The 57,671-nt window shown below is 43.4% G+C and carries 47 protein-coding genes, 4 pseudogenes and 1 riboswitch (1 of these 52 running past the window's edge); of the genes and pseudogenes, 23 read left to right on the top strand and 28 right to left on the bottom strand.

Going from position 1 to position 57,671, the window contains the following annotated elements; genetic code table 11:
- On the bottom strand, positions 1-941 hold the 5' portion of the coding sequence (locus tag R7Z77_RS11850) for an arylsulfatase (RefSeq protein ID WP_225491420.1). 496 nt of this gene lie to the left of the window's left edge; the window shows 941 of its 1,437 coding nt (coding positions 1-941); the start codon lies at positions 939-941; its stop codon lies beyond the left edge, outside the window.
- A gap of 247 nt (positions 942-1,188) precedes the next feature.
- On the opposite strand from R7Z77_RS11850, the gene R7Z77_RS11845 reads away from it, so the two are divergent.
- The gene (locus R7Z77_RS11845) at positions 1,189-2,706 is read left to right on the top strand and encodes an arylsulfatase (protein WP_005377761.1); all 1,518 of its coding nucleotides are present in this window, start codon (positions 1,189-1,191) and stop codon (positions 2,704-2,706) included.
- Between the two features lie 107 nt (positions 2,707-2,813).
- On the opposite strand, the gene R7Z77_RS11840 is transcribed toward R7Z77_RS11845, so the two are convergent.
- The 3 genes from R7Z77_RS11840 to R7Z77_RS11830 all read right to left on the bottom strand — a co-directional run bounded on the left by R7Z77_RS11840 (position 2,814) and on the right by R7Z77_RS11830 (position 6,451).
- The gene (locus tag R7Z77_RS11840) at positions 2,814-3,812 is read right to left on the bottom strand and encodes an HAD family hydrolase (protein ID WP_005385672.1); all 999 of its coding nucleotides are present in this window, start codon (positions 3,810-3,812) and stop codon (positions 2,814-2,816) included.
- A gap of 162 nt (positions 3,813-3,974) precedes the next feature.
- Complete coding sequence (locus R7Z77_RS11835) at positions 3,975-5,072, bottom strand: hypothetical protein (RefSeq protein ID WP_005377763.1); 1,098 nt, start codon at positions 5,070-5,072, stop codon at positions 3,975-3,977.
- A 53-nt stretch (positions 5,073-5,125) separates the two neighbouring features.
- The gene (locus tag R7Z77_RS11830; RefSeq protein WP_318136681.1) at positions 5,126-6,451 is read right to left on the bottom strand and encodes an anaerobic sulfatase maturase; all 1,326 of its coding nucleotides are present in this window, start codon (positions 6,449-6,451) and stop codon (positions 5,126-5,128) included.
- 238 nt (positions 6,452-6,689) lie between these two features.
- On the opposite strand from R7Z77_RS11830, the pseudogene R7Z77_RS11825 reads away from it, so the two are divergent.
- Positions 6,690-7,417 (top strand): annotated as a pseudogene (locus R7Z77_RS11825) (formylglycine-generating enzyme family protein).
- A 46-nt stretch (positions 7,418-7,463) separates the two neighbouring features.
- Here the strand turns inward: R7Z77_RS11825 and R7Z77_RS11820 are convergent.
- Complete coding sequence (locus R7Z77_RS11820) at positions 7,464-9,794, bottom strand: tetratricopeptide repeat protein (protein ID WP_318136680.1); 2,331 nt, start codon at positions 9,792-9,794, stop codon at positions 7,464-7,466.
- Between the two features lie 388 nt (positions 9,795-10,182).
- On the opposite strand from R7Z77_RS11820, the gene R7Z77_RS11815 reads away from it, so the two are divergent.
- Positions 10,183-11,748 (top strand): arylsulfatase, encoded by a 1,566-nt coding sequence (locus R7Z77_RS11815; protein WP_130546076.1) that lies wholly within the window; start codon positions 10,183-10,185, stop codon positions 11,746-11,748.
- Between the two features lie 189 nt (positions 11,749-11,937).
- Here the strand turns inward: R7Z77_RS11815 and R7Z77_RS11810 are convergent, their stop codons facing one another.
- The 7 genes from R7Z77_RS11810 to R7Z77_RS11780 all read right to left on the bottom strand — a co-directional run bounded on the left by R7Z77_RS11810 (position 11,938) and on the right by R7Z77_RS11780 (position 20,472).
- Complete coding sequence (locus R7Z77_RS11810) at positions 11,938-13,359, bottom strand: aspartate kinase (RefSeq protein ID WP_318136679.1); 1,422 nt, start codon at positions 13,357-13,359, stop codon at positions 11,938-11,940.
- 86 nt (positions 13,360-13,445) lie between these two features.
- Entirely contained in the window at positions 13,446-13,832 is a 387-nt protein-coding gene (locus R7Z77_RS11805; RefSeq protein WP_005377769.1) for an ectoine synthase, read from the bottom strand.
- A gap of 14 nt (positions 13,833-13,846) precedes the next feature.
- Positions 13,847-15,112 (bottom strand): diaminobutyrate--2-oxoglutarate transaminase, encoded by a 1,266-nt coding sequence (ectB, locus tag R7Z77_RS11800; protein WP_017820939.1) that lies wholly within the window; start codon positions 15,110-15,112, stop codon positions 13,847-13,849.
- A 34-nt stretch (positions 15,113-15,146) separates the two neighbouring features.
- Positions 15,147-15,680 carry a diaminobutyrate acetyltransferase gene (gene ectA, locus R7Z77_RS11795; RefSeq protein WP_005393379.1) on the bottom strand — a complete coding sequence of 178 codons (534 nt, stop codon included), beginning with the start codon at positions 15,678-15,680 and terminating at the stop codon, positions 15,147-15,149.
- A gap of 314 nt (positions 15,681-15,994) precedes the next feature.
- The gene (locus R7Z77_RS11790; protein ID WP_005377772.1) at positions 15,995-17,653 is read right to left on the bottom strand and encodes a BCCT family transporter; all 1,659 of its coding nucleotides are present in this window, start codon (positions 17,651-17,653) and stop codon (positions 15,995-15,997) included.
- Between the two features lie 192 nt (positions 17,654-17,845).
- Positions 17,846-18,592, bottom strand: a complete 747-nt coding sequence (locus R7Z77_RS11785) for a 3'-5' exonuclease (RefSeq protein WP_005385697.1) — start codon at positions 18,590-18,592, stop codon at positions 17,846-17,848.
- Entirely contained in the window at positions 18,592-20,472 is a 1,881-nt protein-coding gene (locus R7Z77_RS11780; protein WP_005377775.1) for a DUF294 nucleotidyltransferase-like domain-containing protein, read from the bottom strand. Before R7Z77_RS11780 ends, R7Z77_RS11785 begins: the two co-directional genes overlap by 1 nt.
- A gap of 438 nt (positions 20,473-20,910) precedes the next feature.
- Between R7Z77_RS11780 and proV the strand changes: the two genes are divergently transcribed.
- From proV to R7Z77_RS11750, 6 genes are all read left to right on the top strand, one after another.
- The gene (proV, locus tag R7Z77_RS11775) at positions 20,911-22,098 is read left to right on the top strand and encodes a glycine betaine/L-proline ABC transporter ATP-binding protein ProV (RefSeq protein WP_005377777.1); all 1,188 of its coding nucleotides are present in this window, start codon (positions 20,911-20,913) and stop codon (positions 22,096-22,098) included.
- 4 nt (positions 22,099-22,102) lie between these two features.
- Positions 22,103-23,188 carry a glycine betaine/L-proline ABC transporter permease ProW gene (gene proW / locus R7Z77_RS11770; protein WP_005377778.1) on the top strand — a complete coding sequence of 362 codons (1,086 nt, stop codon included), beginning with the start codon at positions 22,103-22,105 and terminating at the stop codon, positions 23,186-23,188.
- Complete coding sequence (proX, locus tag R7Z77_RS11765; protein ID WP_054865582.1) at positions 23,181-24,188, top strand: glycine betaine/L-proline ABC transporter substrate-binding protein ProX; 1,008 nt, start codon at positions 23,181-23,183, stop codon at positions 24,186-24,188. The genes proW and proX overlap by 8 nt, the downstream gene beginning before the upstream one ends.
- 194 nt (positions 24,189-24,382) lie before the next feature.
- A complete protein-coding gene (locus tag R7Z77_RS11760) occupies positions 24,383-26,332 on the top strand; it encodes an LTA synthase family protein (RefSeq protein ID WP_213967972.1) in 1,950 nt (649 codons plus the stop codon).
- Between the two features lie 146 nt (positions 26,333-26,478).
- On the top strand, positions 26,479-26,844 hold the full coding sequence (locus R7Z77_RS11755; RefSeq protein WP_005377781.1) for a VOC family protein: 366 nt from the start codon (positions 26,479-26,481) through the stop codon (positions 26,842-26,844).
- 99 nt (positions 26,845-26,943) lie between these two features.
- Entirely contained in the window at positions 26,944-27,327 is a 384-nt protein-coding gene (locus tag R7Z77_RS11750; protein ID WP_005377782.1) for a hypothetical protein, read from the top strand.
- Between the two features lie 89 nt (positions 27,328-27,416).
- Here R7Z77_RS11750 and R7Z77_RS11745 read toward each other — a convergent pair whose 3' ends face one another.
- Together R7Z77_RS11745 and R7Z77_RS11740 are read right to left on the bottom strand one after the other, a co-directional pair.
- Entirely contained in the window at positions 27,417-28,151 is a 735-nt protein-coding gene (locus R7Z77_RS11745) for a chromosome segregation ATPase (RefSeq protein WP_017820934.1), read from the bottom strand.
- A 31-nt stretch (positions 28,152-28,182) separates the two neighbouring features.
- The gene (locus R7Z77_RS11740) at positions 28,183-28,341 is read right to left on the bottom strand and encodes a hypothetical protein (protein ID WP_005377784.1); all 159 of its coding nucleotides are present in this window, start codon (positions 28,339-28,341) and stop codon (positions 28,183-28,185) included.
- A gap of 527 nt (positions 28,342-28,868) precedes the next feature.
- Positions 28,869-28,968: riboswitch (glycine riboswitch) on the top strand.
- Positions 28,969-29,090: 122 nt separating this feature from the next.
- Between R7Z77_RS11740 and R7Z77_RS11735 the strand changes: the two genes are divergently transcribed.
- The gene (locus R7Z77_RS11735; protein WP_005377785.1) at positions 29,091-30,467 is read left to right on the top strand and encodes an alanine/glycine:cation symporter family protein; all 1,377 of its coding nucleotides are present in this window, start codon (positions 29,091-29,093) and stop codon (positions 30,465-30,467) included.
- Between the two features lie 118 nt (positions 30,468-30,585).
- On the opposite strand, the gene R7Z77_RS11730 is transcribed toward R7Z77_RS11735, so the two are convergent.
- Both R7Z77_RS11730 and R7Z77_RS11725 read right to left on the bottom strand, forming a co-directional pair.
- A complete protein-coding gene (locus tag R7Z77_RS11730) occupies positions 30,586-31,152 on the bottom strand; it encodes a hypothetical protein (protein WP_005385713.1) in 567 nt (188 codons plus the stop codon).
- Positions 31,152-31,787: a LysE family translocator gene (locus tag R7Z77_RS11725; RefSeq protein ID WP_213967975.1), complete on the bottom strand. Its 636-nt coding sequence runs from the start codon at positions 31,785-31,787 to the stop codon at positions 31,152-31,154. Before R7Z77_RS11725 ends, R7Z77_RS11730 begins: the two co-directional genes overlap by 1 nt.
- A gap of 223 nt (positions 31,788-32,010) precedes the next feature.
- Between R7Z77_RS11725 and R7Z77_RS11720 the strand changes: the two genes are divergently transcribed.
- Entirely contained in the window at positions 32,011-33,483 is a 1,473-nt protein-coding gene (locus tag R7Z77_RS11720) for a carboxypeptidase M32 (protein ID WP_213967976.1), read from the top strand.
- A gap of 70 nt (positions 33,484-33,553) precedes the next feature.
- On the opposite strand, the gene R7Z77_RS11715 is transcribed toward R7Z77_RS11720, so the two are convergent.
- The 3 genes from R7Z77_RS11715 to R7Z77_RS11705 all read right to left on the bottom strand — a co-directional run bounded on the left by R7Z77_RS11715 (position 33,554) and on the right by R7Z77_RS11705 (position 35,770).
- Positions 33,554-34,504 (bottom strand): LpxL/LpxP family Kdo(2)-lipid IV(A) lauroyl/palmitoleoyl acyltransferase, encoded by a 951-nt coding sequence (locus R7Z77_RS11715; RefSeq protein ID WP_064369089.1) that lies wholly within the window; start codon positions 34,502-34,504, stop codon positions 33,554-33,556.
- Between the two features lie 420 nt (positions 34,505-34,924).
- On the bottom strand, positions 34,925-35,260 hold the full coding sequence (locus tag R7Z77_RS11710; RefSeq protein WP_169644527.1) for a DMT family transporter: 336 nt from the start codon (positions 35,258-35,260) through the stop codon (positions 34,925-34,927).
- Between the two features lie 123 nt (positions 35,261-35,383).
- Complete coding sequence (locus tag R7Z77_RS11705) at positions 35,384-35,770, bottom strand: hypothetical protein (RefSeq protein WP_053303128.1); 387 nt, start codon at positions 35,768-35,770, stop codon at positions 35,384-35,386.
- Between the two features lie 340 nt (positions 35,771-36,110).
- Here R7Z77_RS11705 and metA point away from each other — a divergent pair, with 340 nt between their 5' ends.
- The 9 genes from metA to R7Z77_RS11660 all read left to right on the top strand — a co-directional run bounded on the left by metA (position 36,111) and on the right by R7Z77_RS11660 (position 46,163).
- The gene (gene metA, locus R7Z77_RS11700; RefSeq protein WP_005377792.1) at positions 36,111-37,052 is read left to right on the top strand and encodes a homoserine O-acetyltransferase MetA; all 942 of its coding nucleotides are present in this window, start codon (positions 36,111-36,113) and stop codon (positions 37,050-37,052) included.
- A gap of 179 nt (positions 37,053-37,231) precedes the next feature.
- Positions 37,232-37,957 (top strand): type IV pilus biogenesis/stability protein PilW, encoded by a 726-nt coding sequence (pilW, locus tag R7Z77_RS11695; protein WP_017820928.1) that lies wholly within the window; start codon positions 37,232-37,234, stop codon positions 37,955-37,957.
- A 267-nt stretch (positions 37,958-38,224) separates the two neighbouring features.
- Positions 38,225-38,509, top strand: a complete 285-nt coding sequence (locus R7Z77_RS11690) for a hypothetical protein (RefSeq protein ID WP_250155615.1) — start codon at positions 38,225-38,227, stop codon at positions 38,507-38,509.
- Positions 38,506-38,643 (top strand): PhnD/SsuA/transferrin family substrate-binding protein, encoded by a 138-nt coding sequence (locus R7Z77_RS11685; protein ID WP_284143599.1) that lies wholly within the window; start codon positions 38,506-38,508, stop codon positions 38,641-38,643. The genes R7Z77_RS11690 and R7Z77_RS11685 overlap by 4 nt, the downstream gene beginning before the upstream one ends.
- Positions 38,637-39,095, top strand: coding sequence for a PhnD/SsuA/transferrin family substrate-binding protein (locus tag R7Z77_RS11680; RefSeq protein WP_284143600.1), 459 nt, complete (start codon positions 38,637-38,639; stop codon positions 39,093-39,095). Before R7Z77_RS11685 ends, R7Z77_RS11680 begins: the two co-directional genes overlap by 7 nt.
- Positions 39,095-41,251, top strand: coding sequence for an EAL domain-containing protein (locus R7Z77_RS11675; RefSeq protein WP_318136678.1), 2,157 nt, complete (start codon positions 39,095-39,097; stop codon positions 41,249-41,251). The genes R7Z77_RS11680 and R7Z77_RS11675 overlap by 1 nt, the downstream gene beginning before the upstream one ends.
- 156 nt (positions 41,252-41,407) lie before the next feature.
- Entirely contained in the window at positions 41,408-44,584 is a 3,177-nt protein-coding gene (locus R7Z77_RS11670) for a response regulator (protein ID WP_081248156.1), read from the top strand.
- Positions 44,585-44,593: 9 nt separating this feature from the next.
- Positions 44,594-45,070 (top strand): hypothetical protein, encoded by a 477-nt coding sequence (locus tag R7Z77_RS11665; protein WP_017633987.1) that lies wholly within the window; start codon positions 44,594-44,596, stop codon positions 45,068-45,070.
- Between the two features lies 1 nt (position 45,071).
- Positions 45,072-46,163: a hypothetical protein gene (locus R7Z77_RS11660; RefSeq protein ID WP_064353870.1), complete on the top strand. Its 1,092-nt coding sequence runs from the start codon at positions 45,072-45,074 to the stop codon at positions 46,161-46,163.
- A gap of 151 nt (positions 46,164-46,314) precedes the next feature.
- Here R7Z77_RS11660 and R7Z77_RS11655 read toward each other — a convergent pair whose 3' ends face one another.
- From R7Z77_RS11655 to R7Z77_RS11640, 4 genes are all read right to left on the bottom strand, one after another.
- Positions 46,315-46,626 (bottom strand): hypothetical protein, encoded by a 312-nt coding sequence (locus R7Z77_RS11655; protein ID WP_054577887.1) that lies wholly within the window; start codon positions 46,624-46,626, stop codon positions 46,315-46,317.
- 202 nt (positions 46,627-46,828) lie between these two features.
- Positions 46,829-47,263 (bottom strand): DUF962 domain-containing protein, encoded by a 435-nt coding sequence (locus R7Z77_RS11650; protein WP_064353869.1) that lies wholly within the window; start codon positions 47,261-47,263, stop codon positions 46,829-46,831.
- A 119-nt stretch (positions 47,264-47,382) separates the two neighbouring features.
- Positions 47,383-47,736: an MmcQ/YjbR family DNA-binding protein gene (locus R7Z77_RS11645; RefSeq protein WP_005377801.1), complete on the bottom strand. Its 354-nt coding sequence runs from the start codon at positions 47,734-47,736 to the stop codon at positions 47,383-47,385.
- A gap of 23 nt (positions 47,737-47,759) precedes the next feature.
- On the bottom strand, positions 47,760-48,242 hold the full coding sequence (locus R7Z77_RS11640) for a MarR family winged helix-turn-helix transcriptional regulator (RefSeq protein WP_053350391.1): 483 nt from the start codon (positions 48,240-48,242) through the stop codon (positions 47,760-47,762).
- 110 nt (positions 48,243-48,352) lie between these two features.
- Here R7Z77_RS11640 and R7Z77_RS11635 point away from each other — a divergent pair, with 110 nt between their 5' ends.
- Positions 48,353-49,240, top strand: coding sequence for a DMT family transporter (locus tag R7Z77_RS11635; protein ID WP_064353868.1), 888 nt, complete (start codon positions 48,353-48,355; stop codon positions 49,238-49,240).
- Positions 49,241-49,372: 132 nt separating this feature from the next.
- On the opposite strand, the gene R7Z77_RS11630 is transcribed toward R7Z77_RS11635, so the two are convergent.
- The 5 genes and pseudogenes from R7Z77_RS11630 to R7Z77_RS11610 form a co-directional block, all read right to left on the bottom strand.
- The gene (locus R7Z77_RS11630; RefSeq protein WP_081248155.1) at positions 49,373-50,695 is read right to left on the bottom strand and encodes an EAL domain-containing protein; all 1,323 of its coding nucleotides are present in this window, start codon (positions 50,693-50,695) and stop codon (positions 49,373-49,375) included.
- Positions 50,696-51,214: 519 nt separating this feature from the next.
- Positions 51,215-52,486 carry a 4-aminobutyrate--2-oxoglutarate transaminase gene (gabT, locus tag R7Z77_RS11625; protein ID WP_318136677.1) on the bottom strand — a complete coding sequence of 424 codons (1,272 nt, stop codon included), beginning with the start codon at positions 52,484-52,486 and terminating at the stop codon, positions 51,215-51,217.
- A 14-nt stretch (positions 52,487-52,500) separates the two neighbouring features.
- The gene (locus tag R7Z77_RS11620; protein WP_064353865.1) at positions 52,501-53,928 is read right to left on the bottom strand and encodes an NAD-dependent succinate-semialdehyde dehydrogenase; all 1,428 of its coding nucleotides are present in this window, start codon (positions 53,926-53,928) and stop codon (positions 52,501-52,503) included.
- A gap of 54 nt (positions 53,929-53,982) precedes the next feature.
- Positions 53,983-55,065, bottom strand: a complete 1,083-nt coding sequence (gene aguA, locus R7Z77_RS11615; RefSeq protein ID WP_064353864.1) for an agmatine deiminase — start codon at positions 55,063-55,065, stop codon at positions 53,983-53,985.
- Positions 55,066-55,077: 12 nt separating this feature from the next.
- A pseudogene (locus tag R7Z77_RS11610) lies at positions 55,078-55,278 on the bottom strand (nitrilase-related carbon-nitrogen hydrolase); the annotation flags it as partial.
- Here R7Z77_RS11610 and istA point away from each other — a divergent pair.
- Positions 55,279-56,490: pseudogene (istA, locus tag R7Z77_RS11605) on the top strand (IS21 family transposase); the annotation flags it as partial.
- A 10-nt stretch (positions 56,491-56,500) separates the two neighbouring features.
- Positions 56,501-57,241, top strand: a pseudogene (gene istB / locus R7Z77_RS11600) (IS21-like element helper ATPase IstB).
- Positions 57,242-57,671: the final 430 nt, after the last annotated feature.

Raw genomic sequence — 57,671 nt, 5'->3', positions numbered from 1 at the left:
TTAGGCCAAGAGGCAATAAATGGTGTTCGGAGAGAGCCTTCAAGAGCCGTAAAGTATGCACCACGCCATGGCCCGCTAGAGCCTTGGTATGGCATATGCCACTCTGGACCGTTGTCAGAAAACCAAATCACTAGTGTATTGTCTTTAATTCCTGCTTTTTCTATTGCACCAATAACTTGCCCAGCTCGAAAATCTATCTCAGCTAACACATCTGAGTAATTTCCTTTGCCTGTTTTACCAATAAAATCAGGATGAGGTAGCGTCGGTAAATGTGGTTGAGTAAAAGTAATTACAGAGAAAAATGGCTTATTCTCTTTCACATTTCGATTTATAAAATCTGTGGCATGTTCAACTAGCTCACTGTCAATCGTTCTACGTGAGTCCAAATTATATTCTTTGACCCCTTTAGGATCCTGCCCTGCTCTAGCTGAAAGGATTTGAGGTTTAGGTAATATAGCTTTATAACCGGGTTGAGAGCTATATTCTGACTCATCCGTCGTATTTGCAATGCCATACCATTCATCAAAGCCTTGATCCGTTGGAAAGCGCCCTTTTTGGTCTCCCAAATGCCATTTCCCGTAAAGGCTCGTGTTATATCCTTGTTCCTTAAACTTCTCTGCAATGGTTATCTCCCAGTTCACCATACCGTAAGGCACTCCCCAAACAACCTTATCTGTCCCAGATCTAAGCGCTCGCCTCCCCGTCATGAATGAGGAGCGAGTTGGCGTGCATTGCGGTTCCACATTAAAATTAGTAAGGCGTACACCTTCTCTAGCAAGTTGATCTAAGTTTTTAGTTTCAACACCTCTGGTACTCCCATAGGAACTTAGTTCCCCCCACCCAAGGTTATCAACCAACATTACCACGACATTTGGTGTCTCTTCCGCAACCACTTCTAACGGGATACATAGAAACAGGATAGTTGCTAGTTTATTTTTCATAGTGTCGCCTTTCATTGAAATTCAATCCTGTAAGTGCGTCTTATCACACTTAAAACACACTAAAGTCTAGTCCATGTTAGTTAACATTTTTGAAAAACAGGGATTACTTGGAAGCAACAAAAAACCTCTACTATATTCAACTGACTACATTGTCTCATTTGGTGTCATCTCACTCGACTTCGCCATGATGAACACAATTAGTAACGTTATATAACGATAATGGATTCATTTATCGCGGAGGATTTTCATGCGAAACTCGATTAAAAAGGTAATGGCATTGGTCGGTACATTAGCTGCGTCCACAGCCTTTGCTGCCGATAAGCCCAACATCCTTGTGTTCTGGGGTGACGATGTAGGTGTATACAACATTAGTGCGTATCACAATGGTATGATGGGAGGGAAGACTCCTAACATTGATAAAATCGCCAATGAAGGTGCCATTTTCACAGACGCTTACGCACAACAGAGTTGTACTGCCGGACGAGCCTCATTTATTCTGGGTCAACATCCGTTTCGTACCGGTCTATTGACTATTGGTATGCCCGGCGCAAAAGAGGGTATTCAATCGAAAGATCCTACTATCGCAGAGTTACTTAAAAATCACGGCTATGTGTCTGGTCAGTTTGGTAAAAACCACCTTGGTGATCAAGATGAGCACCTACCAACTAACCATGGGTTTGATGAGTTCTTTGGTAACCTATACCATTTAAACGCGGAAGAAGAGCCTGAGTCTGAGTTTTATCCAAAAGATCCAGAGTTTCGTAAAAAATTCGGACCTCGAGGCGTGTTGAAGGCGACTGCGGATGGCAAAATCGAGGACACAGGTCCCCTTACTCGTAAGCGTATGGAAAACGTAGACCGAGAGTTCATGGATGCTAGCTTGGCATTTATGGAAAAAGCAGTAAAAGAAGACAAACCATTCTTTATTTGGCATAACTCAACCCGTATGCACGTCTGGACACATTTGAGTGAAGAATATCAAGGGAAGTCAGGTTACGGCTTATACGCCGATGGCATGATGGACCTAGATGATCAAGTAGGTGTCATGCTTGATAAACTTGAAGAGCTAGGCGTAGCAGATAACACCATTGTTGTTTTTAGTACTGATAATGGCGCTGAGAAATTTACCTGGCCAGATGGTGGTACTACACCGTTCAAGGGCGAAAAAGGTACGACTTGGGAAGGCGGATTCCGCGTTCCGATGATGGTACGCTGGCCTGGAAACATTAAACCAGGAACGGTTATCAACGATATCTTTTCACAAGAAGACTGGATGCCAACTCTACTCGCAGCTGTGGGCGAACCTGATGTGAAAGAAAAACTATTGAAGGGTCATAAAGCAGCGGGCAAAACCTTTAAAGCACATTTAGATGGCTACAACCAACTTGATCTGCTGACTGGTAAAGCTGATGAAGGCGCACGCAAAGAAATCTTTTACTTCGATGCTGGTGGTAATTTAAACGCCGTTCGTTATAAAGATTGGAAGATCCACTTCAGTATTATGGAGGGTGCCATTAATGAGGCATACCGCAAAACACCTAGTTGGCCTTTGATTGTAAACCTTCGTATGGATCCATTTGAGGTCGGTCCAGATGCAGCACTTTACGTCAGACATTTTTACGCTGATCAAATGTGGATGTTCGTTCCTGCTCAAGCTATCGTGCGTAAGTTCCTAGAGACATTTAAGGAGTTCCCTGCAACGAAAGGTAGCTCGTTAAGTATTGAAAAAGTGGTAGAAACAATGACACAGCAACCTAGAAACTAGACCCTAGGTATCGAAGCTACTGTGGAATTAACTAAGGCCTCAATTGTGAGGCCTTTTATTTCGTTGCAATTGTTTGGTTGCAGCAATTTATGGTCAAACAAAGATTATCATTTAGTGCTCTCTTTAAACACTTGATTCCAATCTTGTTTCATATCGACAAATAGCCAACCTTGCTCTTCACCTACTTTAAACGATTTATCTAACTTACCAACATGAGAATCTTTATCATACGCCCATTCGCGCTTGTCATCCGTGTGATGGATAATCGCAGAAAATCTTGGACCTGAACCTGCTTTCGTCCACTCTAACATCTGTAAATCACCATCAGAATTACCAAACGCCATGACCGGACGTTTGCCAATGAAGTTTTGGATCGTCACAGGCTTTACTGCTTTGTCATTGACAAAGTCTATTTCCGGCATACGTTGGATGGTAGGTTTTCCATCAACACTTTGATATTCCGCCTTTAACGTCGTTCCCACGATGTTTTGCGTTGGAATGCCGTATACTTCCGGCGCCCAAACGCGCATAAATTCAATTCCGCCTCCAGAAACGATGTAGGTCTGATAGTCGTTAGCTCTTAAATAGTCGAGCAGTTCGAGCATAGGTTGATAGACCATTTCAGTGTATGGTCTACCCGTTGTTGGATGGACAGCCGTTTTCAACCATTCCTTAACTTCTTGATGAAACTGTTCAGTAGACATTCCAGAATGGGTTGCCATAACAAGCTTCATTACACCTTCGAGTCCTTGTTTACCAATCCCCTCCATGTCACCTTTTAATGCGGAAGCAAAGGGTTCGGTTGTCTTCCAATCAGGATGCTCAGAGGCCATTTCTTTTACTCTATCGATCGCAAAAAACAACTGTAGATAAACAGGCTTTTCTGCCCAAAGTGTTCCATCATTATCAAACGTCGCGATTCGTTGGCTTTCAGGAACATAGGAATCCGAACCTTGGGTCGTTGTTTTCGTAACAAACGCCATAATAGCTTGCTTAGCGTCAGTGTTGTTCCATGACGGAAGTGGATCTTGCATATCAGCAGCAACAGCGTAACTAGACAGAGCAAAACCTGTTGCTAAGACAATCGTCTTTAACTTTATAGCCATCTTAATTCCTTATATTGAGGTGCTAGGTGCGAATCCAATCAAAAGTATAGTTCAATTGAAACAGGCGCATATTGAACTGACATATCCAACGGCCACCAAAGAGTGACACCGTCACTAAATTGGTTCACTATTTTATTGAAATAGGAACATGGAATTTACCGATTAGAGTTTAAATTCATTGGCTTCAACTGATGTAGAGGCACTTTTACGTCCCTTTTTCTGATTGAGCTCTTCAATAACATAGTCGGGAGCGACCTTCGTTAGCTCTGTTAAACAGTCATCCGTTTTAGGGTTGCCGTATCTGACATAGATGTCACACACGGCATACAATTGTTCTGGAGCACCGGATATCAAATACGCTTGCTCAAAAGCGTTGACAGACTTCTTCAAGTCTAACTCTTCTTGCAGAACACCATTTAAATACCAAAAGTAACTGTTCGTCTTTGCCATCGTCGCAGCTTTGTCTATTTCAAACGCCGCTTCTTTCTTTTTGTCTAATCTAACCAAAGCGAGAGATTTAGAATAATGCAGCGAGGCATCTTCTGAATTTAGCTTGATGCCCTCGTCAAGCACGTTGATAGCTTTTTGGTCTAGCTGTTGCGCTCGGAAGTTGTCTGCATAGCTTAACCAAACTTGAGGGTTGTTTGGCTCAAGCTTAGTTAACTCTGGGTATATCAGCGCCGCTTTATCCCAATCACGATGCCAACGGTAAACGTCTGCAAGTAATAACTTGGAAACATTATCGTTCTTACTGGACAAGTGTGCTGTCAGCTCTGAAACAGGCCCTTCAAGTGACTGCTGTTGCTCTGAACTCAAATTGGCGTAATCTCGAACGAGGTTAATCGCTGCTGTAATTCGCACCATGGCGGCGTCATCACTCAATAATGGTGAAATCAAACGCCAACGGTGCTCAATCATATATGGTTGTGCTCCCACGATCGCAGCTTCGCGAATACCTGCATCTTCATCCTGCAACCCACGCGCAACTGCAACCAATGCATTTTGGCTTGGATAGTTGGCTAACTCACGTAAAGCATCAATACGTTTTTCTGAAGACAACTTTTTATTTTGCGCATCATAAGACAGCTTTTCGACTCGTTGCGCCGGTGTCATTTGAGCTTCTTGTGGAGTGACAACCGTTGTCGGCGATACCTGGTCTGGGTCTAGCAATGTTGTTTCTTGTGCCACTGCTGTTTGACTCGCAGCAATGCCGATCGAGATCACGAGTAATGATTTAGAGAGCAGCTTAATTTTTTGCATTCAATAACCTATATTCTTTCATTTCCGGGCCTGTAGCAGGCGTAGTGACTATCTTAAAACTTCGTTTCAAACACAGTCTGTGTTTGAGTAGCTTGCTGGTGTAGAATCTGGTCACTGTATTTACCGTGAACCACTGGGTTACCTGTCGCTCGTAAGATGTACGCCATCGACTGATCAACATGGGTAAAAAACTTCTTCCAACCCGCGCAGAGATAATTAAGACCAGGCTCACCTTGCCTAGTACGGATAAAACGGTTTTTGGGACATTCTCCAAAACATGCAAATTGATAATCACATTGAAGGCACTGTTGGGGCAGCGTACGACTTTTAGCAAACCCAAATTTCTGCTGCTCAGAGCTATAAGCGAGCGTATCGAGCTTTTCGTGATGAATGTTTCCAACCTTATATTCTGGGTACACGTAATGATCACACGCAAACACATCACCATTAGGCTCCATTGCTAAGCCCTTCCCGCAGATTTCACCTAACGTACACAGTGGGTTTTTTCTGCCCATCCAGGTTTCGATACTGGCTTCAAAGTACTGCACAAACACGTTGCCGATATCGTGTAAAACCCATTCATTGAAAATCGCGATCAGAAAATTTCCCCATGCTTCATCCGCAACGCAAAAAGGCTCAACAACGGCATCTTTATGACCTGGGATCAACCGTTTATCTCCTTGCTTTAGTTGCTCGTTTGGCTCCCAAGTTTGAGGGGCGGTTGTTCTGAATGTTTTCTGCTCAACTATTGGAATAAACTGCATTTGAGGGGAGCGTACTTCATCTCGCAAGAATCGGTACACTTCAAGTGGGTTACGGCCGGTCAAGTTGTTAACACAAGTGAGCGTAGCAAACTTTACTTCGTGCTTATGTAATAATTCAACCGCATTCATAACTTGCCGGAATGTGCCTCTACCAGCTCGGTTTGTTCGGTAAGCGTTGTGCATCATTTCTGGGCCATCAATGCTTAAACCGACGAGAAAGTTGTTCGCCTTTAAAAACTCACACCATTCATCTTTAAGCAGTGTGCCATTAGTCTGGAGATCATTGGAGATCGTAATGCCATCGGGACGGTATTTATTCTGTAGCTCAACAATTGTCTTGAAATAATCCAAACCTAGCATTGTCGGCTCACCACCCTGCCAAGAGAAAATGATTTCAGGTGTATTCTGTCCCGCTATATATTGGCGGATATAGGTCTCGAGCGTTTCCTCATCCATGACTGGTGAGCAGCCTGGCTTGTACTCAAGTAAATCTTGTTTGCTTAGGTAATAACAATAGGTGCAATCGATATTGCACACTGCACCGATAGGTTTCGCCATGACATGTAATCGCTTGGATGCTTTCCCATTGAACTGCGGACCTTGAGTTATGTGCATTCATCACCTTCTTAGTTGCTAGCCTGTGCCCAACGGCGCTAAGACTAATCATTAAGTTAATCGCCTAGTGTGATGATAATGTTCAATTATTCGTGGCGCTTGTTATAGTGTGTATAACTGTTTTTCATAGACTTGCCTGATAAAATTTTTTGATCATAAATGTTGATGGAGCTCCCCTATGAAGCATTCCAAAAGTAATACTCTTTACCTTGGTGCCGCTATTTCGATTTCGCTAATTATGACTGGATGTGCAACAACACAACCTAGCCCTCTTGCTCAAAAAATCGATCAAGATATGGTTCTTATTGAAGGCGGACAATTTACGATGGGCTCGGATAATCCATCAGCAAATAAATCTGAGCGCCCGGCCCGCACCGTTCGCGTGGAAGATTTCTATTTGGCAAAATTTGAGGTAACCCAAGAGTTATTCGAATCGGTTACAGGCTCTTCTCTGAGCTATTTTAGAAACCCAAATACGCCCGTAAATAACATTAGCTGGCAACAAGCCAATTATTTTATAAAGAAATTGAATGAAAAAACGGGAGAGCACTATCGTTTACCCACCGAAGCAGAATGGGAGTTTGCAGCGAAAGGGGGGAATCTAAGTCAAGGATTCACTTACGCGGGGTCTGATGATATTAACGACGTTGCCTGGTATGCCAGTAACTCAAACAATAAGGCACACAAGGTAGTCAGAAAAAACCGAATGAGCTTGGCTTATACGATATGACGGGTAATGTTGGTGAGTTTGTTATTGATGCGTTTGATGAAGGCTATTACAAATCAGCACCAAGTGATAATCCGGTAAACGCAAAAGATGAAAAAGAAAGCCTGGCACACAAGTCTGTACGAGGTGGTAGCTTTGCCTATGATGCTGACGAATCCGAAAACTATCGTCGCGATTTTGCTAGCCAGTCAGTCATCATGTCCGATATGGGGCTGAGATTAGCGAAAGACGCTGATTAAACTAAGCAAGAAAAAAGTGGAGCGATAAAAGCTCCACTTTTGGTAATTAGCTCCTATTGACCCCGACAATAGAGGCTTTAAGCTGATCAATAGCTTGTTTAGGTGCATAGTGACTAAGCTCTTGTATGCACCTATCGAAAGCAAAAGCGACAGCACCTTTTTTATGATTTCTCGCTAGAACCTCGCATTGAGCAAACAAGTGTTGTGGATTGCCACCGACTTCAAATGCTGTATGCAACGCTTTACTGGCTTCTAGAACATCGCTTTTTTCTAAAGCTAGACCGTACACGTACCAATAATGCGCATTAGTTTCACCAACTTCTGCGGCGCGTCTAAGTAGCTTTTTCGCATCATCGGCTTTGCCTTGACGCAACAAAGAAAGACCTGCGCTGTATGGTAATGTGCTGGATTTAGGTTGAGCTTTCATCCCTTGTTGTAGCACCGTGAGCGCAGCTTCTTCTTTACCTAGGTGACGATACAAATCTGCTAGGTTAACGTAGCTATTTTCGAAATAGGGTTCGATGCTGATCGCTTGTTGATACAGCTCGGCCGCTTTGTCGATTTCACCTAAGCTGCGGTACACATTCGCCAAATTGGTTCTTCCGAAACCACGATCGGCATTAAACTCTTGAATTTCCATGTACTCTTCTAAAGGCGATTTAATGATATCTTTTTGTAAAGGGGTCATTTGTGCGTAGTTCGCTACCAGCACCGAGGCAGCTTCCGCTCTCACTGAAAGCACCGGGTCACCAAGCAATGGCTCTAGAATCCGCCACCGATCATGAAATTCATAACCAGACGAGCCTGAAATTGCCCCTAATCGAACCATTTCATTCTCATTCTTAACGGCCCTAGCCAAAGATACTGTTGTATTTTGGTCAGTATTGCCCCCCATTCTCTCCAGGGCTGAAGCACGAATAATGTCTTTTAACGACGAATCCTGAGCAGAGTATGCCAACGCATTTGCTGCTCCTTGATGACCAATTGAATCCGCATAAAATGCGACAGCAAAATGTTGCTGATTACGATACTTCGAATTCGGGTACCATTTTGCTATCTGTTCATCGGCCCATTGATTGCTTTTATCTTCATGGCATGACATGCAAACATTGGGCGTTCCAATATGTTTGCTCAAATCCGGTCGTGGAATATGCCAACTGTGGTCTCTACGAGGATCGACTTGCATGTAAGTCGTTTCTGGCATGTGACAAGTCGTACATTGCGATGCTTCAGATCCAGCCTTATGAAAGGTATGCTTTTCAGGTGTATATTCAGATGCAATATGGCATTGCGAACATACTGCCTCTTCTGGGATCGTTAATTCTGCCGTGTGTGGATCATGGCAATTAGTGCACGTGACCCCCTTCTCCGCCATTTCAGATTGAAGAAACGAACCATAAACATAATCTTCGTCGTAAATCTGTCCATCATGATAGTAGAGTTCAGGTGTTATAAGACTTAAGCGATATTTATCAAAAAAGGAACCTTTAACATGATCACCTGTTTCATTTAACTGGGTTCGGCGACTATGGCATTGAGCGCATGTTTGCACTTGATTGGTTGCTTCAATTGATTTCGGCTGTAACGTACTATGGCCTTCCTCAAACACCCAATCCGACACTGCTTTAGACAAATTTCGATCAAAGCCATAATGGCTGTCATGCTCAAAAGAAGTGCCAGCATTTTTGTATTTCTTGGCCAGTTCTATGTGCTGACTAGCAGGACCATGGCATGCTTCGCATCCCACATTAATCTCTGACCATGAGCTGTTGTAAGTGTTTTTGTCAGCGTCGTAATTCTTCTTTAGGTGCGTTGAATGGCAATCAGCACACATGAAGTTCCAATTTTGCCCGGTATTGGTCCAATAGAATTCATCCGTTGTTGTCGTTTCTGGATAAAGATGAAACCAACGCTGTCCCCCTTCAACTTTAGCTCTTGTGTCCCAAGCAAAAGGAATAAGCTGCACGCGGCCATCTTCAAACTCGACCATGTACTGCTGTAATGGTTCCCAGCCAAATGTATAGCTGATCTTATAGTCATGCCATTGCCCGTCAGAGCCTTGAATGTTGACCCAATATTCGCCGCCTTTTTTAAAAAAACGATTAGGCATTCCTTTGTGTGTTACAACATGGTTATCAAAATTACCACGCACAGAGGTTGTACTTGCATGCTTCATGGCCATATCGTGATGTGACCCTTTCCAGGCCTCCACCTCGTTTTGGTGGCAATCTATACAAGCTTGTGTGCCAGCATATTCTGGATTTAAGCCTAAAGGAATATTTGGTTTCTCTGTTAATAACTCTTGAGAAAAAGCCATAAAACTGACAACAACGTTGACCAGCAATAAAATACGAAACCGGCCTGCCCACTGACTCATAGATATCCTTATATTTATAATGCACAACCTAAATCAATATAGACACTAAATCACTGGTTATACAAATAATTACAAGCAATACATAACGACTTTAGTATTGCTTTAGGACCGTAAAACAAGCGAGCATCCTATTGTTTTTCATTTCCATCCCCTCTTCTACTACGCAATAAAAATAAGGCTCTTCAGTGATCTAAATCTACTTTACGAATCTCTACAAACTAACAGGACAATCCTATTTCTTCTTAATTAACAAATGGTTACTACCTAGCAATAACTTATAGTTATATCGAGTATAAGAGGATTTTTCTATATACATCATTAACTTATGCAGCAACTAAGCATAAGGCTCACTTGTGCTTATCTTTACTCTCAACAATCTGGAGTTTTTATGGCAAATCAATTGAGCAAAATCGCTGTAGGCGCAGGACTGTTAGCGGCGTCTAGTGCTGCTATAGCAGCAGACAAACCGAATATACTGGCAATTTTTGGTGACGATATCGGCTACTGGAATATCAGCGCATACAACCAAGGTATGATGAGTTACAAAACGCCAAACATCGACCGTATCGCGAATGAAGGTGCGTTGTTCACAGATCACTACGGACAACAGTCTTGTACTGCTGGTCGCGCTGCCTTTATTACGGGTGAAGAGCCATTTCGTACGGGTTTGTTAACAATTGGTATGCCAGGCTCTGACCACGGCATACCTGATTGGGCACCAACCATTGCAGATCTGTTAAAAGAACAAGGTTACATGACGGGTCAATTTGGTAAAAACCACTTAGGTGACCAAGATAAGCACTTACCGACAAAACACGGCTTTGACGAATTCTTCGGTAACTTATATCACCTAAACGCAGAAGAAGAACCTGAAACTTATTACTACCCTAAAGACCCAGAGTTTCGTAAAAACTATGGCCCTCGTGGTGTCATTAAGTCTTATGCCGACGGTAAGATTGAAGACACTGGCCCGATGACACGAAAACGTATGGAGCACGCAGATGAAGAGTTCCTAGAGAGCTCTTTGGCATTTATGGAAAAAGCAGTTAAGGCGGATAAACCCTTCTTTATTTGGCATAACGCCACTCGTATGCACGTTTGGACTCGCTTGCAGGAAAAATACCAAGGTAAATCAGGTGTAAGCATTTATGCCGATGGTATGCTGGAACATGATGATCATGTAGGTGTTTTACTCGACAAGCTGGATGAGCTAGGTGTTGCAGACAACACTATCGTTATCTACTCAACGGACAACGGCGCAGAAACCATGACTTGGCCAGATGGTGGCGCAACACCATTCCATGGTGAAAAAGGTACAACTTGGGAAGGCGGTATGCGTGTTCCTCAACTGGTTCGTTGGCCAGGCGTCATTAAGCCAGGAACCAAGATCAATGAAATGATGGCACACCAAGACTGGTTGCCTACATTATTGGCAGCTGCTGGCGTACCTGATGTAAAAGAAAAACTGGCAGAAGGCTACAAAGCAAATGGCAAAGAATGGCGTGTGCATTTAGATGGTTATAACTTCATGCCATACTTTGAAGGTAAGGAAGAAAAAGGCCCTCGTGAGTCGCTGCTTTACTTTACGTCTAATGGTGAATTAAACGCTGTCCGCTGGAATGACTGGAAACTTCACTTTGCAACGCTTGAAGGGAACCTAAGTAACGCAGTTCGTTTTGCTCCGAACTGGCCTAAAATCATCCACCTACGCGCTGACCCATTCGAAAAAGGCCCAAGCGAATCACAAATGTACTTGCGTTGGATGGCTGACAACATGTGGCTATTTGTACCTGTACAAGACGTTGTGGGAGAGTTCTTTAAAACACTTCCAGAATACCCAATGCAGCGTGGCACAGCGATGAACCCTGCTTCACTAAACTACGACTCTCTAAAAATGCAAGAGAAGCTGCAACAACTAGACAAAGTTGAACAAGAAATCAGCAAGTTTAAGTAAACTAAGTTAACGTTAGTTAATCAGTAACATAAGCCAGCAGACCATTCTGCTGGCTTATGTGTATCGCCACATAGGAACTTACTTAAATCGCCTGTTTAGCCTATACAAAGTGGGCATTGTGAGTACAAACTGAAAAACAAAAAAAAGGAGAGCTAACCTGCTCTCCTTTGTATTTTAACCGTGGATAAACTAAGCCACATTAACCGATTTAGCTACACTGCTACTTTGGAAAAACTCATCATGCAATGCGCAAATCGCGTGCTGGTATTCCTTATCACCGACAACAAATTGAACATTTACATTTCTCAATGATGAGTGCAGTGCAACTGGCGTAACGCCATTATTCATCAATGCAAGCACACCTTTCGCCAACGTCTTGTTGGTATCAATTTGAGAACCGATGGCTGAGATAAGCGCGACCATACGACCTTTAATCGAGGCATTCGGATAACGTTTCTCGGCTTTATACAATACTTTGTTTAAGCTATCAGTACTGCCACCTAGATAGTAAGTAATAGAGTTAGCGTTCATCTCTTTACCAACCAAACTTACACGAGCATCGGAGATGATTTCCATCAATTCGTAACTAACGTTATCGGCTTTTCCTACCATTGCTTGGTCAAACAAATGCAGTGCAAATACTTTTTCTTTACCTGCGATGATCTCGACTTTGTCTTCTTCTGGGCGGTAGCTTGAAGAGATCAAAGTACCTTCGTGTTCAGGTTCGAATGTATTTTTAACCTGTAGCTCAATACCACTTTCACGTAAACCCGCAGCGGCATTTGGGTGAATCGCTTCCATGCCAAGGTTAGCAAGTTGGTCTGCTACGTCATAGTTTGTACTACCAATTGGTAATACTTTTTCAGGGCCAACAACGCGTGGGTCTGCTGAGCTCAAGTGGTACTCTTTGTGAATTACTGCTAAATCCGCTTTTGTTATTGCTGCAATTCGGCTAAATGTCATCTCACTATAACCTCGGTCATAAGTGTGCATTAGGCCCTCTTTACAGTAAGCATAACCTGTCACGATTGGCAGTTCTTTTGATACATCGATATCAGCAAACGCGTCACTGATCGACTCATCAAGGCTTCTTGGCGCTTGATTATCCCAACCAGACAGGTCAACGAACTTAGCGTTAATACCCATATTTTTTAGTTTTAGTGCTGTGTTGTAAGCACTATGTGCCTCACCGATAGACGAGAGAAACTCTCGAATTTGAGGCAAGTACTGGCGCAACGAAAATTGACCGTACTGACAGGTTTCTAAAATATTCGCGATACAGTTTTTCGCTTCAGCAATGCGGGAGCGAATGAATTTATCCGCACGGATACGATTCATTGGGTCCGCAAAAATATTTTCATTGGTCAGCAACATACGGCTTTCAACGTACGCTAACGCTTCTTCCCATTTGTCGTCGCGTTTCGCGATAAGCTGATAAACGCCTGGTTTACTGGTTTTTTTACACTCGAGCAGCGCATCGGTCATACCACCGTATGCAGATACGACAAAAATACGATTGTATGGTGTTTTGGGACGAAGAATAATATTGTCGAGAACAGCATCAAATGCTGTCATTGATGTACCGCCGATTTTTTCTACGGTAAATGTCATGATAAGCCTTTTTTGATTGGTAACTTTAAAAAGAAAAAAGAAGAGATAGTAAAGTGTGGGGTGGCAAAGCACCCCACCATCATCTTTTAGTCAACGAGAGGATAAACACCGTTTTCATCGTGCACTTCAGCGCCAGTAATCGGTGGGTTAAACACACACGCCATTACCATTTCTTTATTCTTATAAGCTCTCAAGTAGTGCTCATCGTGTTTATCAAGGATATATAATGTACCTGGTTTGATTGGGTACGTTTCTCCACCTACAACTTCAATCTCACCTTCACCACTCATACAAAACACCGATTCAAGGTGGTTTTGATAGTGAATATGAGTTTCTGTATCTTCATAAATCGTTGTGATGTGGAAAGAGAAACCCATGTTGTCGTCTTTCAACAACATGCGGACACTTTCCCAGTTATCTGAAACAACACGTCGTTCGCTGTTGCGGCATTCATCTAGAGTTCTGACGATCATAATTAAAATCCTTATTAAGATGCTTGTTTGAAATGTTTCGCAGCGATAGTCTCTACTGCATTTTCAAAGATGCTTAGTCCTTGATCTAGCTCTGATTCGCTGATGGTTAGTGGACAGAAGAACTTCACAACTTCATCGTCTGGACCCGCTGTCTCTATCACCATTCCATTCTCGAAACAGTTTTTCGCGATTTCAGATGCCATGTCACCATTGATACATTCAATACCAACCATCATGCCGCGGCCTTTTTTCTGCACAAACATTTGTGGAAAGCGACGAACACAACGGTCAATCACTGCACTCACCTTGTCTGAACACTGCTTGATGTGTGTTTCAAAATCATCGTTTGCCCAGTAAATTTCTAGTGCTTTTGCAGCAGTAATAAAGGCGTGATTATTGCCACGGAACGTACCGTTATGCTCGCCTGGCTTCCACTGGTCAAGCTCAGGCTTAAGTAATACGACAGCCATCGGCAAACCGTAACCACCGATCGACTTCGATAGCGTCACGATATCCGGTTGGATACCAGACGGCTCGAAACTAAAGAAAGTACCGGTACGTCCACAACCTGCTTGAATGTCATCGACAATCACAAGAATGTCATTGGCTTTACAGATTTTGCTCAAACGTTGTAACCACTCGTTTGAAGCAGCATTTAAACCACCTTCACCCTGCACAGTTTCAAGAAGTACAGCGGCTGGTTTATCCATACCTGCAGAGTTATCATTTAGCATGGTTTCGAACAGCGCAAGACCATCTACGCCAGCGTAACCTTCAAATGGAATACGAGTGACGTTACTTAGACTAGAACCGTTACCTTGTCTGTGATGCTGGTTACCCGTTGCAGCCAGTGCGCCAGCAGTACAACCATGGAAACCGTTAGTAAACGCAACGACGCTGTCGCGGCCTTTTACTTTTTTAGCCAGCTTCAATGCCGCCTCAACAGCGTTAGTACCTGTTGGGCCCGTAAACTGAACCTTGTAATCCAAGTTTCTTGGTTTAAGGATGTAAGTATCCAACGCTTCCAGAAACGATGCTTTCGCTTCTGAGTGCATATCCAAACCGTGAGTAATACCGTCCATTTCAATGTACTCAAGCAACGCTTGTTTTAGTACTGGATTGTTATGGCCGTAATTTAGAGATCCCGCTCCAGCAAGGAAGTCTAAGTATCGTTCACCTTGTTCTGTTTCTAGCCAGCAGCCTTTCGCTTTACGAAAAACGACCGGGAAATTGTTTGAATATGAGCGTACGTTGGATTCCTGCTTTTTGAAAATATCCATGATGAGACCGTTTTTATTTCCTATTGTTTGAGGATTATTTGAGAGGAATGCGATACAAATATTCTGTATCGTGTTTGCCTTTAAAGTGGGCTTCTTCATCCAAAAATGTGCTTACTTGGCCAGAATTGCCGTTCATCGCATCTAACTTTTTGAACAGTGCCCAAGAGGCTTTATTATCTTCCGTGATGGTAGTTTCTACCGATTTAACACCGCCTAATTCCTCTCGGGTGAGAAGTTCTTTCAACATGCGGAATGCTAAACCATGACCTCTAAAGCGAGGTGAGACTGCAACTTGCCAGACAAATAAAACGTCTTGCTCGTCTGGTTTCTGATAACCGGAAATGAAACCTGCGATTTCGCCTTTTTGCTCAACCAAAATACTGGTTTTGCTGAAATGCGTAGACTGTAGGAAATTGCAATAAGATGAGTTCATGTCCAATGGAGGACAGTCTGCAATCAAGCTGTAAATGTCGTCACCATCAGAGATTTTAGGCTCACGAAAAATCCATTTTTTACTTGAGTCTTCTCCAATCTCTGGATAAAGGACCCAAGGTGCTGATGTGATCATGTGAAAATACATATCCTTTGAGGTCTAATTAAATTTCCTTTTTATTATGGGCATCCCTCGCGACTAAAAATCAAATAATCCGCCTTTTTATCGGTATTTTTGTGATTCAAATCACAAAAATAAACCTATTAACCAAAAGTTAAAATAGTTCGAGGTCTAATTTATTAAATAGTCACCTAAATGCACAGTACAAAAAACAACCAGAATAAGACCGTTTTCCATGCTGTTCATTTCTCAGAGAAAAATAGAAATCCAAAAAAAAGCGGCATGCTTTCGCATACCGCTTTTATCAATAATTTAACTGCTGATACTAGTTATTTTGATTTCTTAGAAACCGCCTTTGGACGAGGTTCATCCATCAAACCTTTTATCAAAGATACCGTTGCAACAAGTAAAACAATAGTAAACGGTAAACCAGTCGTCACCGCCATTGCTTGAGCAGCAGCTAGACCACCACCCAACATCAATGCAATCGCAACCAAACCTTCAAACGTACACCAGAACACGCGTTGTGGCGTTGGTGCATCGACCTTACCGCCCGCAGCAATAGTATCAATAACCAGTGATCCTGAGTCAGAAGAGGTAATGAAGAACACCACGACTAAGATAATGCCGACAAAAGATGTTATCTCAGCCAATGGCATAACATCTAACATGGCAAAAAGTTTTAAAGGTAGTTCTGCGTTAAACACCGCCTCGTAGCCATCATTAACGTATTGGCTAATTGCGTTACCGCCAAAAGCCGTCATCCATAACACACAAACTGAAGATGGGATAAGAATAACGCAAATAATAAACTCACGAACTGAACGACCGCGAGACACACGTGCGATGAACATACCCACAAATGGTGACCAAGAAATCCACCACGCCCAGTAAAACGCCGTCCAGCCTTGAGAGTAATTCACATCCTCTCGTCCAAATGGCATAGATAAGGCAGGGATATTAGCCACATAGGAAACGATGTTCTCGAAGAAACCAGTTAAAATCGCAATCGTCGGGCCAACAACAATAACAAATAGCAATAGCAGTGCTGCAAGACCCATATTGATTTCAGATAAGATTTTCACGCCCTTATCGAGTCCAGCCACAACAGAGATTAAAGCGAGCGCAGTAATACCAATAATCAATATGACCTGCGTGGTATTGGTCATTGGGACATCAAACAGGAAGTTCAAACCCGTTGCGGCTTGAGATGCACCGTAGCCTAGCGATGTTGCTAAACCAAAAACCGTCGCTACCACTGCAAGAATATCGATAATATGACCAGTCCAACCCCATACACGCTCACCAAACAAAGGGTAAAAAATTGAGCGCATAGTGAGTGGCAAACCTTTGTTAAATGAAAAGATAGCCAGTCCAAGAGCCAAGAGCGCGTATATTGACCACGGATGAAGTGCCCAGTGGTAAATCGTCGCAGCCATCCCTAATGCCGAAGCTGCAGTTGCATCGCCCTCTGCACCACCTAGCGGTGCCCAGTCAGTACGTACACCATTCTCAACGCTCACGCCACCAATCGCAGAACTAAAATGGGACATCGGTTCTGATACCCCGAAGAATACGAGACCAATGCCCATACCTGCAGCAAATAGCATTGCCAACCATCCGGCATAGGAGTAATCCGGTGTTGCTTCAGTACCACCGATTCGCACACGGCCCAATGGTGTGAAGATCAATCCGACACAGACAATGACAAAAATATTACCTGAAGCGAGAAAAAACCAGTCTAAATTGTGTAACAAACCCGCTCGTAGGTCTGCAAAAAACGGCTCTACCTGTTCTCGGAATAATAGTGTTATCACAACAAACATGACGATTGCTAAGCCAGAAATTGCAAAAACACGGTTGTGAATATCAAGGCCAAATGGGCCTACCTTTAGCGCAACGTTATCCTGACCAATTTGATAGTCAGTATCTATTGCGTTTACTTTTCCATCGGGGCGTTGAATGCCACCGTTATTATCGGTGCTCACGGATAATCTCCTTAAAAATACGTGACCAAGTTTAAATTACTTTCGTCGGAGTTCGAGTAATGAAACGTCTTCATCACTACCAAGCACATGTTCATAAAACATTGTTCTTATAAGCGGTTACTCAATCCGCCATCATAATCTTAAAGCCCCCTATCTCTCATTGCATTTTATTGTTTTCACCATAAATAACGCCTATTGCCAAACCGAAGATATTGGCATGTTTCGATTAAAGTGATACTGCAGTTGTGCTTGAAACAGCTCCGCAGTTGCTAACGCATCCGTCAGGGCATGGTGAGGTTGATAAGCAGGGAGGCCATATCTTTCACGAGCGTACCCTAATCGTACAGAACCGGGTTTCTTGCCTTTCAACTTATTGATAAAACCTCTGCATTCACGGCGTTGTATCGCATACTCAATATCTAACGTATCAACAACAGGAAACTGTATCCCCTCTCCGATGCTATTTAGCAAGGCGTTATTAAAGAACTGCCTTTCAATGTTCTTGTAGTGAACAAGTACCACTTTGCCTGACAACGCATCCAATATTTCACCCAAGATCTGAGACAGCTGCGGCGCGTTTTTAACCTCAGAGTCAGTGATACCGTGAATAATGACAGACTCGTGGTTTAACTCTCTGTTTGGGTTAACGACCCAATGAGCAGAACCATTACATTGAACACGATCAATAGTGAACGGCACAAGTCCGATCGTGAGAATGACATCCTCTTCCGAGTTCAATCCTGTTGTCTCAAAGTCTACCGAGACAAATGGCACTTGTTCAATTGGTGTTTCCCCATTAACCATCGGTGTCGAATAGTAGCGTTTGAGCCTCTCGTCTTTCGCTTCTTTAGCTAGTTGTTTGAACAACATTGACCACTCTGGCGTCTGGGATGTATCCAACAACGGCTGTTCTTTTTCTACTTTTTTTGAGAACCACATTATTTGCTACTTCTCTGGTATCGAAACTTAATGAAGTTCTGAGCGTTACTTAGAATTTGAAATGCTGCTTTTAAGTTTCGACGTTCAAATTCAGACATGTTCTCCGGCTCAATATTGTTGTCTGGCTCTTCTCCATTTTCTATATCAAGGGCTTGGTGACGAATTCGAACCATGTAGATTAGCTCCATCGCATCCCTTAAATCCAAACCTCGACCTTTCGGTAAAATGCCAGCATCATTAATGTCATCTAAACGGTCGAAAGAGTTTTGCGATCGCGAACCGATTGCCAGAGAATGCACCCGTATTAAATCGGCCAACGGAGCCGTCCCCCTTCGCTTCAAGTTAATCGAGTTGCGATGACGACCATCTTTCTCCATCACAAAGTCTTTGAAAAAGCCCAGTGGAGGCGTCCTACGTATTGCGTTATACGCCATACAAGCAAGAAAGCGGTTATTTCTTTTCGCTCGTCTCACAATAAAGCTGCTTAATTGCTCCGCCCATTTCACTCGCCCATGCACACCGAGGAGATCAAAAAAGATATTACTATTTAACAATCTCTCAGGGGTTGGATTGTCTATCCAGTTTCCAAAGCATTCTTCCCATTCTGCACGAGTTTTTCGCCATTCTGGGTTGGTAGCCATAATGTCTCCAGTACAATAAGCATAGCCGCATGCCGCTAAACCATCACAAACAAATTTAGCAAACTTTTCAAAGTACTCTCCGTGAATCTCAACGTCATAACTGTTATCGAGAATAAGCGCGTTATCTTGATCCGTTACAATTAGCTGCTCATCCCTCGCCATTGAACCCATTGCGACTAAACAATAAGGAATGGGCGCTGGGCCGAACTCTTGCTCAGCTAATTCAGCGAGGCGTTGTTTGAAACTACTGCCTATAACCGACATGGCTCGACCAATCATGTGCGCGTTGGCATCTTCATTGACCATTCTTACGAAACAGTCTTTTACTTGTTCAGAAACCTGCTTGAGATCCTCGACACTGGTTTGCTGAAAAATAGAGCTCACTAGCAATAGGCTGTTCTGAGATTCGTAACGAACGATGTCCGTCATGCCAATAATTCCTATCGGCTTTTTATCTTTTAAAATTGGTAAATGATGCACGTTGTAACGCAACATAGTTAACATGGCCTCAAACACATAGGCGTTATAATCCAATGAAACAACGTCATAACTCATGACCTCACTCACTGGAATATTGGTATCAATACCTTGAGCTAGTACGCGAATGCAAAGATCGCGATCAGTCAATATTCCAAGCAGCTGTTCGTCATCTTCTTCTGTGAGCTCCTCTGTCGGGCGAATAATGAGCAGAGAGGTGACATTCTCCTCTGCCATGAGTATTGCAGCTTCCTGAATTGAAGCCGTTGCCTCCAGAGTTACTGGATCTCTTGCTAAGATTTTACGTGCCTTAGCGGTGGTAAAGTCATTGCTTTCAGATCGGCTAGATATTGCGCTTCGCAAACGCGCGCTATCTTCCAGTTCCATGTAGTCCGCAAAGTTTTCAAACTCATCACAAAGTTCATTGAAGATGTTTTCCGGAATACAGTAAACGAGAGTGTCTTCTATCGCTTTGGCTGGCATACGTACGCGGTTGTTCATCAACAACCCCATCTGACCAAACAGTCCACCAGCATCAATCCTGTTGTAAAGTTCACCTTTACGTCGATAAATCTCTACCGCCCCACTTCTCACCATATACAAGTCGCGGATCGTATCTCCGAAGTTAAGGATTTTTGTTCCTTGCCGAAAGTATGCAACCTCGGCATTGAGAGCAATTTTTCTAAGCTGCTCTTCAGGTAGGTCATCAAAAGGTGGGTACTGGCTAATGAAATTGAGCACTTCTAACTGTTCGGCTTCCATTTTTTATTCCATACGTTGCCTAAACTACAGCGATAAATATCACCCTGAGTGAAATCAAGCAATAAATAAATCTAAGGATAACAGTACCTAACCGATTTCACAGGACCAAGCCTTAACCAAAAATTAGAGCTCTAACCTTTTTATATGTAGAGTTCTAAGCTATCACAGCTTATATCTATGCAAGCGAGTTGAGTTGAAATGTACAAAAAAATTCAAAATAAATTCAACCCTACGTCAGGGCAACGTTATGGCGGATAAAAACACATCACAAGCAATTGTTTTAAATATAAAAAATAAGAATTGAACATACCTTGCTCAACGAATTCTCTATGCACGGCAGAACTAGTTAACCACCCCCCTTTCGTTGAAAGTTGAACTAAAATTAATTAGAGTACAAATCGTTAAACAGTTATAAACACACGAAAAAGGACAGATAACATGGATCCCATACTGGAAGTTAAGGGACTGTATAAAGTGTTTGGAGAAGACCCAGAGAGAGCCTTCTCGCTTATCGACAAAGGCGTCGATAAAGACGGTATTTTTGAACAGACAGGTTTAACAGTCGGCGTAAACGATGTATCTCTCACCATAAATGAAGGGGAAATTTTCGTAATCATGGGCCTTTCTGGCTCCGGGAAATCCACCCTTGTTCGACTTCTTAACCGGCTCATTGAGCCGACTAAAGGTAGTGTTTATCTCAAAGGAAGAGATATCGCCCACATCTCCGAGAATGAACTTCGAGAAGTTCGTCGTAATAATATCTCAATGGTGTTTCAAAGTTTCGCACTCATGCCACACATGACGGTGATTGAAAATGCCGCCTTTGGTTTAGAACTTGCCGGCATCGATGTTAATGAGCGTCAGAAAAGTGCCCTTTCCGCCTTAGAAAGAGTGGGTTTAGACCCTTATGCAGAATCTTTCCCTGACGAATTATCCGGTGGTATGAAACAGCGCGTTGGTTTAGCGAGAGCGTTAGCCTGTGATCCTGACATCCTATTAATGGACGAGGCGTTTTCCGCTTTAGACCCATTGATCCGTTCTGAGATGCAAGATGAGCTTATTCGTCTACAGAACGATGACAAACGCACAATTGTCTTCATTTCTCATGATTTGGATGAAGCAATGCGCATTGGCGACCGCATCGCCATCATGCAAAACGGTGAAGTTGTTCAGGTTGGTACACCTGATGAAATATTACACAGTCCAGCAAATGATTATGTCGAAGCGTTTTTCCGCGGCGTAAACATCGCAAGTGTCTTGACAGCAAAAGATATCGCGCGCAAGAAGCCAGCGGCTGTTTTTAAGAAATCGGAAAATGACGGTCCAGGCTCTGCGATGCAGATTCTGATGGATCACGACCGTGATTACGGCATTGTCGTCGATAAATCTAGCCGATATTCCGGCATCGTATCTCTTGATTCACTACGTTTGGCTCATAAAGAAAACCGTTCGTTAGCCAGTGCTCAATTACCGGATGAAGTTACTCTTCAGCCTGATCAGTCAATTAATGACATTTTGGGTCTGGTTGCTGGTGTTCCTTATGCCGTGCCTGTCGTAGATGAGAAAGGAACTTACTTTGGTGTCGTGACTAAATCACGTCTTCTACAAACACTAGATAAGGATTAACACGATGTCTTCAGAGCAAACTAACAATGATCCCTGGTCAAATACTGCTCCTGCGCAAGATGATCCTTGGTCGCAAGGTACAGAGGCCGCGCCAAGTAATGATTGGCTCAACTCAGAAACTGTAGAGCAAGCGCCATTCGATATTATGAACCCATTCCAAGATGCGGTTTTACCCCTCGATAGCTGGGTAGAATCCGGTTTGAACTGGCTGGTGGAACATGGTCGACCTGTTTTCCAAGCAATACGAGTTCCAATCGACTTTATTCTAACGTCGTTTGAAACTGCTTTGGTGTCTACACCTGCGCCTATAATGGTACTCATTTTATTTTTGCTAGCGTGGCAGTTTTCCAATGTAAAACTTGGTTTTTCTACTCTTGTATCCCTTGTTTTCATCGGCCTAATTGGTGCGTGGTCACAAGCGATGACAACGCTAGCACTGGTGTTAACCGCCGTTTTCTTCTGTTTGCTTATAGGGCTACCAATGGGGATATGGTTGGCAAGGAGCCAAACCGCTGCCAAATTTGTTAGGCCAATATTAGATGCAATGCAAACGACTCCCGCGTTCGTTTACCTTGTGCCAATTGTTATGTTGTTTGGTATTGGTAACGTTCCTGGCGTAGTAGTAACGATCATTTTCGCCCTGCCTCCCGTTGTGCGCCTGACTATTTTGGGTATTCAGCAAGTACCTGAAGAGCTTATCGAAGCTGGCCACTCTTTCGGGGCAAACAAAAAACAGATGCTTTATCGCATCCAGTTACCGTTGGCGTTACCAACCATCATGGCAGGTGTAAACCAAACCTTAATGCTGTCACTTTCTATGGTAGTGATTGCTTCAATGATTGCTGTTGGCGGCTTAGGCCAAATGGTACTTCGTGGTATTGGCCGACTTGATATGGGTCTTGCTGCCGTTGGTGGCTTAGGCATCGTTATTCTTGCGATTTTGTTAGACCGTATCACCCAGGTGTTAGGGGTTAATGCGGGCAACACTAAACTTCGCTGGTATCACACAGGTCCTGTTTCATACCTATTAAAACTGAAAACAAAGACGAACCAAGACGATCTAAAACTTAGGAGAAACATCAATGAATAATTCATGGAAGAAAGCGCTCTCTGTTGGAGCTCTAAGTACTATCGCATTTTCAACTTATGGTGTGGCAAGTGAACTACCGGGTGAAGGTGTCACTGTTCAGCCTGTTCAATCAACCGTTGCAGAAGAAACATTTCAAACGTTGATCGTAAACCGCGCACTTGAAGAGCTTGGTTACGATGTTAAACCGACCAAAGAAGTGGACTACAACGTAGGCTACACCTCTATTGCTAAAGGTGATGCTACTTTCTTAGCGGTTGGTTGGTTCCCTCTTCACGCCGATAAGTACACGATGTCGGGCGGTGATGATAAGTTCTTCCGTAAAGGCCAATATGTAAGTGGTGCTGCGCAAGGTTATTTGATCGATAAGAAAACCGCGGAAAAATATAACATCACTAACATTGGTCAGTTAAAAGATCCAAAATTGGCGAAGCTATTCGATGCAAACGGCGATGGCAAAGCGGACTTAACTGGTTGTAACCCAGGTTGGGGGTGTGAAATGGTTGTTGAGCATCAGTTGGATGCTTTCAAACTTCGTGACACAGTAACACACAACCAAGGTAACTACGCGGCGATTATCGCTGATACGATCTCACGTTACAAAAAAGGCGATCCGATTCTTTACTACACTTGGACACCGTACTGGGTAAGTGGCGTTTTAGTTCCAGGGAAAGATGTTGTGTGGTTAGAAGTGCCATTCTCTTCACTTCCTGGTGAGCGTAAGGACATTGATACGACACTAGAGAACGGTAAGAACTACGGCTTCGAGATGAACTCTATGCGCATCGTTGCCAATAAAGAGTTTACGGAAAAAAACCCTGCTGCTGCGAAGCTATTTGAAATCATCAAACTAAATATCAATGATGTTAGTGCTCAGAATATGATGATGAGCCAAGGTAAGAACAGCTCAGCGGACATCGAGTCTCATGTAAATGGTTGGATCAAAGCGAACCAGAAAAAGTTCGACGCATGGGTCGAAGAAGCGAAGAAAGCCGCAATGTAATCATGCCTTTATCAACCTCTAGAGCCAGTTGGTGTTATCAACTGGCTCTTTTTTTACACAAACGCCCCTCCCCCTTACATAGACATACCAACACTTACACTACTCGACCATAAACCCACATTATAATTCACGTTTATTTCACGCTTGCTTTGCTAAAAACAACACAACATAACAATTAAACTATTCGAATAAATATGAAAAACTTATCAAAGAGCTCTGTGTGGGGGCCTTTGCAGCCAATTGCTGCCTTTTCTTTGTTTTCGCTTCTATTTCTGTCTATCTCAAGAGTTTTGCTAGCTTTTTGGCAGATTGACCGTATTGACTCTCTAAACGACTTAATTTACATCCTAGGTCAAGGTTTGCGCGTAGATATTGCAACGCTTTGCTGGTTATTTATTCTTCCAGCACTGTTTTCAACCTTCATGCCATTAACCGGTAAGATGGGAGAGTGTTGGAAGCGAATATTACGCATATGGATGGTTTTAGGGCTTTGGGTGCTTGTATACATGGAGCTAGCAACAGCGCCATTCATTCAGGAATACGACCTACGTCCAAACCGCCTGTTTGTGGAATACTTAATCTACCCAAAAGAAGTCTTGAGTATGCTCTGGACTGGCTACAAATTAGAACTGTTTATTGGTGCGTTAGGTACAGTTTTAACCATCACTTTAGGTTGGAAGTGGAGTAAGAAACTGACCGATAAGGCGCAGCAGGTCAACTGGAAATGGCGACCACTATTGGCACTTTTCGTTGTTCTTTTTGGGGTTGCAGGTGCTCGCTCATCTTTAGGGCACCGCCCGCTAAATCCTGCTATGGTCGCCTTTTCTAACGATCCACTGCTTAACGACTTAGCACTGAACTCATCTTACTCATTGTTGTTTGCGGTTAATAGCATGAAGTCAGAAAAGAGTGCTGAGCAGTTCTACGGAAAAATGGACACTCAAAAGATGTTGGAATTAGTTCGCACTTCATCAACAAAGTCCGACTTCACCCCTTCATTACTCCCAACCATGAACAGTAACCCCGCGACTTACCAGGGTAAACATAAAAACTTAGTGATTTTGCTACAAGAAAGCTTAGGCGCCCAATTTGTCGGTGCTTTGGGTGGTTTGCCTCTAACATCAAACCTTGATGAACTCATGAAGGAAGGTTGGCAGTTCACACAAATGTACGCCACTGGTACTCGTTCTGTTCGTGGAATTGAAGCCGTAACCACGGGCTTTCCTCCATCTCCGTCTCGCGCGGTAGTGAAGCTGAGTAAAAGCCAAACGGGTTTCTTTACCATCGCGGACTTACTGAAAGCTCAAGGCTATCACACGCAATTTATTTACGGCGGTGAAGCCAACTTTGACAACATGAAAACTTTCTTCTTTGGTAACGGTTTTGATCAAATAGTAGAAGAAGACGATTATAACAACCCAAGCTTTGTTGGCTCTTGGGGTGTTAGTGATGAAGATCTATATAACAAAGCAAACGAAGAGTTTGAACGCCTTTCAAAAAGCGACAAACCTTTTTTTAGCTTAGTTTTTACGTCAAGTAATCATAGCCCTTATGAGTATCCAAAAGGCAAAATTGAGCCATACGATTCAGAATATATGACGCGTAACAACGCCGTTAAATATTCCGATTACGCTTTGGGCACTTTCTTTGAAAAGGCGAAAAAGTCATCTTATTGGGATGATACCATTTTCATTGTAATTGCAGATCATGATGCACGTGTTTCTGGCGCTAACCTTGTTCCAGTTAAGCACTTTCACATTCCAGCATTGATCCTTGGTAAAGGCATTCAACCACGTAAAGATGACCGCATAGCAAACAACATAGACATGCCGCCTACACTGTTATCTCTGATTGGGGTAGATGCTAAAACACCGATGATTGGTCGTGATTTAACGAAGCCACTGGCTCGCGAAGATGAACGCGCAATGATGCAATACGACAAAAACTTTGGTTATTTAACGCGCGACAATCTCGTTGTGCTTTCCCCTGGTGAAAAGATATCGACCCTGGCGTACGACTTTAAAGACCAAACCATGAAGCCGCTAGAGGTGGACGAATCTATTATCGAGCGTGCAAAAGCAAACGCATTATTTGCATCTAAAGCGTATCAAAACAACTGGTATTCTTCCAAACACACTCATTAATACCAATGATTCCGCTGATAAAAAGGAGCTAAACGGCTCCTTTTTCTTATTCTGTCACTTACCTTCGAGAATGTTCTACTGACAACTCCTGTCGTTCCTTTCCGTTAGATTGCCCCTACTATTTCTAATTGATTAAGGAACAAACCATGCTGACTATCAATTCATTCGTTCTCTACGTTGAGGACATCCACATAAGCCAAGTTTTTTATTCGAAACTGTTCGAACGCAAAGTCACGCAGTTGTCTCCAACCTTCGCCGCTATTCCACTGACCGAAGGCTTAACGTTGACACTCAAGCAAAGAGATAATCTTTCACCCTACAGCGGAATTAGAGGTGGTGGCACCGAGTTGTCTTTATCGGTGCCCAATAGTCATATGCTAGAGCGCATTTACAAGCGCTGGAAAGACCTAGGTGTTGAGTTTGTTCAACCACCAGCGACATCAGTGTATGGGTTAAATTTTATGGCTATCGATCCAGATAAGCATCGCATTCGTGTTTTCATAAATGAATAAAAATGCGTTAAAAATGCTTTTTACCCATTCCCAATGTGACTTCAATAAATTAGACTCAAGGAAACATCAAAAGCGGCGTAGTAATAAGAAGGAATGCCCATGAGCTCAAGTATGATCCTTAGCGAATCCCTAATCGAGAGCGGAAGAGATATCCCCCTCAAAGAACTGCTTTATGCAAAGCGCGTGCTGGATAACTACATGGCAGTAGCCAAAGAAAGTAGCCCGCTTGAGCTATTAACTGAGATGAAATCGGCAGCAAAGCAAGTAGAATACTTTACAACGACGAGTAACCCGTGTGAGGCTCGTAATGTCATCAGTCAGATGATTGATAAAATCGACACCGCGGAATCTTTTGCTTCGTTCAAAGCATTAGCAGGTAAGCCATCTCAAGCACTCAATGAACTAATTGAAGATCGAGCTCAGCTGATTAAACACGAACGAGAGCTCCTGCTCGCCTCAGGCTATGACGCCTCACGAATCTAATATACGCGACAGGCTAAAAGTCATAGCCAACAACGAAAAAGGAGCTCTTAAAGAGCTCCTTTTGCTTTTCAAAACCGGATACAAAAGACTTAAAGGCCGATATCTTCCGTTATTGCTTTGATTTGTTTGAGGTCCATTTTATAGACTTCAATCATTTGATCGACCTGACTTAGTCGTGAATTAGCTTCATCATGTTTATCACACGCGTCCGACTTCACGTCCCAAGATTTGCCTTCTAAAAATACGTCACACTCTTTCTTGAGTTTCTCAATCTTAGGTAATAATTTCGACCGTTCTTTCTCGAGAGACTCTAATTCTTGCGAAATTTTTAGCTCTTTCTGGAATACTTCGCGGGACCGCTCAAACATAGTCGCTTGCATATCCGCTTGACGACTCAACTTCTCATTTTCTGACTTCGTCGTGTTGATCTTATCTGCCTGCTGCTTCAATTGAGACTCTAGTGACAAGTTAACCTTCTCGACCTCAGTCAATTGCTTTTGCAACTTCTTAAGTGCTTTCTGATGAGCTTCATCTTTCGCGGCGAGTAACTCACTAACTTGGTTTTGTATTTCTTGGTCGAGCGCCTCTTCACGCACTTTTACTTGAGATGCCAACTGGGTTTTATCTTGCGTTAGTGCTTGATACTTTTCTTCTAATACGTGGTAAGTCGATTCCCACTTGTTCGCAGTGACAACCGATCCAACAAGGCCACCAAATGCCAAGCCTAACACCGCAGCGATTGCGATATAGATATGCGTACGTTTGTCACGCTCTTCAATGACAACTACGTCGTCTTGCTCTTCCATTTTGTTCTGAGAACTCACCGTATACTACTCCAAGGACTCTTTTACTTTGCTAGCGGATCAATTCCGCAAACATAATTGATGCTGTATAAATCAGAAATGCGCCAATTAATGTTATAACGGTCGCTTTTTGGACTTTTTCATTGGTTCGATAACGAAACAGTACAAATGCTACTGCAATCAACACCGCAATGGCTAATAATCTGGTCATACCGCCTCCTTGTCCACTCATGAAAAACTGCCTAGGTCCGTAGACTGTTTCACAAAGATTCATTGTAACCCATTTATACGTACCATAAGGTCAACTTAGCGTAGATTTTAAAATAAGTGCTCCGATTTTCATCAATTTTGTGTTCTTAATTGAATAACTTATGTCGTAACGATCGAAACACATTTATCGTTCTGAAGTGTTTTTGGGTTCCATTCCCTAACCCAATAGATTTTATTTATGCCGTGACTCGCACAAAAAGATTGGCAAACATACCTTCATGAAAATAGATGAGGTTATTTCATTGAAAATAAATTGACATAGGGTGTTGAAATGGACCAAAAACATGATAGAGTTCACACGTTAATGATGACCAGCATCATTAACTAACCTTTACTCATTTAATTGAGTAATTGTTCCGATGAAGACTGCAGGAGAGTGGTTATTAATCAAACTTTAACATTTGATTAGCATAACTCGCCGAAGAATTAACTATTTCAGGTGCTACCTAGGTAGCGGAGACTGTAGTTGGAGGAACCTCTGGAGAGAACCGTTAAATCGGTCGCCGAAGGAGCAAGTCTTGCACTCACGCAAGGTGAAACTCTCAGGCAAAAGGACAGAGGAGTGGAAAGTTACAACCTAACTATTTTGCTTGGCCTTCCCGCCTACAACCAATAGCTTAGTTCTTTTAGAGATCGTTGATCTCGTCCTTTCCCTCTTCTCCTTATTAGTTGTTTTATTAAGGGGAAATCATGAACAACCTACAATCTTTACTACAAACCATCGATAATTTTGTCTGGGGTCCACCGCTGCTTATTTTGCTAGTGGGTACAGGTGTTTACTTCACTTTTAGCCTTGGCTTGATCCAGTTTAAACACCTCCCAACAGCGCTAGCGATGGTATTCAGTAAAGATAAGTCATCTAATACTCAAGGTGACGTTTCTAGCTTTGCAGCTCTTTGTACTGCGCTCTCAGCAACAATTGGTACTGGTAACATTGTTGGTGTTGCCACAGCAATCAAACTCGGTGGACCAGGCGCTCTATTCTGGATGTGGCTCGCTGCCCTTTTCGGAATGGCGACTAAATACGCCGAATGTTTGTTGGCGGTTAAGTACCGAAGAGTCGATGATAAAGGCCAAATGATTGGTGGCCCAATGTATTACTTGCAATACGGTGTTGGCTCAAAAGCTCTCGCGATCATGTTTGCAGTGTTTGCTTTGGGTGTTGCTTGTTTTGGTATCGGTACGTTTCCACAAGTAAACGCGATTCTGGATGCAAGTGAGATATCTCTTGGTGTTAACCGTGAGCTATCTGCCTTCGTACTAACTCTTTTGGTTGCTTTCGTAACTTTGGGTGGCATCAAATCCATTGCTAACGTTGCAGGAAAAGTGGTTCCTACCATGGCTGTATTTTATGTGTTGGCGTGTTTAAGCGTGATCATCATGAATGCAGACCAATTGTTCAATGCCGTTGAATTAGTGCTGGTTTCAGCCTTTACATCAACAGCAGCGACTGGTGGTTTTCTAGGTGCAAGCATCATGTTGGCAATCCAATCAGGTATCGCTCGCGGTGTGTTCTCAAATGAATCTGGTTTGGGTAGCGCGCCTATGGCAGCAGCAGCAGCGAAGACAGACTCTTGTGTTAAGCAAGGCCTAATTTCAATGACGGGTACCTTTTTCGATACCATCATTATTTGTACCATGACAGGCCTTGCTCTAATCCTGACCGGTGCATGGCAAAGTGACCTAGCAGGCGCCGCGATGACGACTCATGCTTTTGCGGTGGGTTTAAATGCAGATACATTTGGCCCTATGCTCGTCTCAATCGGTTTGATGTTCTTCGCTTTTACCACCATTCTTGGTTGGAACTACTACGGTGAGCGTTGCGTTGTGTTCCTGTTCGGAACTAAAGCTGTGCTTCCATACAAACTGATTTTCGTTGGCTTGGTGGCATCTGGTGCATTCCTTCACCTCGATATGATTTGGCTACTGGCTGATATCGTAAACGGTCTGATGGCAATTCCTAACCTGATTGGTTTGATCGCACTGCGTCACGTCGTACTGGCAGAAACCAAACTGTTCTTTAGCTCAACATCGCAATCAGGTGAAGTTGAAGCAGTGAAAGCTTAGTGAAACGACAGCTGTTCGGTCACAAACTACCAGTAACGGAGAGCAAAGCACATTAGAAATGGTAAAAACATAAAGCCCGCTATTATTTAGCGGGCTTTATTTATCTTCGGTTAAATGGTTAATCTCTCAACCATTGATGCTCAACGTTTTCTCCACGTTCTTCAAAAAACTTCGCATTTTTTTGCTTGAATTGATCCGCTTTCAACTCTGATAGCGGCCAGTCTAAAAATGCTTCTGTTACAAACGAGTCGCCGACACCAACCTCAATCGATTCCAGATGTTTCCCGATGTAGCGATAAAAGTAGCCTTGCCCAAACGCATCGCACACCATAGGTACATGCCTGACACGTTGATGATTGACAGAGACCGAAGCCCAAGTCGTCGTTTTAGGTTCACAGGTTTGCTCTTTTACAACGTCGACCTCAAATTTATTGTCCATAGTTGTCGAAACAAAAACGACAATAGCGTCATGCAAATACACACGCCTGAGCAATAACTGTTTAGTGTCTTGAGTTCGCGTTTGTTGTATTCCATTAGCAAAAGGCTCGAAGTAGCCCCAGTGCCAAGACCAGATCATGCCGCGTTGCGCAAACTGTACTTGTGGCCACGTATGCCAAGCAACAGCGGCACCTATCCCCACAATAAATACAGCGAGTAGTATCAACAATCGATAAATATTACGCATTAAACGGGTTTTTCAATTAATAACTTCACACCAAGTGCGACTAATACTGCGCCCGTCGCGCCTTCCATCCACTTCATAAAGCTTGCATTCTTTAGTAGATTTTTAGCCGAGTTAAGCGCGCCAGCTAAACCACACTGCCAAACCATCGCAATAGCAAAGTGTACAGATGCCATCATCATTGATTGAAGCAAGGGTGAACCTTCTGGATTCACAAACTGTGGCAAGAAAGCCAAATAGAAGACCGCCGTTTTCGGGTTCAAGACGTTAGAAAGAAAGCCCTCTCTAAAAGAGCGCTTACCATTAAACACTTCGTGAATCTGCTCGGTCACGGTCAATCCATCTTTCAACGACATTAGCGCTTTTAAACTGCTCAAACCAAGCCAGATAAGATAAGCTGCGCCAATCATTTTTACGATTTGGAACAACTCTGCTGATTGCGCAAGAATCGCCGAGATACCAACCGCAGAAAAAAAAGCATGTACGAATAAGCCAAAGCAAATCCCTAGACTGGTTGTACATCCATCTTTTAGGCCCGAGCGGCTAGTGTTACGGATAACAAGTGCAGTATCTAAACCTGGCGTTAACGTTAAAATCGTAATGGCAATAATAAATGCCTCGAAATTCAAAATATCCATATTATCGTGATAATTAATTGTCAATCCTTCATCAATACCGCCAATCCACAAGATTCGCAAGCTTCTTTTTTAAGAGAGCTATACAACTGGGTGAGTTTATGGACAATGGGTTGGAGTTAATTGTTAATTATTAGTAAATTAACGCAGGTTGCTTAGTGCAACACCATATGAAGGACCCGTTATCGGGTGTTTAGGGAAAGAACAAAAGAATAAGAGTAGTCACATGAACGCATTTACAAAACTCGTTGAACATTCCAAAAAAGTGGCAAATTTTGAGCATCTATCTGCCATCATAGATTGGGATCAAGCAGCGGTCATGCCACCTGGTGGCGCTGAAGCACGCTCGAATGCCACGGCAGAGCTTGATGTACATATCCATTCTTTAATGACTCAACCGCACTTGGGAGAGCTTTTCGCTCAGGCAGAAGAAGAGACGCTGTCTACAAAAGAAAAATCTATCCTAAGAGAAATGAAGCGTGGGTGGCAGCAAGCTAACTTACTACCAGAATCATTAGTTCAAGCTCAATCTCTTGCTGGCTCCAAATGTGAACATGCATGGCGTACACAACGTGGAGAAAATGACTGGGCTGGTTTTGAAAAGAACTGGGCTGAAGTAGTAAAGCTATCGCAGGAAGAAGCGCAAATTAGAGCCGAAGCAAATGGCACGACTCCTTATGATGCCATGCTCGATGTTTATGAACCTGGCACAACGTCTGCGTCGTTAGACATTCTTTTTGCTGACGTGAAAACCTGGCTTCCTACTTTGATCGATGAAGCGCTTGAAAAACAACAATCAGACAACATCTTATTGCCAACTGCACACTACCCTGCGGAAAAGCAAAAAGCGCTCGGTTTGGAAGTCATGAAGCTACTTCAATTCGATTTTGAACACGGTCGACTTGATGAGAGTACCCACCCATTTTGTGGCGGTGTACCGACAGATGTACGTATTACGACACGTTATAATGAAAACGAGTTTGTCCAATCATTGATGGGGATTGTCCACGAAACTGGCCATGCTCGATACGAGCAAGGGCTACCAAAAGATTTATCAGGAACACCCGCGGGAGAAGCTCGCTCTATGGGTATTCATGAATCACAATCACTCTTCTTTGAAATGCAAATAGGACGAAGCAGCGCGTTTATCGATCACCTCGCTCGACTGGCTTCTAACCATTTTTCTGGTAGTGAATTCGAAAAAGACAATTTAGCCAAAATTTACACTCGCGTAGAAAAAGGCTTTATTCGCGTAGATGCTGACGAACTTACATATCCTGCTCACGTTATTCTTCGATATGAAATTGAGCGAGATCTCATGAACGGCGTCATCAAACATACAGATGTACCAGAACTCTGGAACGAAAAGATGAAAGCGTACTTGGGGCTATCAACCGAAGGAAACTTCAAAAATGGCTGTATGCAAGATATCCATTGGACGGACGGAAGTTTTGGCTATTTCCCGTCCTACACGCTCGGTGCGATGTACGCTGCACAATTTATGGCAGCAATGAAACAAACCGTCGATGTAGATGCGGTTATTCGTTCTGGCGACTTAGCTCCGATATTCAATTGGCTCTCGGAAAACATCTGGAGTAAAGGTAGCTTATTCACCACTGATGAGTTGGTAAAACAAGCCACGGGTGAAACACTGAATGCTAAACACTTTCAAGCTCACCTAAAAGAACGCTACTTATAAAGCGAAAAGAATAGAAAGTAAAAGCCCAAGGTTCGTATGTTCCTTGGGCTTTTTGTAGGCTCTCTATGTGTTATGCCAAGCTAGGGATGAGCCTAGGCTTGTACAAACAGTCCTCACCCTCTGGTCTAGTTTTAAACCGACGATGAAGCCACATATACTGGCTCGGACTTGCCATGATTGATGTTTCAACTATTTGATTCACGAATGCGGCGGCACGTTGATGATCCTCTTTCGGGAAACCTTCGACGGGCGCACTAATGGTTAGGGTATAGTGTCCGTCTTTTCCTCTTACCATCGTAAAAGGCACAATGGCGCAATCTGTAGAATCAACCAACAAACTTGTGCCTGTCGTAGTACAAGCATTTTTAACGGCAAATAACGGTGCAAATGTCGAGCGTCGGTTACCATAATCGTGGTCCGGTGCATACCAAACCCGCTCACCCGTTTTAAGTGCTTCAAGCATGGCTTTGACGTTTTTACGATCAATCAGTGTACGATTAGAGCGAGAGCGTCCCTTATACTGAAAATAATCAAAGCACGGATTATTGTTTGGGCGATAAACACCGGTTCCAGACTTTTTAATGCCAAAAGCTCGAGCACCTAACTCTAGATTCATTGAGTGTACGGCCAACATTAATGCACCTTTGCCTGACTTCTCTAAAGCCTCTAGATGCTCCATGCCTTTTATCGTGACGTGTTTGTTTACCCGTTTATCTGACCAAAACCATGCCATTGCGGTCTCAAAAAGTGCGATGCCAGTATTGTCGATGTTGTCTTTTAGAATTGCTTCGCGTTGGCATTCTTCCATATGAGGGAAGCAAAGCTCAAGATTGCGTCTGATCGTAACTTGACGTTTTCTCATGAGTCGCATAGCTAAACGACCAATGTTGCGTCCCAAAGCTAGTTGAACTTTAAAAGGAAGGAGGCTAAGTAAGTACATCACGCTAATGATAATTAACGTTCCCCAGTAACGAGGCAAAAGAAATTCGGCCTTGAATGCAGGCTTTTTGTATTTGTTCATGTAAGTATTGTCAGATGTGCCCATCTATAAGTGATAAAAACAATGATAATGGACTGCACTTTTATCATTGATAACGCTAATAACATAAATTAAAGCGCGCGGATTCTATGGTTCTTCGACACACTACACAATAAGAACTTTGCAGAAATATGTAGGGAATGAAAAAGCAGTAAAGATGAGTCGCCACGTTAACATCTATCGGAGTGATTTATCTACTGCCCTTTCCTAAAGTTTGAAGAAACATAACTTTGTATTTTCAATGCGCTAAATAATGCCTGTTTTTCAATCACATAATGCGACCGTGATGAATGCAACAATAAGACATCATATCAATACTCGCCATTAGCGATTGAATTTGCACTAAAAAGCCGCAGCAATTTCTCGCTGCGGCTTCTTATTCACTTAACAAGTAGAGTGGCGTTATTCGTACCCTACTGTTTTGGATAATAAATTTACGATCAACACACCAGCGATGATAAACCCAATACCAACTAGGGCTGGTAAGTCTAGACGCTGTCCGTAAACAAAGTAACCAACCGTCGCAACCAAAACGATCCCAGCACCACTCCATATGGCATAAACAACCCCGACAGGCATTGTTTGCACTGTGACGGAAAGCAAGAAGAAAGCGATGCCGTAACCAATCAAAACGACTGTGCTCGGCATTACTTTCGTAAATTGCTCTGTTTTGGGAATATAAGAAGTGGCAATCACTTCACATACAATCGCTATCGACAGCGCCAACATTGGTGGCATAGAGACAAGCATTTTGAACATAAGGCATTAACGCTCAACAGAAATGTAACCGACAACATGTCCGGATAATTAGGCCGCGCATTATACCCAACTCATCTCACGATGGAATACCACTAACGATGTTTACACACCATCACTTTCGCTTACTTTTTGATGACCAGGTGAAAGGCTGACGTTTTGGTGCTGACGAGAAATTTCAAAGTAGATATGCATATCAATCGGCTCAGGTGTATTGAGTAGCATCTTACCTACTTCACGTTGGAAATGACCATAATTACCTAGCTCATCCGTTAGTTCTAGGAGCTCGTAAGAGGCTTCATCGGCAAACATTCCATACGCATACTGATAATGACTGATATCCTTGCTCTTATCATAACCCAGCTTTTGAAGAGCTTGATCAATCTCTTCCGGCGTATAAATGTCTTTATCACCAAACGAATGCAGTAGCACGCAAGGAACTTCTTGAGCGATGCCCTGAATCTTTGTCTTTCTCTTGAAAATACCGAACATAATGTCCTCCACTGACGATGTTTCCAAATATGCACATTAATGCAAAATGGTGAGCTGATTGTTTTTAGTATGGCTCATTAATTTGAGACTTCCTTACTACGAAGTCACCTTCACATATTAACGTGATCGCATAATTACCAGCAAATAGTACACACTGCGTTTCAAACCTATCTCATCAGAAACTCTGCTTTAGTCACAATTGTGTGACAACCCCGAGTACGGTTTACCATAATGTAAAGAGTAGATTGAAAAGTCGGATTTCGTATCGACATCTAAACTTAATTAAGTTAGCTTTAGAAGTATAGACGTCTAGATTGACTATACTTAGGGAGAGAAAGTCGTGCCAATTAGAATTCCAGATCAATTACCAGCTACCGATGTATTAAGGACAGAAAACATCTTCGTGATGAGTGAAACGCGTGCAGCGAGTCAGGAAATACGTCCTTTAAGAGTACTGATCCTTAATCTGATGCCAAAAAAAATAGAGACTGAAACTCAGTTTCTGCGTCTACTCTCAAACAGCCCACTACAGGTTAACGTCGAATTACTGCGCATTGATAACCGCCCGAGTAAAAATACGCCAACTGAACATTTAGACACGTTTTATCGCCAATTTGAAATGGTGCGAGATAAAAACTTCGATGGCATGATCATTACTGGGGCTCCATTAGGTTTGGTGCAATTTGAAGATGTCATTTATTGGGATCATCTCAAAACCATCATGGAGTGGGCAAAAGATCATGTGACATCCACTCTTTATGTTTGCTGGGCTGCGCAAGCAGGGTTAAAGCTACTCTACGATCTACCTAAAAAAACGCGTAAAGAAAAACTTTCAGGCGTGTATCATCATCAAATCCATCATCAATTTCACCCTATCTTACGCGGATTTGATGACACGTTTTTGGCTCCTCACTCGCGTTACGCAGATTTTTCGCCTCACTTTCTAGAAGAGCATACTGACTTAGACATTTTAGCGACATCGGATGTCGCAGGTGTGTACTTGGCCACCACAAAAGACAAACGCAATGTCTTTGTCACAGGACACCCTGAGTATGATTCTCACACCTTACATAATGAATATATCCGAGATTTAAGCGAAGGTATGGAGCCCGCTATTCCTGTCAACTATTACCCAAACAACAACCCAGATAACCCACCAATTGCAAGCTGGAGAAGCCATGGACACCTCCTCTTTTTAAACTGGCTGAACTACTGTGTTTATCAGCAAACACCGTACGATCTCGATCACTTCAGTGAAGATGCTTTCACTAAAGACGATTAGCTTCAAAATAAGCAAACAAAGCACTCATCATTACCGAAATGTAATATGTGAACCAAGCCGCCATATGGCGGCTTTTTCATAACAGTTTGCAAACCTGATCGCATAGTGTTTTTTCCTCAATAGGTTTTTGCTAAGTAATTCATATCATGCAGAAAGATTCAGGGATGTAGGGATAAAGAATGAAAACAGCAAAGCTCGGTGCACTAATATTATTGTCTCAGTTTGCACTCGTGGGTTGCGTGACGGTGAAAGAAGATGGAAGCCCTGTCGTTAAAGCCGATCCTGTGGCAATGGCAGAATCACGTATCGCACTTGGCTTAGGTTATTTAGACGGCGGTAACATGATTCGCGCGCATGATAACTTACAACAAGCCTTAAACCACGCACCTCAATACTATCGCGCGCAATTATCTATGGCTCACTACTACGAAACGGTTGGTGAAGATATTAAAGCCGAACAGATGTATAAACGCTCTCTACGCCAACACACTAAAAACGGAAATGTGCTCAATAACTACGGTACTTTTCTTTGCAAGCGAGGTGACTTCGAAAAAGCCGATCAGATGTTTAATCGAGCCATTGAGCAGCCTTATTACTACCTTATTCCAGCAAGCTATGAGAATGCAGCTTTTTGTGCGCTAAAATCACAAGATAAAGACAAAGCGAGATACTACTTTACTAGAGCTATCGATCATGACCCTCATAGACCAAAATCGATTTTGCAACTCGCTAAAATAGAAATTGATAGCGGTGATTATACTGAAGCTAGAATTCGATTAATGAGATTCAATCAAATGTATGGCGTGAAGAAGCCCTCTTTGCAACTCATGATTCAACTTGAACGTGCAGCAGGCAATGAAGCTCTCGAGAAAAAGTATCAAAAACAATTGGAAAAATTTTCTTAGTACAAAATAGCGATACATAAGGCGCATTAGCTCACAGCCAATACAGCGCTTGACCAAGAATCCAGTGAATTCAGACTCACGGTGATACATTCATCCTGTACATAAACGTCAAATTCGGTACTATTTGAACGGAATAAGTGACCAAGTCACATTATAAAAAGTGCGCACACAACGAAATTTGTACATCATACTGTTTTTAAGATTGATTTCGGCACATTGATAAATACTAAATATTACTGACATGCACCAGAAGGAAGTTGAAGCCGGATGAAACCTGCCTGCACTCTGTTATTACTCACTTTGCTGAGTTCACCTTTTGTCGTCAGTGCACAAGAAAATATTGAGAAAACATTCACGTTTGGCATTGTGTCGAATAAAGCCCAAAGCAAAATCAAAAAAGCGACGCCCCTTACTCAGTATGTAACTGAAAATATGGCTGAATATGGTTACGCAAAAGGGGCGGTAAAGGTATTTAAAAATTATCGTCAGCTCGCGGTTGCGCTTGAAAATGGCACCGTTCAAATTGCAACGGCGACCCCTTTAATGCGATGACCTTAGAAAAGGAGTCTAATAGCCAAGTTCTTGCTATACGATGGAAAAAAGGCCTGCAAAAATATCATACGGTGTTCTTTACTAATAAAGAGAGTGGCATTGAGTCACTTTCTGACCTGCGATTACATTGCTGAATCACGGAGAAAAACTGCAATACCTTCCCTCTCCTGATGACAAACCGGCCAAAGACAGTATTGGTTATTTATTCCTTGATGAGCAACTCGCTCAGTCAAATGAAATCAACCTATCTGTATGGGTATATAAACAGAGAGTTGCGGCAGGAGCATTCAGTAACTTCAACTGGAACAATCCCAAAGATTTGCCAGAGAACATGAAAGACAAACTAGCGATTTTTTCTCGTTCTGTTGAAATACCCAGGGATTTGATTCTCGCTTCTCCAAGCATGAGCCTAGAGCAACAGCGTAAAATCACGTCCATACTGCTTGATATGGATACAACTCACGAAGGCTCTCTCGCACTTAAAAAGTTTCAGAACACCAAAAAATTCAGCGCACTTACTCCAGAAATGCGAGCCTCCTTAAGTACAGTGCGCAAGTCAGTTCACTTGTTACCGAAGGTGGATTGATGTTTCAAAAGCTCTCACTCGAAACCAAATACATTTGCTCGACAATGTTCGTTGTCTTGTTTGTTGTGGTGATAAATCTTGCGTTATACATGCACGGTTACGATGCGTATTCAAATAGCTTAACTCAACAAATCACGAACAACTCTCAAGAAAAAACCGAATCTTACGTTAAGCAAAAAGGGTTGGTTTATGCAGAGCTATTATCAAAACAGCTTTTTGATCCACTCTATACAGACAATATCAGTCAAGCGTATGAGCAAATTAAGGCAACATTGAGCCAGCCAGATGTCTCGAAAATACATGTTGTTGACAATGAAGGGCTAATCTTTCACGACGGCACTACTCAGCTAAGGATGTTTGCCCAACCTCATTACCGCTCTCCTTTTATTTTGAAAGCAATAGAAGAATCCAGAACTCTCGTTTCCTTTTCCAAGCATCAGTTGGAGATCGCAGCGCCGATTCAGCAATCAAATATTACTCTTGGGGCGGTGTATCTTGAGCTTAACTTGATACATCTACTGGAAGAGAAAGAACAGAACATTGAACAAGTCCAAGCGATTACCTCAAACGATAAACAGAAGATGTTTAACTTGCTGCTAACGATCAGTGGGATATCCGTTCTATTCGGTAGCATCATCGCTTATGCTTTGGGGCGGTCGTTAACTAAGCCACTCAAGCAACTAAAAGATCAATTTTCAGAGTCAAATACCCAAGCGCTGCCAGTCACCGACATACAAAGCAAAGATGAAGTGGGAGAACTTATTTCGGCGTACAACAAAATGTCAAACAAAGTGAACCGATACACCAGCCGAGTTGAGTTCATGGCGTACCACGATATTCTGACTTCCCTGCCAAACCGAGAAAAGTTACTCATTGATATTCAAACGCAAATAACTGACCACAAATCCCCCTCACTTGCGGTTGTGTTTATTGACTTGGATGACTTTAAGCACATTAACGATAACTACGGACATAACATTGGGGATAAATTGCTAGGCCATCTTGCTTCAGAGCTTCAAGGCCGTTTGCCGAGTTATTTTAAGCCGCTTTACCGCCTTTCTACCATCGTAAGTCGAGTAGGTGCGGATGAATTTGTACTGGCCTTTCCGTGCTCGGACAATCATGAAGCTAGAGAAAAAGCGAACGATATACATCGCCAACTACTCTCTCCCTTTAGTTTGGAAGAGAACGATATTCAAATTACGGCAAGCCTCGGAATTGCTGTGTATCCAGAATTTGGTTCAAACGCTGAGTCTCTTTTACAGCTTTCCTCTCTTGCGGCGCAGGAATCTAAAAGACGCGGTAAAGACATTATGACGATATACGATTCCACGTTTGATGAAACGATTAAACAACGTTTATACATAGAACGAGAACTGCGTCGTTCAGTACGTGACTTGTCTCAATTCGAGCTGTGGTATCAACCACAATTTGATCTAAAAACCTATCGCCTAATTGAGGTCGAAGCATTGGTTAGGTGGAATCATCCCGAGAAAGGCTATATCAGTCCAGAATCGTTTATCCCGATCGCAGAGCAAAGTGATTTAATATTGGAGCTTGGAGAACATATCATTGAGACGGCAGTTGCTCAGCGGGCAATGTGGGCAGAACATTTCGGTACTGATTTTCACATCGCATTAAACTTGTCCCCAAGACAAATCTATCGCCAAGATTTAAGTCAATTATTTTCTAAGTATTTACGACGACATGATGTCGCCCCTCAAACCATTCATGTTGAAGTGACAGAGTCACTTTTTATTGATGATACAGAGAAAGCTCAATATGTGCTTAAAAAACTACAAAGTATCGGAGTGGAAGTTTGGCTAGATGACTTTGGTACGGGGTATTCAGCCCTTGCCTACCTACAACATATGGCTTTTGACGGGCTCAAGATTGATCGTTCATTTATCGCTCAAATCCGAAAAAGCGATCAAGACGATTCATTAGTTCGCGCGATTGTATCCATGGCTCACAACCTAAGAATGAAAGTAGTAGCCGAAGGCGTAGAAACTCAAACTCAACTCACACGAATGGAGTCTCTCCACTGTGACGTCGTACAAGGCTTTTTCTTAGGTAGGCCTGTACCTGCTGAGGAATTGATTGCATTTGAATACCAACGAGGGAGTGGCGCTCAAAGCGTCAATCACTTTGCTTAGAACGCCGTTTTGTTAACTATTGCCGCTTAGCGCGTTAGTACTCGTAATGCAATATCGGTCACACTTCCCCCACCTCATTAATATGAATTTTCTCTTAAAATCTAACATCTGAGATAAATAAACTACACTTTTCATATCAACTTCTTGGATATGGAAATGCGCGTGGTAGGAATCTTTTCTTGGAACAACCTGTCGGTAAAACAAAAGCTATTTGGGTTGGTTTTGCTGCCAATTTTATTGTTGCTTGTCCTCGCGGGTAAACATGTACAAAGCCTTTCTATCCAGGCTCAGGAACTACAAAAAGCACAGTTATTCTCTGTCTACATCGACCGCGTATCTTCGCTTTATCACCTACCGAATAACCCTGATGTAATAGATAAGCAACTAAAAACTCAGCAGATATCTCAATTGTTACGCGACACTGCAGCACCAGTATTCGGTGAAAACGCTGAGATACTAAACCAGTTGACAAGCTTTGAGGAAGCAACCCTCTCGATGCTCTCTTCGCAAAATCAAGAAGAAAAGTTAGATGCGGCAGAGTGGCGCGCTGATACGTTCAAAGAAATCCTCATGAGCTTAGACAAAGTCTATTTTAGAAATGTGAGTTATGAAACAAACACTCACCTTTCTTCTTTGATGCAACTTGAATGGTTGATGTTTTGGTCTACTGAAGAGCATAGATTAAGCGAATATTTGATTCGATCTTCAGAGGAAAATAACGAGTACGACCTCACAACACAGGCTTCTATCCAATCTTTAATCCAGAACCAACAACTATTTCTAGAGCGTTTTGTGACGCTAAATGCCAACCAACAACAAGTAGATCTGCTCATTGAGACGTTTACGGGTGAAGTCTTTATCAAAAGCCAAGAGTTTCGTGCTTATTTATTGCAACCAGCTCAACTCAAATCATTAACCCCGGATGAGATTGATGCGGGGTTATCTGCACTCAACAAACGCTTATCGTTATTACAAAGTGTTGACGACAAAATGGAACAACAGCTGAGTGATGATATATCAAAGACAATCAACACGACGACACAGCACCGCTTTACCTTTATCGCAATGATGAGCCTTTTAACGCTGTTGGTCGTAAGTTTAACGCTAAGATTGGTGCGAAAAGTTACTGGAAACTTGAATCTAGTCCTCAAATTTCTCAGTAACGAAAGCAATGAACAAAGTAACACTGAAAATTCACCTCTTGCTCAACTAATAAAGGGTAAAGACGAGCTGAGTAAGTTTGCTCGAGAGGTAAAAAAGCTTAGTGATGAGCGGATGTTGTCCAGACTAAAGCTCACACAAGCTAAAGAAGATGCAGAACAAGCAAAAGATGATGCAATTAAGGCGAGTAAAGCCAAAAGTAGCTTTTTGGCCAACATGTCCCACGAGATCCGCACGCCGCTAAATGGCGTTATTGGCATCTCTGAAGTGTTATCCGATACTTCCCTGACTGCCACACAACGCGATTACGTCGACACGATTGAAACCTCCTCCCAACTGCTTTTGAGTTTAATTAATGACGTTCTAGACTTCTCAAAAATTGAATCTGGGATGTTGCTCATTAGCCCACATTCAACTTGTGTTCGAGAGTCTATCTATGACATTGCTTCTATCATTTCACCGAAAGCAAAGGAAAAAGGCATCGATGTGCAAGTCAACATTAGCCGTAACACGCCTTACCACGTAATGTTGGATGACCATCGTATACGCCAAGTTGTCATGAACTTCATGTCTAACGCGGTAAAATTTACCGAACAAGGCAGTGTAGAGCTATCGGTCATCACCCGCGAAATAAAAAATGGTGAAGCGGTCATCGAGTTTTCCGTTAAAGATTCTGGGATTGGTATTGATGCCCAGCAGCAAAAGAAAATATTTGCTCCATTTGCCCAAGAGGATAACTCTACTACCCGACAATTTGGGGGAACTGGACTTGGGCTTGCCATTAGCACGCAATTAGTTGAGCTAATGGGTGGAGAGATTCAACTTGAATCCGAGAAAGGTAAAGGCAGTCGCTTCTTCTTTGAACTAACTGCTCCTGTTGTGACGCAAGAGTTTAACGCTTATCACGCTCTGAATCACAACGACATATGGATTGTATGCAGCAGTACTCAACTAGAACAAAAACTGCGTAACGAGTTAAGTTTTTTCAACATCAATATAACGCAGTCAGTAGATACCTTAAGTGCGTTGCCAACGTGGATTGATAACGAGCGCGTTATCGTTATTCATGTAGAAGGATCACCAAATGCAGCGGCGATGCATATCGATGAGATAGAAAGCCTTTGTAAACGAAACATTCGTGTCTGCCTCATCAAGCACCTTCATAGCCCACAATTCGACTTTAGAAACAATATCAGCGCCTTGGTCACTCAGCCACTACTAGGGCAGCGCTTAATTAAAGCACTTGAAAGTTGTGCGGCAAATTTCTCGCACGCACAACAAGAGAGCACTTCAGCGCAACATGTTAAATCTCTGCCGAAAGTTTTGGTCGTTGATGACAATACGGTCAATCAAAAAATCGCGGGGCTACACGTCACAAAAGCTGGCTTCGACTTTGATGTCGCAGTAAACGGACAAGAAGCGGTTGAGAAATTTCAACAGAATCAGTACAGCCTAATTTTAATGGACTGCATGATGCCCGTAATGGATGGATTTGAAGCCACCCAAATAATTCGTCAAATAGAAGTAAAAGAAAAACGCGCTTTCAGAATTCCGATTATTGCTCTAACGGCAAGTGTGGTCGATGACGATATACAAAAATGCTTTGACGTTGGAATGGATGACTATGTGCCCAAACCGTTTAAAGCAGGGTTGCTTAAAGAGAAGTTAGATAAGGCAATAGGGTTACGCGTTTCCAACACGACGCCTGCTGAACCACACCAAGAGAACACCACCCCCGATAAAACTCATGAACTACCTGCAAGTTCTGAGCAACCAGAAGCAACGGTAACGCCTATTCGCTCCGAACGCATCTTGCTTGTCGAAGATAATAGAGTGAACCAGAAAGTGGCTTCTCTATTGCTATCTAAAGCAGGCTATCAATTCGAAGTCGCAGAAAACGGTCAAATTGCAGTCGAAATGTTCCAAAAAGATGGAAAGTTTGATGTTATTTTGATGGATTGCATGATGCCCATAATGGATGGGTTTGAAGCTTCTAGGCAAATTAGAGCTTATGAAGCGAGTAAAGGATTAGCTAAGACGCCCATTATCGCATTAACAGCAAGCGTCGTTGATGATGATATTCAACGCTGCTTTGATTCAGGAATGGATGCCTACGTACCAAAGCCTGTGCGCAAAGAAAAACTGTTGTATCAAATTGAACAAGCAATGTAGGTGGATTCTATGAGTAGAAATCATTCTCGCGTTGCTTTTCCTTTGCGTTACATAAAACGCTATCTGTTTATTCTGATTGCCCTTCTTTCATTAAATTGCCAAGCTCTCGCTGCAGAGAGCTACGCCGTTTTCTCATTTAATGACGAATTCTCTCCGCTCACTGTCAATAAAGCGCGAAAGTTGTACAGAGGGAAGACGCAACTTTTACAAGGCCAGCGAATTGAACTCTCTGACTGGCCTGCGACATCAACAGAAAGAGCTGAGTTCTATCGTTATCTTCTCAACAAAAATTTAGCGCAAATGAACGCGCATTGGGCAAGCTTGTCTTTTTCAGGTAAAGCTAGACCGCCAAAAGTGATTGCACGCTCCAGCATTGATGACCTCATAGCATGGATGCAAGAGAAGCCGAATAGAATTGGTTATGCCCCAACATCGAGCGTCCCTAGTAATGCTCATGTTTTATGTGTGGTTAGCTCGGAGAATTGATATGAAAAAATATTTAACCATGTTATCGCTGAGTATCGCGACCTTTCCGAGCTCAGCCACGATTGAACTAACAGAACAACTTTCTTTAAGTGGTTTTGGCTCTACTTCGTGGGCAAAATCCGATAACCCAACTACGGTACTAGTTAACCGCTTTATTGGCGATGAATCTTGTTTCGATTGCGATACCACTTTCGGCATGCAGCTCGATTATTTTCACAAGGCATTTCGGGCATCCGCACAAGTCGTAAAGCGCCCGCAAGACCATTGGAGCTCGCCTCAGCTCGAGTGGGCGTATTTGGCTTATACCTATAAAAACATAGAAATAAGAGGAGGACGCTTAAGACTGCCACTGTTTTTGATGTCTGAGTACAACTATGTCGGTCACGCTTTTACCCAAGCCCGCCCACCGAATGAGGTATATGACAGCATTCTAGGTATCACGGCTTATAACGGCCTATCTGCACGCTGGATTCATGACCTTAATGAGCAAGTCGTACTTACCGCCATGCCGTTTGTCGGGTTTAAAGACAATAGTGACGTAACCATCAATGAACGTACTGAATTGGAAATTGAGTCAAACAACACTGCAGGGATGAACTTAACGCTAAGCGGAGAGAGCTATCGTTGGAATTTTTCCTACCTCCACGGCGATTATGATCAAACAACGACGCTCTCTAACATTGAGCAGTCCACTCCCGGTGGCGGAACCACAATCATTGACCGTCTAGTTGAAACAGAAAAAAACAACACGATCGATCTGTTTTCTCTAGGGTTAAGATACGAGCTCGATAACATTGTGATTATGGCAGAAGGACAGACCAGCAATCTTTCCTCATCTTGGTACGCGACAACAAGTTATAATGTAAAAAAGTTGACTCCTTATATTGTTTACGGTCAGCAGTTTAATAGTCGGGATAAAAAAAGTGGAGACAGTTTCTTACTCGGATTGAGATACGACCTAGATTACAACGTTTCCCTAAACGCAGAATGGCAAAGGTTCAACGCCTACAATAATAGCTCTGGCGCGTTTTCATCAGCCCCAAAGGATGACAGTGCGAGCCTTTATACGCTAATGCTCAACTTCGTTTTTTAATGTTTCTTACAGTACCAATTTCCACAACGCTAGGGGCTGTTGCATTAAGAAGGCTTTTTGCAACACGTAACTAAACGCTAAACGACTGAAAGGGGTAAAATCGAACAGTTCAGATAGATAAGTGGCAATCCAAACATAGACAAAGGTTACTCTATTTCGGTTTGTTTTGATTGTCTTTTAACCGCTTTTCTTTGCGTCGCAGTGCCCGGAAAAACTTTGACTCTTCGTGGTACCAACCAAGGACACTAATTGGAAAGCCCACGAGCATCATAATAAAAACATCCGCAGGGAGTTGTTCCCAAATGTCGCTTAAAGAATGCAGCTCTCCAAAAATGAACAAACCGATGACTTTACCAAGCAGTAATGCACAACAAATCATAAAGAAGGACTTTAATATATAGTGCCATTTGCCTTTTTTACGCTCTTCTCTCCAATAGGCATACTTATATTGTCGATCGTACATTCATCCCCCTAAAGTAAACTTGCCGTAAGTTTAAGCATCTCGATAGCGTAAAGTGCGTTGGCACCTCTTTAATCATAGTGCGTATCTAAAGTGAATGCTTGTCGTGGCAATAAGAAGGAGATGTATTCTGTAGTAAGAGCTACATAATCTCTGAACGTTATATGTCTTGTGTAATTCGGATGATGCCTGATTTTGCTTATCGCTAGTGTTTTCTGAACACCCAAATCGGGCCGATGAGTAGAAACTGTAAATCCTCAAAAAACGACGGTTTTTTACCTTCAATCTTGTGACCGATAAATTGCAATATCCACAATACACCAAACAAGAGCATAGAAATATGCAGAACGGGCAACATCAATACCTCTAGAGACCAAATAAGGCCAATGCACGCTAATGTGTAGCCGATCATCATCATGAATACGCTCAGAGACAAACGAAAATAGAAAACCCAAGTGGGGATCACTGCTACCCAAACCCAATTAAGTTCGAAGCCTAATAATGAAATCTGGGGAATCGACCAAATAAGTCCAACCACAGAAATGTAGATACCTGGAACTGCGATTGTGTGAATCTTTTGGTTGATAGGGTTTTGGTGACTCTCCCCGTATTCTTTTAGCCATTCAGATAATGCTCGCATATCATTCCCCTTTTCCACCTTCTTATTCTTATATAGCCCGAGGATGAAAAAGGTGCGAATTTTTCCGTAAAGGCTACGAGCAACGAGCGACAAAACAACAGAGGCCAGTGCGTTGCCGATTACTCACCAAGCAACGCTCGTTGTGCTTTCGGCAGCTTGGCAACGACAAGAGCATAAGAGCGTTCACACAAGTCTTGAATCAACCCATCCTCGACATCACCGTTAAAATAAACCGTTATCCAATGACGCTTATTTAAGTGATAACCCGGGATAATGTCCGTAAACTGCGACGTTAAGACTTCTCCATCTTCTGGTTTTACTTTTACGCTGACATACTCCCGACCGTTTCTCTCTGCAATGATGGCAAACATCTTGCCTTTGATTTTGTAAACAACCGCTTCAGGCCCAAATGGGAAATCGCTTTCTGCACACATGAAGGTACTTAAGTATTGTTCTAGTTCTTTGCTTTTCATATCCCCTACCTCCTTCTGCGTTCTCATTCAAATTGTGGCAATAGCAATTTTAACGCCTGGTTAACCTGCGCTTTTTCATTGCCTTCTAAACCATGCAATAACGATTGCTGAACGTCTACATGCTCCAAAATTAGCTTGTCAATTAAGGTTAAGCCTTGCTCTGTTAGTTCAACGGTGACGCTACGTCGGTCTTCTTTACTATGGGTTCTGGTAATAAACCCTTTCTTCTCTAGTTTATCTAAGCGATTAGTCATCGCACCCGAAGTGAGCATCATCGACTCTATTAACGCTGAGGGAGTAAGACAATATGGTGAACCAGCTCGACGCAGTGTCGCTAACACATCAAATTCACCCATTTTCAGATCGTACTTCTTATGTAGCTCGGCGACCCTAGATTCCATGTGTTTTGCAATTCGCATTAGTCGACCCATTATTGCCATCGGTTCAGTGTCGAGGTCTGGCTTCTCCCTAGCCCACTGCTCTACCACTCTATCAATTGCATCCATTATTTCTCTCCAAACATCATATGTTTTTTATTTTAACATAAAGATACTTTACAAAAAGCCACCTTGCCGATATCGTTACATTTAATTATCTCTACATAAAGATATTTAACATGAACATTTTACTTGCGATGATTCCTGCCTTTTTTTGGGGGACGACTTACGCTGTTACTCAGTTTACTCTACCGGACTGGCCTCCCGTTTTACTTGGCGCTCTAAGGGCACTGCCTGCGGGTCTTTTGTTGCTGGCAATAAAGCCCTCGTTTCCAAAAAGAAGTGAGTGGAAGGTGCTGCTTGTTTTAGGAACCATCAACATCGCTTGCTTCTTTGGTCTCATTTTTGTCATGGCGTTGACGCTTCCTTCTGCCATCTCTGGTGTTGGTATGGTTTCGGTCCCCGTTTTTGCGATGCTGTTTGGTTGGGCGGTCTACAAACGTCAGCCTAGTGGCATTCAAGCGATAAGCGGCGCAACTTTGATTGCTTTAGCTTGGTTCTTATTTGATCCTAGCTCTATTTCTCTCGAACCCGTGGGCTTACTTGCGATGATCTCCGCCATTATGTGCATCGTGATAGGAAGTAGCGTAACAAAGTCACTAGGTACAAAAATGCACTGGTGGACAGTGCTAACATGGCAGCTCATTTTGGGTGGCGTGATTATGTCTATCGCAACAAGTGTGCTGGCGATAAACAATCCAGAGCCATATGTTACAGTCGTTCAGGACGTATCCATGACGAATATTCTAGGGTTACTGTGGGTAATTATTCTGAACACCGCATTAGGGTATGGCATGTATGTATGGTTATTACAGCGGATGTCGGTCGTAGATTTTACCTTTGGTGGTATTGCAAACCCAGTCGCAGGCATTGTTTCGGGCCTACTGCTATTGGGGGAAACGTTCACTCCTCTGCAATACAGCTTAATGCTGGGAATGATCGTAATGTCATTACTACCTCAGCTCATTACGTCAATCAAAACGAAAAGAGCCGCACTCTCCTCCTAAGTAACGTTAATTCCTAACACTCTAGGAGTAATGAGAGTGTTAGGAATCCTCAAGTGTGAGCCTACCAGCAGAAATCAGCGCTAACCTAGGAAACTGGCACCTTTAAAGCGGGATGTTATGACGTTATGGCTATTAAGCGCTTGCAAGGTTAGTCAGGGGCTCTGGTTTAGCGTAAACATAACCTTGAATAAGGTAAATCGCATGCTGAGCCAGATATTCGACTTGAGCCTGGCTCTCTACACCTTCTGCAATCATCTCACATTCCGCTTTGTTCGCTGCAGACACAATTGAGTCCAGCACTTTCAATTTTTGGTCGTCAGATCCTATTGGATCAATAAACATCTTATCCACTTTTAAACATCGGATGCCCAAATCTTGTAGGTAAGAAAAGCCACCATATCCGGTACCAAAATCGTCAATTTTGAACTTGTAGCCTTTATTCGTTAAATACAAAATCTCTTTTTTCGCGGCCTCAGTGTCTTTTACTGGTATTCTCTCGGTCAACTCAAAATGAATTCTATTCGAGATTGGCCAATTTAACTCCGACAGCAACTTCGTTAATACGCCTGACTCTAAATGGGAGGAAACAATATTGATGCTGACCCACGTATGCTCGGGTAAGTCACTTAAGTCTTGTATGATTTTACGAATAAGCTGATTGGTCATCGGGATAATCAGGCCACTTTCTTCTGCAGCACCAATAAACATATTTGGTGGCACCATTCCATCACGCCGCGACCATCGAATCAGTGCTTCGTATCCTACTGTCTTACCATCGCGACTATCGACAATCGCCTGGTAGTAAGGAATAAATTCTGCATTACTAATCCCATTTTCAATTAGACCAGTAATGGATTTTCTCAAGCTTTTACCAGATATGTATGCAAAGGCAGTCGCAAGACCAGCAAGCACACTTACAAGACCGCCCCACAAAAGTACTCTTTCCTGAGCATAATTTTTAAGTTTTTCACCGCTGTATATCTTTATGAGCATGTTGGCTTGAGACTCTCCTGAAAAGAAAAACTCTTTTGAGAGTGCGTTTTCTTCTCCTGCAATATTCGCTTTGCCACGGCTTATCGTTAAATCACCAAATATTGGTTCATCATACTTAAACTCTACAAATAGGCAGTCTTTGCAAGGCGTTTTTATTACCTCGTTAACCCAACTGTTATCAAGCACCCAGAAGACTTCAACGTGTTCATTATCATAAATGACCATCCACTCTATTTGGTCATTCTGTTGCGGCAAAATAAGTGATGCGAAAAAGTTTTCATCTATCTGAAATCGTTCACTACTAGATGGGCGAGACACTTCACTACCAACCGTGGAACACTTTTTACCGCCTTCTGTGGTCATCGCAATAAAACGAATGTAACGGTTATAAAAACGTGGGTCGCGTAAAGTTCTTACATCACTATCACTACAAGTAAAATCTAACTGAGCAATCTGCTTCACTATTGCTCCGTCCAAATAGGCAGACCTTTGATTTAAATAATCTACGTAAGCATCTATTTTCGACGCTTTTACCGAGTTGACGTAAAAGTTGGTTATCGAATGAAAGGCCACTACAAATATGGCGATGGGAACTAAGCCGAGTAAAGTGGCATACCTTGTATTCTTTGTTATCAAAGTTCGTCCTGCTAATCTGTCAAGCAACCTAAGTGGGATATGAATACTATCTCATTTTTATAGTCCAAAAAGTGAGGAATGACGCTCAATAAAATGATAGGCTCAAGTGGCTTTCAGATGTCGGGATTTAGAATGTGAGCACCAAACCACATTCGAGGGGAACAGAGTAGCGAATAAGTGGAAAGTAAGAACGAGCCCAACTGTTAAGTCATCCGTAATAAAAGTGACAACTTGGATCTTGAGCAATACTTTTTAGATAGGCAGCAGATACGCTAAAAAACAAAAAGGAAACGATTGATGCCAACCGCTTCCTTTATTTGTTATTGCTATTTAAAAGTGCGTGAATTACGCCACTTCAAGAATCACTTTTTCCAACTTATCTAGGCCTTCATTTAGCACGTCAGATTCGATGGTCAGTGGAGGTAACAGACGAATCACGTTCGCTTTTACTCCACAAGAAAGCAGGATAAGGCCGTTTTCTTGCGCTTTAGAAATCACCGCTTTGGTCATCTCTTGCAGTGGTTTGCCTGATTCTGGGTCAGTAAACTCAATCGCCATCATTGCACCCGTAGTACGGATTTCACCGATAGCAGGCACAGACTGTTGCAGCTTAGTCATTCGTGCATTGACCACTTCACCAATGCCCATCGCTTTAGTGCACAAGTTTTCTTCTTCGATGATTTTCAGCACTTCAAGACCAGCAACACAACCAAGTGGCGAGCCTGCATAAGTGCCACCTAAACCACCGGGTAGTGCAGAGTCCATCACATCCGCTTTCCCAACTACCGCTGAGATTGGGAAACCACCAGCAATGCCTTTCGCCATTGTCATTAGGTCTGGTTCAATGCCTAGGTACTCTGTTGCAAACATTTTACCGGTACGAGCAAAACCCGTTTGGATTTCATCGGCAATCAGCATGATACCGTGCTTGTCACACAGCTGACGCAAGCCTTGTGCAAACGCTTCAGGTGCTTTGTAGAAGCCGCCCTCACCTTGTACTGGCTCGAAGATGATCGCCGCAACACGTGATGGTTCAATATCACAAGCAAATAGATCGTCGATCGCTTGTAAGCTTTGCTCAACGCTGATGCCGTGAAACGCATTTGGGTAAGGCGCGTGGTAGATTTCGTTCGGGAAAGGACCAAAGCCCGCTTTGTACGGCGCAACTTTACCAGTTAACCCCATCGTCATGTTTGTGCGACCGTGAAAGCCTCCTTTAAACGCTATCACGCCGCTACGGCCTGTATGAGCGCGTGCCACTTTTACGGCATTTTCGACCGCCTCGGCGCCAGTGGTTAGAAAGATCGCTTTCTTCTTAGTCTCACCTGGTGCAAGTTCTGTCAGCTTTTCAGCCAGCTCTACGAATGACGCGTATGGCGTAACCATCGCACACGTGTGTGAGAAATTGTCCAGCTGAGCTTTTACCGCTTCGCTAATGCGCTTGTGAGAATGCCCGGTGTTAGTTACCGCGATGCCCGCTGCAAAGTCGATGTATTTATTGCCTTCAATATCCCATACGTAAGCGTTTTCTGCTTTCTCGACGTAAAGTGGGTACAGTGCGCCCATACCTTGAGCGATAACTTGGCTTCTTCTTGCGTGTAGTTGTTGGTTTGTCATTGTCTTGTCCTTAATTAGTTGCCGCCAAAGCAGAGATATTTCACGTCCATGTATTCATCGATACCTTGTTTTGCTCCTTCGCGTCCGATGCCGGACTGCTTAACACCACCGAAAGGAGCGACTTCAGTAGAAATCATGCCTTCGTTAATGCCGACCATGCCGTATTCGAGCGCTTCTGCGATTTTCCAAACACGGTGGATGTTTTGGCTGTAGAAGTACGACGCAAGACCGTAAATGGTGTCGTTCGCCATTTCGGTCAGCTGTGCGTCACTGTCAAAACGAATCACTGGCGCGACAGGGCCAAAGATTTCCTCAGAGACAATCTTCATGTCGTGAGTAACGTCTTTGAGAACCACTGGCTGCATAAATAGACCATCGAGCTTTTTAAGTTCTGAAACTGGCTTCGCGCCTTGCTCAATAGCACCGTCGATAAGCGCTTGAATGCCTTGCTTTGCCGATTCGCTGATCACAGGACCGATGTTCACGCCCTCTTCTAAGCCGTTACCGACTTTGAGTTGTTGAACCGCAGCGTCGAACTTAACAATGAACTCGTCATACACTTTGCTGTGTACGTAGAAACGGTTCGCACACACACACGTTTGACCTGCGTTACGGAATTTCGACGCCATCGCGCCCGCTACGGCTGCATCAATATCCGCATCATCGAATACGATAAATGGCGCGTTGCCACCTAACTCCATTGAGGTACGTTTTATGTCAGCCGCGCTTTGCTGCATCAGCACACTACCAACTTGGGTAGAGCCAGTGAAAGACAACTTACGAATCAACGGATGCGAAGTGAAAATAGCGCCTACCTGACGTGAATTTTCACCCAGAACCACTTGCAGCACATCGCGTGGGATGCCTGCTTGGTAGGCGAGCTCTGCAACCGCAAACGCAGACAGCGGCGTAGATTCAGATGGTTTTACGACAAAGCTACAGCCTGCCGCTAAAGCTGGCGCTGCTTTGCGCGTGATCATCGCGATTGGGAAGTTCCAAGGCGTAATCGCACAGGCAACTCCAATTGGCTGTTTGATGGTCACCAAACGCTTGTCTGCACTTGGCGCAGGAATCGTCTCACCGTAGGTACGTTTCGCTTCTTCAGCAAACCATTCGATAAAGCTCGCGCCGTAAAGAACTTCACCTTGAGCTTCAGCCAGCGGCTTACCTTGCTCTAACGTCATTAAGCGGCCAAGGTCGGCTTTGTTTTCTAACAGAAGTTGGAACCAACGATTGAGCATGCCAGCGCGAGTTTTTGCTGGCAGTGCCGCCCACTCTTTCTGCGCCACACTGGCACGTTCAATGCCATTTAAAATGTCGTTTTCGGTTGAGACTGGTGCGTACCCGAGGAGTTCTCCGGTCGCCGGATTAGTCACTGCAATGCCCTGTTGTGGATTCGCTACCATAAACGAAACAAGGCTTTGGTTTTGTATCTGTTGCATGGTCATTCCTTTTGACAACTCATCATCGCCGCTAAGCCAGCGGCGAGTTTATGTTTAAGCAGGGATCTGCTGCGTAATACAGTGAATGTTCCCTCCGCCGAGTAGAACCTCTCTCGACGGTATCGCGATGATTTGGTATTCCGGCATCGCGTTTTGCAAAATATCGATCGCCATAGCGTCGGTCTCTTCGTCCAGCATCGGCAAGAACACATGCTCGTTGACGATAAGAAAGTTCGCATAAGAGGCACTTAGGCGTTCGCCAGCTTGTCGACTCATTCCTGAACTGGCGTCAATGCCATTGGCTTCGCGCTCGCTGTAATGCAACGGACCCGGTAATGGCAAACGGACAATTTCAATCTCGCGTCCTTTCGCATCTTGCTGCGATTTCAGTACTTGTTCCGCTTGACGAGATAACGCGTATTGCGGATCGCTTGGGTCATCGGTCCAACTTAGTACCACTTTACCCGGTGCGATAACGTGCATCAGGTTGTCGATATGGCCGTCTGTTTCGTCATTGAATAAACCATTTGGCAACCAAATGACTTTTTCGATACCGAGGTACGCCTTTAACTGCTCTTCGATTTGCGCTTTGCTCAACTGCGGATTACGTCCTGGGCTGAGTAAGCACTCTTCTGTGGTGTAAAGCGTGCCTTCACCATCGGTGTGAATCGCCCCACCTTCAAGTACAAACGGAGCGCGGTAATGATCAATACCGATGATGTCGCACACCGAACCAGCGACAAGATCGTCCTGCTGCCAGTTGTCGTAAAGGCCGTTGTATTCGCCGCCCCACGCGTTGAATTGCCAACTAATCCCACGGCGCTCGCCCGCTTGGTTAACAAGCACGGTCGGCCCGATGTCTCGCATCCACGCATCGTTAAATGGGATTTCCACCAAACGTACATCTGAGTGAAGCATTTGACGCGCTCGGTCAAAGTTGTGCGAGCACACCGCCACACACACTTTGGTCACTTCCGCGATTAAGTTCGCGATTCTGGCGAAGGTTTCTTGCGCGGGTAATGCGTCATCACGCCAATTGTCTTTCCTTTCTGGCCACGCTAGCCAAACTTCACTAACCGGCTGAAACTCAGCCGGAAAATAGAAGCCATCTTGCGCTGGTGTTGTCGATAACTTCATTTTAACGCCTCTTTAAACGGCTAGTTTGCCAACGCTGGTGTAAAGGTCTGGACGACGGTCGCGGAACAAGCCCCACGCGTGACGCGCTTTCGCTGTCGTAGCTAGGTCGATTTCTGCGTAAATGATGGTTTCACCTTGACGCGGTGCTTCGGCAATTTTTGCACCAGTGTGGTCAGTGATAAAAGAAGAGCCGTAGAACGTCGTCTCGATACTCAAGAGCAAGCTTACGCTTACACTCAGTTCTGCGAGCACTTCACTCGTTGGTTCAAAACCCAAAAGCGCAGCATGCGTCAGCTCCATGTGGCAGGTGACAAGCTGTTTATCGATTACTGTGGGCTTCGGCTTCAGGTAGTCAATCCTGACACAGGCGAAGTACGAGAAGCAGAAGTGTTCGTGGCGACCTTGGGCGCGTCCAATTACACCTATGTTGAAGCCTTCTCAAGCCAAGGTAAGTCATACAGGTTAGAGGCGCGCCAATGCGTTAGAGCACCTCGGCGGCGTACCACAACACTTGGTTCCCGATAATCTGCGTAGCGCGGTCACCAAAGCTAACCAATATGAGCCAAGGCTTAACGAGAGTTATCAGAAACTGGCGAATCACTATCAAACTGCCGTAATGCCAGCTCGTCCCTGCAAACCAAAAGGCAAAGCGAAGGCCGAGAATGCCGAACTCTTAGTAGAGCGCTGGATCATGGTGCGGCTACGACACAAACCTTCCATACCTTCAAGGAACTGAATCTCGCCATCCGTCAGCTTATGAACGACTTAAACCAACGTGAGATGAAACAGTATGGTGCAAGTCGTAAAGCGTTGTTCGACAAACTCGATAAGCCTCCGTTCCCCCCCCCCCCACAAAAAATACAGCGTTACCTGTATACCTAAACCAAACGAGCCAAAGTCGGGCCTGATTATCACATCGAATATCGCCGCCACCACTACTCGTGCCACATCAACTTGTAGGTCACCATGTCGAACTGGAAGCCTACAACCGTCTCGTGCAGATCTACCATCAAGGTAACTTGGTCGCCCAGCATCCACTCAGCCAAAGAGAGCGCGGAAACAGCACCCAACCAGAGCACATGCCGAGTAATCATCAACATCAGAAGTGGTCGCTTGGACGCCTGCTCAACTAAGGGAGCCAATATCGGCCCAGCTATGCGAGAAGCCGTTAATAAGATGCTCAACTCCAAGCCTCATCCAGAGCAGTCGTATCGCTCCTGCCTTGAGCTGCTCAATCTGAACAAAGCGCATGGCGAATCGCGCTTAAAGCAAGCCTGTAACGATGCGCTGATGCTGACAAAACCGAACTACACCTTCATCAGCAATCTACTGAAAAATAATCGAGAAGGGCAACTAAGCAAAGACAAGGCGAGCACGCCGAACCTAGTTCATAGCAATGTCCGTGGCCCGAACTGTTATCACTAGGAGAAAAGACATGAACTCACTGAACGACCAAACCAAAACTCTCCGCCTGAGCCATGCTGTAAAATCGTTAGAGCAGTAACAGGAACAACTAAGCACCTACGCAGAGTTGGACTTCGAGGAAAGAATAAGCCTGCTTCTGGAAAGTGAAATCTTGAATCGTACTCAGACCAAAATCCAACGTCTAAAGCGACAAGCCAAGCTGAGAGTAGATGCGAAGCCAAGCCAACTCATCTACAAAGAAGGACGAAATCTCAATCGTCAACAGATAAGCGAACTTATGACGGGTAGTTATCTTTACAAGCATCAGAACATCTTGATCACAGGCCCAACAGGCGCAGGCAAAACCTATCTTGGCTGCGCACTGGCAACCAGTGCCTTCGACCAACAACAAACCGTCAGGTACTACCGATTAATTCGCTTGCTTGATGCTCTGACCGCAGAACGTCTAGATGGCAGCTATCAAAAACAACTCCAATCGAAGGCTAAGAAAGCCTTACTGATCCTTGACGACCGGGGGATGGAAAAACTGACTCAAGAGCATGCAGGCCATCTTCTGGAAGTATTCGAAGATCATTACCAAAACAGCAGCACAATCGTCATTATTCAGTTACCTGTAAAAGAGTGGTACAACATGATCGGCAACGCAACCGTCGCAGACGCTCTCATGGATCGGCTGGTACATAATAGTCATCGAACAGAACTAGGAGGTGAGTCGATGAGAAAACTGGCGCAATCCGATCACTTAGAGTAAAAATAGGAAGAGAGAAAAACGGCAGGATCAGGTGATCGGAATAAAACGAAACAAGCGATCGCAATCACCGAAATACGCAAAACACTCGCAAATTTAGAATTTTGGCATGAAGGCTTGGAGTCCATTACCTAATGATTTAGCAAAACTAAGAGGAACTAATGCATATAAAACAAAGCGATAAGCTACAGAGAAGGAGCCTTTGACGCAAGGAATTAGAAGCAAAATTCACCCTGCGTATAACGCCGCATTAAGTGGTGAGCAACTCACCGCCTAACCCGAAATATAGTGCCATAAACACCGCACTAAAACTTTGAACTGAAACTGCCGAGCGTTGGGAATCCCTCTTAAATGCTTTGTATGGATAATAAGTACTCCAATCGGGTAAGGTGAGACCCAGACTTTAGCTGCAACTAAAGTTCTTCTATCTGGT

This window comes from Vibrio sp. 1401 (genome assembly GCF_033340295.1).
This window is presented reverse-complemented; position numbering and strand designations above follow the sequence as displayed.

Coding starts and splice junctions, on each gene's coding strand:
- R7Z77_RS11810 (WP_318136679.1), bottom strand. CDS start 13,359: ATGACATTTACCGTAGAAAAAATCGGCGGTACATCAATGACAGCATTT.
- R7Z77_RS11650 (WP_064353869.1), bottom strand. CDS start 47,263: ATGCGAGCATTATCTGAATGGCTAAAAGAATACGGGGAGAGTCACCAA.
- R7Z77_RS11750 (WP_005377782.1), top strand. CDS start 26,944: ATGAGCTCAAGTATGATCCTTAGCGAATCCCTAATCGAGAGCGGAAGA.
- R7Z77_RS11720 (WP_213967976.1), top strand. CDS start 32,011: ATGAACGCATTTACAAAACTCGTTGAACATTCCAAAAAAGTGGCAAAT.
- R7Z77_RS11670 (WP_081248156.1), top strand. CDS start 41,408: ATGCGCGTGGTAGGAATCTTTTCTTGGAACAACCTGTCGGTAAAACAA.
- R7Z77_RS11665 (WP_017633987.1), top strand. CDS start 44,594: ATGAGTAGAAATCATTCTCGCGTTGCTTTTCCTTTGCGTTACATAAAA.
- R7Z77_RS11785 (WP_005385697.1), bottom strand. CDS start 18,592: ATGTGGTTCTCAAAAAAAGTAGAAAAAGAACAGCCGTTGTTGGATACA.
- aguA (WP_064353864.1), bottom strand. CDS start 55,065: ATGAAGTTATCGACAACACCAGCGCAAGATGGCTTCTATTTTCCGGCT.
- R7Z77_RS11715 (WP_064369089.1), bottom strand. CDS start 34,504: ATGAACAAATACAAAAAGCCTGCATTCAAGGCCGAATTTCTTTTGCCT.
- R7Z77_RS11710 (WP_169644527.1), bottom strand. CDS start 35,260: ATGCCACCAATGTTGGCGCTGTCGATAGCGATTGTATGTGAAGTGATT.
- ectA (WP_005393379.1), bottom strand. CDS start 15,680: ATGATCACATCAGCACCTTGGGTCCTTTATCCAGAGATTGGAGAAGAC.
- proW (WP_005377778.1), top strand. CDS start 22,103: ATGTCTTCAGAGCAAACTAACAATGATCCCTGGTCAAATACTGCTCCT.
- R7Z77_RS11735 (WP_005377785.1), top strand. CDS start 29,091: ATGAACAACCTACAATCTTTACTACAAACCATCGATAATTTTGTCTGG.
- R7Z77_RS11805 (WP_005377769.1), bottom strand. CDS start 13,832: ATGATCGTCAGAACTCTAGATGAATGCCGCAACAGCGAACGACGTGTT.
- R7Z77_RS11655 (WP_054577887.1), bottom strand. CDS start 46,626: ATGTACGATCGACAATATAAGTATGCCTATTGGAGAGAAGAGCGTAAA.
- gabT (WP_318136677.1), bottom strand. CDS start 52,486: ATGACAAACCAACAACTACACGCAAGAAGAAGCCAAGTTATCGCTCAA.
- R7Z77_RS11840 (WP_005385672.1), bottom strand. CDS start 3,812: ATGGCTATAAAGTTAAAGACGATTGTCTTAGCAACAGGTTTTGCTCTG.
- ectB (WP_017820939.1), bottom strand. CDS start 15,112: ATGGATATTTTCAAAAAGCAGGAATCCAACGTACGCTCATATTCAAAC.
- R7Z77_RS11635 (WP_064353868.1), top strand. CDS start 48,353: ATGAACATTTTACTTGCGATGATTCCTGCCTTTTTTTGGGGGACGACT.
- R7Z77_RS11685 (WP_284143599.1), top strand. CDS start 38,506: ATGACCTTAGAAAAGGAGTCTAATAGCCAAGTTCTTGCTATACGATGG.
- R7Z77_RS11645 (WP_005377801.1), bottom strand. CDS start 47,736: ATGAAAAGCAAAGAACTAGAACAATACTTAAGTACCTTCATGTGTGCA.
- R7Z77_RS11725 (WP_213967975.1), bottom strand. CDS start 31,787: ATGGATATTTTGAATTTCGAGGCATTTATTATTGCCATTACGATTTTA.
- R7Z77_RS11740 (WP_005377784.1), bottom strand. CDS start 28,341: ATGACCAGATTATTAGCCATTGCGGTGTTGATTGCAGTAGCATTTGTA.
- R7Z77_RS11755 (WP_005377781.1), top strand. CDS start 26,479: ATGCTGACTATCAATTCATTCGTTCTCTACGTTGAGGACATCCACATA.
- R7Z77_RS11815 (WP_130546076.1), top strand. CDS start 10,183: ATGGCAAATCAATTGAGCAAAATCGCTGTAGGCGCAGGACTGTTAGCG.
- pilW (WP_017820928.1), top strand. CDS start 37,232: ATGAAAACAGCAAAGCTCGGTGCACTAATATTATTGTCTCAGTTTGCA.
- R7Z77_RS11760 (WP_213967972.1), top strand. CDS start 24,383: ATGAAAAACTTATCAAAGAGCTCTGTGTGGGGGCCTTTGCAGCCAATT.
- R7Z77_RS11620 (WP_064353865.1), bottom strand. CDS start 53,928: ATGCAACAGATACAAAACCAAAGCCTTGTTTCGTTTATGGTAGCGAAT.
- R7Z77_RS11705 (WP_053303128.1), bottom strand. CDS start 35,770: ATGTTCGGTATTTTCAAGAGAAAGACAAAGATTCAGGGCATCGCTCAA.
- R7Z77_RS11690 (WP_250155615.1), top strand. CDS start 38,225: ATGAAACCTGCCTGCACTCTGTTATTACTCACTTTGCTGAGTTCACCT.
- proX (WP_054865582.1), top strand. CDS start 23,181: ATGAATAATTCATGGAAGAAAGCGCTCTCTGTTGGAGCTCTAAGTACT.
- R7Z77_RS11780 (WP_005377775.1), bottom strand. CDS start 20,472: ATGGAAGCCGAACAGTTAGAAGTGCTCAATTTCATTAGCCAGTACCCA.
- R7Z77_RS11820 (WP_318136680.1), bottom strand. CDS start 9,794: ATGAGTCAGTGGGCAGGCCGGTTTCGTATTTTATTGCTGGTCAACGTT.
- R7Z77_RS11640 (WP_053350391.1), bottom strand. CDS start 48,242: ATGGATGCAATTGATAGAGTGGTAGAGCAGTGGGCTAGGGAGAAGCCA.
- R7Z77_RS11845 (WP_005377761.1), top strand. CDS start 1,189: ATGCGAAACTCGATTAAAAAGGTAATGGCATTGGTCGGTACATTAGCT.
- R7Z77_RS11830 (WP_318136681.1), bottom strand. CDS start 6,451: ATGCACATAACTCAAGGTCCGCAGTTCAATGGGAAAGCATCCAAGCGA.
- proV (WP_005377777.1), top strand. CDS start 20,911: ATGGATCCCATACTGGAAGTTAAGGGACTGTATAAAGTGTTTGGAGAA.
- R7Z77_RS11835 (WP_005377763.1), bottom strand. CDS start 5,072: ATGCAAAAAATTAAGCTGCTCTCTAAATCATTACTCGTGATCTCGATC.
- R7Z77_RS11660 (WP_064353870.1), top strand. CDS start 45,072: ATGAAAAAATATTTAACCATGTTATCGCTGAGTATCGCGACCTTTCCG.
- R7Z77_RS11730 (WP_005385713.1), bottom strand. CDS start 31,152: ATGCGTAATATTTATCGATTGTTGATACTACTCGCTGTATTTATTGTG.
- R7Z77_RS11675 (WP_318136678.1), top strand. CDS start 39,095: ATGTTTCAAAAGCTCTCACTCGAAACCAAATACATTTGCTCGACAATG.